62 protein-coding genes and 1 pseudogene are annotated in these 52,364 nt (G+C 61.5%); 25 read left to right on the plus strand and 38 right to left on the minus strand.

Features of this window, described 5'->3' with window-relative positions; genetic code table 11:
- From AC1DXM_RS23530 to AC1DXM_RS23565, 8 genes and pseudogenes are all read right to left on the minus strand, one after another.
- Positions 1-199: pseudogene (locus AC1DXM_RS23530) on the minus strand (IS5/IS1182 family transposase); the annotation flags it as partial.
- Between the two features lie 86 nt (positions 200-285).
- Complete coding sequence (locus AC1DXM_RS23535; protein WP_477236658.1) at positions 286-750, minus strand: MaoC family dehydratase; 465 nt, start codon at positions 748-750, stop codon at positions 286-288.
- Positions 747-1,208 (minus strand): MaoC family dehydratase, encoded by a 462-nt coding sequence (locus AC1DXM_RS23540; protein ID WP_477236660.1) that lies wholly within the window; start codon positions 1,206-1,208, stop codon positions 747-749. Before AC1DXM_RS23540 ends, AC1DXM_RS23535 begins: the two co-directional genes overlap by 4 nt.
- A 94-nt stretch (positions 1,209-1,302) precedes the next feature.
- Entirely contained in the window at positions 1,303-2,277 is a 975-nt protein-coding gene (gene corA, locus AC1DXM_RS23545; protein ID WP_477236662.1) for a magnesium/cobalt transporter CorA, read from the minus strand.
- Positions 2,278-2,489: 212 nt separating this feature from the next.
- Complete coding sequence (ychF, locus tag AC1DXM_RS23550; protein WP_477236664.1) at positions 2,490-3,593, minus strand: redox-regulated ATPase YchF; 1,104 nt, start codon at positions 3,591-3,593, stop codon at positions 2,490-2,492.
- A 95-nt stretch (positions 3,594-3,688) separates the two neighbouring features.
- Positions 3,689-4,429, minus strand: coding sequence for an aminoacyl-tRNA hydrolase (gene pth, locus AC1DXM_RS23555; RefSeq protein ID WP_477236666.1), 741 nt, complete (start codon positions 4,427-4,429; stop codon positions 3,689-3,691).
- A gap of 21 nt (positions 4,430-4,450) precedes the next feature.
- Complete coding sequence (locus AC1DXM_RS23560) at positions 4,451-5,095, minus strand: 50S ribosomal protein L25/general stress protein Ctc (RefSeq protein WP_352588437.1); 645 nt, start codon at positions 5,093-5,095, stop codon at positions 4,451-4,453.
- A 355-nt stretch (positions 5,096-5,450) separates the two neighbouring features.
- Complete coding sequence (locus tag AC1DXM_RS23565; RefSeq protein ID WP_477236668.1) at positions 5,451-6,488, minus strand: LacI family DNA-binding transcriptional regulator; 1,038 nt, start codon at positions 6,486-6,488, stop codon at positions 5,451-5,453.
- A 283-nt stretch (positions 6,489-6,771) separates the two neighbouring features.
- On the opposite strand from AC1DXM_RS23565, the gene AC1DXM_RS23570 reads away from it, so the two are divergent.
- From AC1DXM_RS23570 to AC1DXM_RS23600, 7 genes are all read left to right on the plus strand, one after another.
- Entirely contained in the window at positions 6,772-7,791 is a 1,020-nt protein-coding gene (locus tag AC1DXM_RS23570) for a sterol desaturase family protein (RefSeq protein WP_477236670.1), read from the plus strand.
- 98 nt (positions 7,792-7,889) lie between these two features.
- Positions 7,890-8,870 (plus strand): sugar ABC transporter substrate-binding protein, encoded by a 981-nt coding sequence (locus AC1DXM_RS23575; protein ID WP_477236672.1) that lies wholly within the window; start codon positions 7,890-7,892, stop codon positions 8,868-8,870.
- 254 nt (positions 8,871-9,124) lie between these two features.
- Positions 9,125-10,126, plus strand: a complete 1,002-nt coding sequence (locus tag AC1DXM_RS23580) for an ABC transporter permease (RefSeq protein WP_477237044.1) — start codon at positions 9,125-9,127, stop codon at positions 10,124-10,126.
- A complete protein-coding gene (locus tag AC1DXM_RS23585) occupies positions 10,126-10,917 on the plus strand; it encodes an ATP-binding cassette domain-containing protein (protein ID WP_477236674.1) in 792 nt (263 codons plus the stop codon). Before AC1DXM_RS23580 ends, AC1DXM_RS23585 begins: the two co-directional genes overlap by 1 nt.
- A gap of 100 nt (positions 10,918-11,017) precedes the next feature.
- Positions 11,018-11,329 carry a MocE family 2Fe-2S type ferredoxin gene (locus tag AC1DXM_RS23590; RefSeq protein ID WP_477236676.1) on the plus strand — a complete coding sequence of 104 codons (312 nt, stop codon included), beginning with the start codon at positions 11,018-11,020 and terminating at the stop codon, positions 11,327-11,329.
- Position 11,330: 1 nt separating this feature from the next.
- Positions 11,331-12,113: a TIM barrel protein gene (locus AC1DXM_RS23595; RefSeq protein ID WP_477236678.1), complete on the plus strand. Its 783-nt coding sequence runs from the start codon at positions 11,331-11,333 to the stop codon at positions 12,111-12,113.
- 9 nt (positions 12,114-12,122) lie between these two features.
- Entirely contained in the window at positions 12,123-12,935 is an 813-nt protein-coding gene (locus tag AC1DXM_RS23600; RefSeq protein WP_203277176.1) for a 3-methyl-2-oxobutanoate hydroxymethyltransferase, read from the plus strand.
- A 16-nt stretch (positions 12,936-12,951) separates the two neighbouring features.
- On the opposite strand, the gene AC1DXM_RS23605 is transcribed toward AC1DXM_RS23600, so the two are convergent.
- Complete coding sequence (locus AC1DXM_RS23605; protein ID WP_477236680.1) at positions 12,952-13,380, minus strand: MarR family winged helix-turn-helix transcriptional regulator; 429 nt, start codon at positions 13,378-13,380, stop codon at positions 12,952-12,954.
- 152 nt (positions 13,381-13,532) lie between these two features.
- Here AC1DXM_RS23605 and AC1DXM_RS23610 point away from each other — a divergent pair, with 152 nt between their 5' ends.
- The gene (locus AC1DXM_RS23610; RefSeq protein WP_477236682.1) at positions 13,533-14,375 is read left to right on the plus strand and encodes an alpha/beta fold hydrolase; all 843 of its coding nucleotides are present in this window, start codon (positions 13,533-13,535) and stop codon (positions 14,373-14,375) included.
- A 76-nt stretch (positions 14,376-14,451) separates the two neighbouring features.
- On the opposite strand, the gene AC1DXM_RS23615 is transcribed toward AC1DXM_RS23610, so the two are convergent.
- Together AC1DXM_RS23615 and AC1DXM_RS23620 are read right to left on the minus strand one after the other, a co-directional pair.
- Positions 14,452-15,366, minus strand: coding sequence for an alpha/beta fold hydrolase (locus tag AC1DXM_RS23615; protein WP_477236684.1), 915 nt, complete (start codon positions 15,364-15,366; stop codon positions 14,452-14,454).
- Between the two features lie 151 nt (positions 15,367-15,517).
- On the minus strand, positions 15,518-16,762 hold the full coding sequence (locus AC1DXM_RS23620) for an MFS transporter (protein ID WP_477236686.1): 1,245 nt from the start codon (positions 16,760-16,762) through the stop codon (positions 15,518-15,520).
- Between the two features lie 179 nt (positions 16,763-16,941).
- Between AC1DXM_RS23620 and AC1DXM_RS23625 the strand changes: the two genes are divergently transcribed.
- Positions 16,942-17,820, plus strand: a complete 879-nt coding sequence (locus tag AC1DXM_RS23625) for an AraC family transcriptional regulator (RefSeq protein ID WP_477236688.1) — start codon at positions 16,942-16,944, stop codon at positions 17,818-17,820.
- 99 nt (positions 17,821-17,919) lie between these two features.
- Here AC1DXM_RS23625 and AC1DXM_RS23630 read toward each other — a convergent pair whose 3' ends face one another.
- From AC1DXM_RS23630 to pgeF, 5 genes are all read right to left on the minus strand, one after another.
- On the minus strand, positions 17,920-18,891 hold the full coding sequence (locus tag AC1DXM_RS23630) for a Bug family tripartite tricarboxylate transporter substrate binding protein (RefSeq protein WP_477236690.1): 972 nt from the start codon (positions 18,889-18,891) through the stop codon (positions 17,920-17,922).
- A 110-nt stretch (positions 18,892-19,001) separates the two neighbouring features.
- Positions 19,002-19,937: a ribose-phosphate pyrophosphokinase gene (locus AC1DXM_RS23635; RefSeq protein WP_142869247.1), complete on the minus strand. Its 936-nt coding sequence runs from the start codon at positions 19,935-19,937 to the stop codon at positions 19,002-19,004.
- A 159-nt stretch (positions 19,938-20,096) separates the two neighbouring features.
- The gene (locus AC1DXM_RS23640) at positions 20,097-20,699 is read right to left on the minus strand and encodes a hypothetical protein (RefSeq protein ID WP_477236692.1); all 603 of its coding nucleotides are present in this window, start codon (positions 20,697-20,699) and stop codon (positions 20,097-20,099) included.
- A gap of 54 nt (positions 20,700-20,753) precedes the next feature.
- A complete protein-coding gene (locus tag AC1DXM_RS23645; protein ID WP_477236694.1) occupies positions 20,754-21,905 on the minus strand; it encodes a M24 family metallopeptidase in 1,152 nt (383 codons plus the stop codon).
- Positions 21,905-22,699, minus strand: a complete 795-nt coding sequence (gene pgeF / locus AC1DXM_RS23650; protein ID WP_477236696.1) for a peptidoglycan editing factor PgeF — start codon at positions 22,697-22,699, stop codon at positions 21,905-21,907. The genes AC1DXM_RS23645 and pgeF overlap by 1 nt, the downstream gene beginning before the upstream one ends.
- A gap of 151 nt (positions 22,700-22,850) precedes the next feature.
- On the opposite strand from pgeF, the gene AC1DXM_RS23655 reads away from it, so the two are divergent.
- Positions 22,851-23,750, plus strand: coding sequence for a hypothetical protein (locus tag AC1DXM_RS23655; RefSeq protein ID WP_477236698.1), 900 nt, complete (start codon positions 22,851-22,853; stop codon positions 23,748-23,750).
- Between the two features lie 75 nt (positions 23,751-23,825).
- Here the strand turns inward: AC1DXM_RS23655 and AC1DXM_RS23660 are convergent, their stop codons facing one another.
- The 4 genes from AC1DXM_RS23660 to AC1DXM_RS23675 all read right to left on the minus strand — a co-directional run bounded on the left by AC1DXM_RS23660 (position 23,826) and on the right by AC1DXM_RS23675 (position 26,360).
- Positions 23,826-24,914, minus strand: a complete 1,089-nt coding sequence (locus AC1DXM_RS23660; RefSeq protein ID WP_477236700.1) for a class I SAM-dependent methyltransferase — start codon at positions 24,912-24,914, stop codon at positions 23,826-23,828.
- Positions 24,911-25,795, minus strand: coding sequence for a prolipoprotein diacylglyceryl transferase (lgt, locus tag AC1DXM_RS23665; RefSeq protein ID WP_477236702.1), 885 nt, complete (start codon positions 25,793-25,795; stop codon positions 24,911-24,913). Before lgt ends, AC1DXM_RS23660 begins: the two co-directional genes overlap by 4 nt.
- Positions 25,796-25,898: 103 nt before the next feature.
- Entirely contained in the window at positions 25,899-26,138 is a 240-nt protein-coding gene (locus tag AC1DXM_RS23670) for a BrnA antitoxin family protein (RefSeq protein WP_477236704.1), read from the minus strand.
- Between the two features lie 60 nt (positions 26,139-26,198).
- A complete protein-coding gene (locus AC1DXM_RS23675; protein WP_477236706.1) occupies positions 26,199-26,360 on the minus strand; it encodes a hypothetical protein in 162 nt (53 codons plus the stop codon).
- A 168-nt stretch (positions 26,361-26,528) separates the two neighbouring features.
- On the opposite strand from AC1DXM_RS23675, the gene AC1DXM_RS23680 reads away from it, so the two are divergent.
- The 3 genes from AC1DXM_RS23680 (at position 26,529) to AC1DXM_RS23690 (ending at position 28,027) form a co-directional block, all read left to right on the plus strand.
- Positions 26,529-26,831 carry an accessory factor UbiK family protein gene (locus AC1DXM_RS23680; protein ID WP_023711152.1) on the plus strand — a complete coding sequence of 101 codons (303 nt, stop codon included), beginning with the start codon at positions 26,529-26,531 and terminating at the stop codon, positions 26,829-26,831.
- A 316-nt stretch (positions 26,832-27,147) separates the two neighbouring features.
- Positions 27,148-27,648, plus strand: coding sequence for a type III secretion system chaperone family protein (locus tag AC1DXM_RS23685; protein WP_006202532.1), 501 nt, complete (start codon positions 27,148-27,150; stop codon positions 27,646-27,648).
- 19 nt (positions 27,649-27,667) lie between these two features.
- Positions 27,668-28,027, plus strand: a complete 360-nt coding sequence (locus AC1DXM_RS23690; RefSeq protein WP_142869237.1) for a tRNA-binding protein — start codon at positions 27,668-27,670, stop codon at positions 28,025-28,027.
- Between the two features lie 6 nt (positions 28,028-28,033).
- Here AC1DXM_RS23690 and AC1DXM_RS23695 read toward each other — a convergent pair whose 3' ends face one another.
- Positions 28,034-29,056: a glycosyltransferase family 4 protein gene (locus tag AC1DXM_RS23695; protein ID WP_477236709.1), complete on the minus strand. Its 1,023-nt coding sequence runs from the start codon at positions 29,054-29,056 to the stop codon at positions 28,034-28,036.
- Between the two features lie 228 nt (positions 29,057-29,284).
- Complete coding sequence (locus AC1DXM_RS23700) at positions 29,285-30,700, minus strand: ATP-binding protein (protein WP_477236711.1); 1,416 nt, start codon at positions 30,698-30,700, stop codon at positions 29,285-29,287.
- A 143-nt stretch (positions 30,701-30,843) separates the two neighbouring features.
- Between AC1DXM_RS23700 and AC1DXM_RS23705 the strand changes: the two genes are divergently transcribed.
- Positions 30,844-31,143 (plus strand): hypothetical protein, encoded by a 300-nt coding sequence (locus tag AC1DXM_RS23705; protein ID WP_477236713.1) that lies wholly within the window; start codon positions 30,844-30,846, stop codon positions 31,141-31,143.
- 131 nt (positions 31,144-31,274) lie between these two features.
- Positions 31,275-31,661, plus strand: coding sequence for a hypothetical protein (locus AC1DXM_RS23710; RefSeq protein ID WP_477236715.1), 387 nt, complete (start codon positions 31,275-31,277; stop codon positions 31,659-31,661).
- Between the two features lie 218 nt (positions 31,662-31,879).
- Here AC1DXM_RS23710 and AC1DXM_RS23715 read toward each other — a convergent pair whose 3' ends face one another.
- The 10 genes from AC1DXM_RS23715 to AC1DXM_RS23760 form a co-directional block, all read right to left on the minus strand.
- Positions 31,880-32,473 (minus strand): hypothetical protein, encoded by a 594-nt coding sequence (locus AC1DXM_RS23715; RefSeq protein ID WP_477236717.1) that lies wholly within the window; start codon positions 32,471-32,473, stop codon positions 31,880-31,882.
- Positions 32,470-33,069, minus strand: a complete 600-nt coding sequence (locus tag AC1DXM_RS23720) for a L,D-transpeptidase (protein WP_477236719.1) — start codon at positions 33,067-33,069, stop codon at positions 32,470-32,472. Before AC1DXM_RS23720 ends, AC1DXM_RS23715 begins: the two co-directional genes overlap by 4 nt.
- On the minus strand, positions 33,053-34,216 hold the full coding sequence (locus AC1DXM_RS23725; RefSeq protein ID WP_477236721.1) for a CpaE/TadZ family protein: 1,164 nt from the start codon (positions 34,214-34,216) through the stop codon (positions 33,053-33,055). The genes AC1DXM_RS23720 and AC1DXM_RS23725 overlap by 17 nt, the downstream gene beginning before the upstream one ends.
- Positions 34,213-34,848, minus strand: a complete 636-nt coding sequence (locus AC1DXM_RS23730; RefSeq protein ID WP_477236723.1) for a TadE/TadG family type IV pilus assembly protein — start codon at positions 34,846-34,848, stop codon at positions 34,213-34,215. The genes AC1DXM_RS23725 and AC1DXM_RS23730 overlap by 4 nt, the downstream gene beginning before the upstream one ends.
- The gene (locus tag AC1DXM_RS23735) at positions 34,842-35,339 is read right to left on the minus strand and encodes a TadE/TadG family type IV pilus assembly protein (protein ID WP_477236725.1); all 498 of its coding nucleotides are present in this window, start codon (positions 35,337-35,339) and stop codon (positions 34,842-34,844) included. Before AC1DXM_RS23735 ends, AC1DXM_RS23730 begins: the two co-directional genes overlap by 7 nt.
- A gap of 4 nt (positions 35,340-35,343) precedes the next feature.
- Positions 35,344-36,804 (minus strand): TadE/TadG family type IV pilus assembly protein, encoded by a 1,461-nt coding sequence (locus AC1DXM_RS23740; RefSeq protein ID WP_477236727.1) that lies wholly within the window; start codon positions 36,802-36,804, stop codon positions 35,344-35,346.
- A gap of 69 nt (positions 36,805-36,873) precedes the next feature.
- Positions 36,874-37,152 (minus strand): hypothetical protein, encoded by a 279-nt coding sequence (locus AC1DXM_RS23745; protein WP_477236729.1) that lies wholly within the window; start codon positions 37,150-37,152, stop codon positions 36,874-36,876.
- 4 nt (positions 37,153-37,156) lie between these two features.
- Positions 37,157-38,602, minus strand: a complete 1,446-nt coding sequence (locus AC1DXM_RS23750; RefSeq protein WP_477236731.1) for a type II and III secretion system protein family protein — start codon at positions 38,600-38,602, stop codon at positions 37,157-37,159.
- 53 nt (positions 38,603-38,655) lie between these two features.
- Positions 38,656-39,693 (minus strand): Flp pilus assembly protein CpaB, encoded by a 1,038-nt coding sequence (gene cpaB, locus AC1DXM_RS23755; protein ID WP_477236733.1) that lies wholly within the window; start codon positions 39,691-39,693, stop codon positions 38,656-38,658.
- Positions 39,694-39,788: 95 nt separating this feature from the next.
- Positions 39,789-40,001 (minus strand): Flp family type IVb pilin, encoded by a 213-nt coding sequence (locus tag AC1DXM_RS23760; protein ID WP_477236735.1) that lies wholly within the window; start codon positions 39,999-40,001, stop codon positions 39,789-39,791.
- A 503-nt stretch (positions 40,002-40,504) separates the two neighbouring features.
- Here AC1DXM_RS23760 and AC1DXM_RS23765 point away from each other — a divergent pair.
- The 6 genes from AC1DXM_RS23765 to AC1DXM_RS23790 all read left to right on the plus strand — a co-directional run bounded on the left by AC1DXM_RS23765 (position 40,505) and on the right by AC1DXM_RS23790 (position 46,056).
- Entirely contained in the window at positions 40,505-41,887 is a 1,383-nt protein-coding gene (locus AC1DXM_RS23765) for a CpaF family protein (protein ID WP_477236737.1), read from the plus strand.
- Complete coding sequence (locus AC1DXM_RS23770; RefSeq protein ID WP_477236739.1) at positions 41,887-42,858, plus strand: type II secretion system F family protein; 972 nt, start codon at positions 41,887-41,889, stop codon at positions 42,856-42,858. The genes AC1DXM_RS23765 and AC1DXM_RS23770 overlap by 1 nt, the downstream gene beginning before the upstream one ends.
- A gap of 18 nt (positions 42,859-42,876) precedes the next feature.
- On the plus strand, positions 42,877-43,827 hold the full coding sequence (locus tag AC1DXM_RS23775; RefSeq protein WP_477237046.1) for a type II secretion system F family protein: 951 nt from the start codon (positions 42,877-42,879) through the stop codon (positions 43,825-43,827).
- A 73-nt stretch (positions 43,828-43,900) separates the two neighbouring features.
- Complete coding sequence (locus AC1DXM_RS23780) at positions 43,901-44,440, plus strand: tetratricopeptide repeat protein (RefSeq protein WP_477236741.1); 540 nt, start codon at positions 43,901-43,903, stop codon at positions 44,438-44,440.
- A gap of 1 nt (position 44,441) precedes the next feature.
- Positions 44,442-44,981 (plus strand): prepilin peptidase, encoded by a 540-nt coding sequence (locus tag AC1DXM_RS23785; RefSeq protein WP_352588533.1) that lies wholly within the window; start codon positions 44,442-44,444, stop codon positions 44,979-44,981.
- Positions 44,982-45,006: 25 nt separating this feature from the next.
- Complete coding sequence (locus tag AC1DXM_RS23790) at positions 45,007-46,056, plus strand: phosphatase PAP2 family protein (RefSeq protein WP_477236744.1); 1,050 nt, start codon at positions 45,007-45,009, stop codon at positions 46,054-46,056.
- Here the strand turns inward: AC1DXM_RS23790 and AC1DXM_RS23795 are convergent.
- On the minus strand, positions 46,038-46,349 hold the full coding sequence (locus AC1DXM_RS23795; protein WP_477236746.1) for a phosphatase PAP2 family protein: 312 nt from the start codon (positions 46,347-46,349) through the stop codon (positions 46,038-46,040). The genes AC1DXM_RS23790 and AC1DXM_RS23795 overlap by 19 nt on opposite strands.
- A gap of 13 nt (positions 46,350-46,362) precedes the next feature.
- On the opposite strand from AC1DXM_RS23795, the gene AC1DXM_RS23800 reads away from it, so the two are divergent.
- Positions 46,363-46,935, plus strand: coding sequence for a hypothetical protein (locus AC1DXM_RS23800; protein ID WP_477236748.1), 573 nt, complete (start codon positions 46,363-46,365; stop codon positions 46,933-46,935).
- A gap of 22 nt (positions 46,936-46,957) precedes the next feature.
- On the opposite strand, the gene AC1DXM_RS23805 is transcribed toward AC1DXM_RS23800, so the two are convergent.
- Positions 46,958-47,677, minus strand: a complete 720-nt coding sequence (locus tag AC1DXM_RS23805; RefSeq protein ID WP_477236750.1) for a response regulator — start codon at positions 47,675-47,677, stop codon at positions 46,958-46,960.
- On the minus strand, positions 47,664-48,197 hold the full coding sequence (locus tag AC1DXM_RS23810) for a MarR family winged helix-turn-helix transcriptional regulator (RefSeq protein ID WP_112561176.1): 534 nt from the start codon (positions 48,195-48,197) through the stop codon (positions 47,664-47,666). Before AC1DXM_RS23810 ends, AC1DXM_RS23805 begins: the two co-directional genes overlap by 14 nt.
- A gap of 251 nt (positions 48,198-48,448) precedes the next feature.
- Between AC1DXM_RS23810 and AC1DXM_RS23815 the strand changes: the two genes are divergently transcribed.
- From AC1DXM_RS23815 to AC1DXM_RS23825, 3 genes are all read left to right on the plus strand, one after another.
- Positions 48,449-49,342, plus strand: coding sequence for a branched-chain amino acid aminotransferase (locus tag AC1DXM_RS23815; RefSeq protein ID WP_477236752.1), 894 nt, complete (start codon positions 48,449-48,451; stop codon positions 49,340-49,342).
- Positions 49,343-49,487: 145 nt separating this feature from the next.
- Positions 49,488-49,805 carry a hypothetical protein gene (locus tag AC1DXM_RS23820; protein WP_477236754.1) on the plus strand — a complete coding sequence of 106 codons (318 nt, stop codon included), beginning with the start codon at positions 49,488-49,490 and terminating at the stop codon, positions 49,803-49,805.
- 233 nt (positions 49,806-50,038) lie between these two features.
- Positions 50,039-50,677 (plus strand): MBL fold metallo-hydrolase, encoded by a 639-nt coding sequence (locus AC1DXM_RS23825; protein WP_477236756.1) that lies wholly within the window; start codon positions 50,039-50,041, stop codon positions 50,675-50,677.
- 149 nt (positions 50,678-50,826) lie between these two features.
- On the opposite strand, the gene AC1DXM_RS23830 is transcribed toward AC1DXM_RS23825, so the two are convergent.
- From AC1DXM_RS23830 to AC1DXM_RS23840, 3 genes are all read right to left on the minus strand, one after another.
- Positions 50,827-51,237 carry a BA14K family protein gene (locus tag AC1DXM_RS23830; protein WP_477236758.1) on the minus strand — a complete coding sequence of 137 codons (411 nt, stop codon included), beginning with the start codon at positions 51,235-51,237 and terminating at the stop codon, positions 50,827-50,829.
- A gap of 193 nt (positions 51,238-51,430) precedes the next feature.
- Positions 51,431-51,643, minus strand: coding sequence for a cold-shock protein (locus AC1DXM_RS23835; RefSeq protein ID WP_112561038.1), 213 nt, complete (start codon positions 51,641-51,643; stop codon positions 51,431-51,433).
- A 350-nt stretch (positions 51,644-51,993) separates the two neighbouring features.
- Complete coding sequence (locus AC1DXM_RS23840) at positions 51,994-52,206, minus strand: cold-shock protein (protein WP_006202520.1); 213 nt, start codon at positions 52,204-52,206, stop codon at positions 51,994-51,996.
- Positions 52,207-52,364 lie beyond the last annotated feature (158 nt).

A 52,364-nucleotide genomic window follows, 5' to 3' on the forward strand; every position in this document is an offset into this window, starting at 1 on the left:
CCCTGAACACCCTGAACATCACCAGCGAATTGTACGCAGGCCGCCCTGGCCCAGCCGGCGAGCGCAGCCGCGCCAGGATCTTCTCGAAGCGATACCACTTCACCAGCGACGACAGCCGGTCCAGCCGACCGCTCCGACCAAGACCCTGTGGCAGCAGAGCCTCCACAAAACTGAACTGACCGCTCGGCTTTGTCGTCATCGCAAAATCCCCGTTTCAAAAACAGGGAATCACATCCATCCAATTTTGCAACAGTCCCACAGGGGGAGAAGGTAAGAGGCGCGCTGCTACTCCACCTTCACCAGCACGGCGCTATCAAACTCGATCACCTTGTCGCCGGTCGAATCGAAACCTTCCGAGCGCAGCGCGAGCAGCCGCCAGCCGCGGCGGGTGGCGAGCGGGCGGTGGGACAGTGCGGTGCGCATGAAGGTGACGGTTTCTCCGGCATAGACCGGCTTTGGCCATTTCAGGTTCCTGAAGCCGGGCGAGGGGCCGAATTCGGGCACCGGGCCGGGACCGCTCCATCGCGTCGCGTCCAGCCTGCTTTCGAGATTGAGTTTCATCCAGGTGGCGGCGGTGTGCCAGCCTGAAGCGCAGAGGCCGCCGAAAACGCTTTTCTTTGCTGCCTCTTCGTCGACATGAAAGAGCTGTGGATCGTATTTGCGGGCGAATGCCTTGATCGCCTCGGCCTCGAATGTGTGCGAGCCGAGATCGATGGTCTCGCCGATGCGGAAGAACGCGTCGAGGCTCATGCGCCGGCCTCGCGGGTCAGGAACATGACGGTGTTTTCGAGTTCGAAGACGCTCTCGCCACGCTGGTTGACCATTTCGCTGCGAAAGGTGACCAGACCGAGTTGGGGTCGTGACTTCGAAAGGCGCCTGGCGACCACACCAGTCCTGCCCGAAAGCGTGTCGCCGGCCAGCACCGGCTTCTTCCATCTGACCTGGTCGATGCCCGGCGCACCTTGCGCGGTTGAGTCGAGCAGGAAGGCGTCGCACAGCATGCGCATGAAGATCGCGCAGGTGTGCCAGCCGGAGGCGGCCAGCCCACCAAGGATACTGGCCTTGCCGGCCGCCTCGTCGAGATGCATTGGCTGAGGGTCGAACTCGGTGGCGAATTCGACGATTTCGGCCGCACTCACCTGCTTGGCGCCGAGGTTGATCGAGGCGCCCTGGGTGAAATCCTCGTAGGCCCAGCTCTTTGCCGTCATGATCCTAATCCGGTTCAAGGTTGTACGATCACCGGGCATCCGGATGCCGTCCGGGCGGCGCTTGGTCAAGCAATTTTCACTGATCCAGGCCCGGTCAGAGCCAGCCGCGGCGACGGAAATACCAGAAGGGCAGGATCGCCGACAGGATCATCAGGCCGATGGCGAAGGGGTAGCCGAGCTCCCATTTCAGCTCCGGGATGACGTCGAAATTCATGCCGTAGATCGAAGCCACCAGCGTCGGCGGCAGGAAGATGACGGCGGCGACCGAGAAGATCTTGATGATGGCGTTCTGCTCGATCGAGATCATGCCCAGCGTCGCGTCGAGCAGGAACGAGATCTTCTGCGACAGGAAGGTGGCATGGTCGGCGAGCGACAGCACGTCGCGCGACACGGTCTTGATACGAGCGCGGATGTCCTTGCTCATCTTGGTCTGGGTGGCGACATGGGCGAGGAAGCCGGTGAGGCGCTGCAGCGAGATCAGGCTGTCGCGGATCGAGGAAGCGATATCCTCCTTGCGGCCGATGGCCTTGAGCAGTTCCTGGAAATCGCGGTTGCGCTTGTTCACCTTGGTCGAGCGTGCTTCGAAGATATCGCGCGAAATCGTCTCGATGTCGCGGCCGGCGCGCTCGAGAATGTCGGCGAGCCGGTCGACGATCGCCTCCAGCAGGCCGATCAGGATGGTGTTGCCGGTGGTGCAGCCTGTCGCCACTTTCTCGGCGCGCAGCGGAAAGGTCTTGAACGCCTTCGGCTCATGATACCGGATGGTGACCAGTCTCGGTCCGGCAAGCACGAAAGTGACCGGCGACATCAGCGGATCGTCGATCTCGGTCTGCGCCGGCAAAGTTGCGGTCATGAAATAGGCACCGTCCTCGATATAGAGGCGGCTCGAAATCTCGATCTCTTCCATCTCCTCACGGGTCGGAATGGCGACGCCGAGCCAGGTCTCGATCGTCGTTTCTTCTTCCTTGGTCGGATTCAGAAGGTCGGCCCAGACGACTTGGGCGCCATCCGTCAGGAGATCGTCAGTAACGCGCAGGCGGTCATTGTCGACGACGAAGGCCTTGATCATCGCCGGTCTCCGTTGGTTGAACCCAAGAGGTTTCGTTCGATAGCGATGGGTCCTGCGCGCGCAGCCGTTTCCCACGGAGACGGCAGGTCGCATGCAGACGGCCTTAGACCCGGGGCCAAGGGCAGTCAAGCGAAGCAGCATGCGGGCTCTTCCACTTGACGCAGCTGTGATCGGCCGCGGTTAGCGAGCCAGCCGCGATATGCCTCGGCGCCTCAAGTGTTGAACTTGAACAGCAGCACGTCGCCGTCCTGGACGACATACTCCTTGCCTTCGTCGCGCGCCTTGCCGGCTTCCTTGGCCGCCACTTCGCCGCCCAGCGTGATGTAGTCGTTATAGGCGATGGTCTGGGCGCGGATGAAGCCGCGCTCGAAGTCGGTGTGGATGACGCCGGCGGCCTGCGGGGCCTTGTCGCCCTTGTGGATGGTCCAGGCGCGCGTCTCTTTCGGCCCGGCGGTGAAATAGGTGATCAGATGCAACAGATCGTAGCCGGCGCGGATGACCTTGTTGAGGCCCGGTTCGTCGAGCCCGAGCGAGGAAAGGAATTCCATCTCCTCTTCGTCCGAGAGCTGCGCGACTTCGGCCTCGATCGCAGCCGAGATCACCACGGTGCCGGCGCCCTGCGCGGCGGCCATCTTTTCCACGGCCTGGCTGTGCTCGTTGCCGGTGGCGGCATCGGCCTCTGCGACGTTGCAGACATAGAGCACGGGATGCGAGGTCAAGAGGTTCAGCCCCTGCAGGATGCGCAGATCCTCCGCTGAAATGCCCTTGAGCAGGATGCGGGTCGGCTTGCCGGCCTGCAGCAGCTCAAGTGCCGCCTCCATCATAGGCAGCACGGTGGTGGCTTCCTTGTCCTTGCTGCCGGCGCGCTTGCGGATCTGCACGATGCGGCGCTCGAGGCTGTCGAGGTCGGCAAGCATCAGCTCGGTTTCGACCGTCTCGGCGTCGGCGACCGGATCGATGCGGCCCTCGACATGGGTGATGTCGTCATCCTCGAAGCAGCGCAGCACATGCACGATGGCATCGACCTCGCGGATGTTGGCGAGGAACTGGTTGCCAAGGCCTTCGCCCTTGGAGGCGCCGCGCACCAGGCCGGCAATGTCGACGAAGGAGATGCGGGTCGGGATGATCTCCTTCGACTTGGCGACTGCCGCGATCTTCTGCAAGCGCGGATCCGGGACCGCGACCTCGCCGGTGTTCGGTTCGATGGTGCAGAACGGATAGTTGGCGGCCTGCGCCGCCGCCGTCCTGGTCAACGCGTTGAAAAGCGTCGACTTGCCGACGTTGGGCAAGCCAACGATGCCGCATTTGAAACCCATGTGTCCGGTCCTATCGGGAAAATAGAAATTTGATGAGGGCTATGGGCGATAGGGGTGAGGAACGTCAAGCCCTGCGGTCCCGATCCTATCGAGGCTCAGTCTTTCTTGCCGAACAGTCTCTTCAGCATCGCCGCCATCGGTCCGGCTTCCGGCAGCTTGGCCGGCGCCTGCTGCGGCCGTGCCTGGCGGATGTGGCTCTGGGCTTTCGGGCCTTGCGCCTTCGGCGTCTTGGGCGGTGGGCGGTCGTCGTCGCCGGTCGGCGTTAGCTTGTCGCGCAGAGCCAGCGTGATGCGGTTCATGAACGAATTGTCGTCGCCCTTGGCCAGCAGCCCGGCATCATCGGCGATGGTATCGAGCAGCACGTTCAGCCATTCGCGGTCGGCCTTGGCAAAATCGCCGAGCACGTGGCCATGCACCATTTCCCTGACGCCGGGGTGGCCGACGCCGATGCGCACGCGGCGAAAATTCTTACCGACATGCTGGTCGAGCGAGCGGATACCGTTGTGGCCGCCGGCGCCGCCGCCGACCTTGACCCGCAATTTGCCGGCCGGCAGGTCGATTTCGTCATAAAAGACAGTCAGCGCCTCGGGGCCGACCTTGTAGAAGCGCAAGGCTTCGCCAACCGCCTGTCCCGACAGGTTCATGAAGGTCTGCGGCTTGATCAGCAGAATTTTTTCGCCGGCAATCGTGCCTTCGGCGATCAGGCCCTGGAATTTCTTCGACCAGGGCGAAAAGGAATGGCGGCGGGCGATAGCGTCCGCCGCCATGAAGCCGACATTGTGCCGGTTATCAGCGTATTTCGCACCCGGATTGCCGAGGCCTGCAAAGACAAGCATCGTGCGCTCCGGGCCCGAAAATTACTTCTCTTCGGCAGCAGGAGCCGCCGCTTCGGGGGCTGCCGCTTCCGCCGTCTCTTCCGCCTCCGGCTTCATCGCCGAGGAGCCGGCAATGGTCGCGATGGTGAAGTCGCGGTCGGAGATCACCGGCTTGACGCCGGCCGGCAGGGTCACCGCCGAGATGTGGATCGAATCGCCAATGTCGGCGCCGGTGAGATCGACGGTGATGAATTCCGGGATCGCATTGGCCGGGCAGTGGAACTCGACCTCGTGACGCACGATGTTGAGCACGCCGCCGCGCTTGATGCCGGGCGACTTGTCTTCATTGATGAAGTGGACAGGCACGTCGACATTGACCTCGGTGTCCTTGCCGATGCGCAGGAAGTCGACATGGACCGGGAAATCCTTGACCGGATCGAGCTGGAAATCCTTGGGCAGAACCTGGATTTTCTTGCCGTCGACATCGATCGTGGCGATCGTGGTCAAAAACCCGCCGCCATGGATTTTGTAGAAGACGTCCTTGTAGTTCAGCGCAATAGCCAGGGGAGGCTGCTTGTCGCCATAAATAACTGCAGGCACTTTACCGTTACGGCGAACTGCACGGGCGGACCCCTTACCGACCTGTTCGCGCGCTTCGGCCTTGAGCTCGTAAGTATCGTGGCTCATGGCATTTCCTTTCGCGTGTTATGGAGCGTTTGCGGTGGGCAGTGCGCCTGGACCGTAAACGTCGAAAGCCGCCAGTCCTGGATGTCCCAGAGAACGCGGCCGCTTTGACACGGAGCTTTGTTCGGGATCACCAAGGGGAAGGCAGCCTTCCGCCGCGTTGCCTCCAAGGGTGTCTACGCGGGTGGCGGCTCTATAGCGGAAGGCGGGAAAGGGTGCAAGTCGGTGGCAATGGTCGGTATTGCACTTTGAATTTTGTGCTTTGCACCGCTATCGGACAATTCCAAGTCCAAAGCTGCTGTTAGCACCAGGTAGGCCATTCCAACGACGTTGCGAGTTCGCCGCAGATATCCACCGCCTAGATGTTCTCTCGGGTGTAGATCTCGAAAGGCAGGATGGTGGTGACGTTGCCGCTTTCGTTCGGCGCCGAGACGGCGCGGACCATGCCGGCCAGTGCTTCCTGCGCGATGCGGGCGAGCGGGTGCGAGATGACGAAGGTCAGCGTGCCGTCGAGCAGCGCCGGGCGGGTCGAGTCCATCAGTTCGTAGCCTACGACGACGATACTGCCGGCGCGGCCGGTGGAGCGGAGCGCAGCGATAGCCCCGGTGATGCCACCGCCGGCGACATAAAGGCCGGACAGATCCGGATTTTCGTTGAGCAGCTTTTCGGTCATCTCCTGCGCGATCGCGCTGGATTCGAAGGTCAGCAGCGGCTCCAGCAGCGTGAAATCAGGCGCGTGCTCGCGGAAATAGGAGCGGAAACCGCTTTCGTTCATCTCCTGGCAGCGATAGCGATGGTTGCCGACGAGGATGCCGAGTTTGCCGGGCGCCGGGCAGACATGCTCGAACACCCAGGCTGCGGTGCGCCCGACCTTCCAGTTGTCGAGGCCGATATAGTTGACATGGCCAGTGGCCGAGATCTGCGAAATCAGCGCGAAGACCGGGACGTTGCGGGCATGCAGCGCATCGACCGCCTGGGTGACGAGAGGATGGACCGCGGCGACAACGCCGACGGCATCGCATTCGGCGCCCAAGGCCAGCATCCGGGCGGCGACGTTCTGCGGTGACAGATCGTCAAGAAACTCGGTGCGCAGCTCTATCTCGCAGTCAGGCATGGTCGGCGCCACCGCGCGCAGCGCCTCGGCGATGTTGCGATAGAAGGCGCGACCGGGTTGGTGCAGCAGAAAGCCGAAGCGGTAGCGCGGCTGCGCGGCCGCTATGCGGCTGCGCAGCGCGCCCGTGCCGTAGAAGCCGATCTGCTCGGCCGCCAGCCTGACGCGTTCGCGCGTACCCTGGCGGACGGCGCCGGCGCCGCTCAGCACGCGGTTGACAGTGGCCACCGAGACATTGGCCTCGGCGGCGACATCCCTGATCGTCGGCCGCTTATTCTGATCCATTTCGTCTCATCCGTCTGTAGCAATTGATACGAAGATGTCATTTGCCGCATACGATTGATATGAATGACACAATAAAATTGGAATGAACATTCTATTCTTGATTCATTTTGGATCAAGATGTTTATCTTCGGGAAAGCAAGCAAGGCGGACGCACCGCCAGCCCAGGGATAGCAGCACCACAGCGCAGATGGGTTGTCGCCCACCGCCCCCGGCGGTGTCAGGCAGCGTGCGCGTGCGGCCATGTCAGGCGTTGCGGGTGCGGCATTGCGGGTGGAGGATTGGCATGGACGATCTCAAATACGGCGCGCGCGACAAGCGCGGCGACTGGAAGCCGAACGGGCGCATCGAGGGCGCGCCGTTGTGGAACTGGCCACCTAGGCTGCCGAAAATCCTGGCATGGCTGCCCGGCCATATCTGGCCGTGGAATGCGTTCCATATGGCCACGGCGCTGATCTACTGGTTCTATGTCGTTCCGGGCGTCGAGACGATGAAGACGATCAGTTGGGGCTGGGCCCTGTGGCTCTATGCCGTCAACGCCGTGGCGATCCTGATCTTCTACGGCATCTTCGAGTTGCGCTATTACATCAAGCGCGCCCAGGCGACGCGGTTCAAATACAACCACAAATTTCCAGGCGATGCGCCATCGGATGTGTTCTGGTTCCAGAGCCAGAACCTCGACAACTTCCTGCGCTCGTTCTTCATCACCATCCCGTTGTGGACCGTGGTCGAAGTCATTTTCCTGTGGTGCTTTGCCAATGGCTACGCACCGTGGGTCAGCTGGTCGGATCATCCAGTCTACCTCGCCGCACTGGCGCTGATTGCGCCGGCCATCCACGAGGTGCACTTCTTCTTCATCCACCGCCTGATCCACTGGGGACCGCTGTATCGGTGGATCCATTCGGTCCATCACAATTCGATCAACCCCTCGCCGTGGTCGTCGCTGTCCATGCATCCGGTGGAAGGCTTCCTCTATCACGCGGTCGCCTTCTGGCACCTCGTCATCCCATCCAATCCGATCGTCGCGCTGTTCCAGCTGCATGTTGCCGGCTTCGGCGCCGTCAACGGTCATCTCGGCTTCGACAAGCTCGAAGTGAGCGAGGACACGGCCGTCGATAGCCATGCCTACGCGCACTACCTGCATCACAAATATTTCGAGGTGAACTACGGCGGCGACGGGCTGATCCCGCTCGATCGCTGGTTTGGCACCTGGCACGACGGCACCAGGGAGGGCGACGCCATGATGGACGCCCGCTTCCAGAAAAAGAAGGAACGCATGAACGCCAAGACCGCGGCGAACCATTGATCACGTGATGCCACGCGCAACGGGAGAGGGTGCGCGCCGGCAGACTAATTCACTGTTTTTCTAAACCCGTCGAACGACGGCAACTGGGAGGAGACGACATGAAGCGTACAATGAAACTCTTGACGGCGATGATGACGGCTGCCGTGCTGGCGACATCAGCCACAGCGGCGATGGCCGACGGGGCGAAGATCTTCGTCATCGGCGGCAAGGCGGACGACCCGTTCTGGTCGAAGGTCAAGAAGGGCGCCGACGACGCCGGCAAGGTTGCCGAACTGACCGGCGGCTCGGTCACCTGGCTCGGTCCGCAGAATTACGACAATCTCGGCCCGGACGCGGCCAAGCTTATCCGCACCGCGCTCAGCCAGAAGCCGAGTGCGATCGTCGGTCCCGACTGGGTGCCCGAGGCCATGGATGACGCCTTCAAGGAAGTCGTCGCCGCGGGCGTGCCGCTCATCATCTACAATTCCGGTGGCATGGATGCAGCCAAGCGGCTCGGCGCCATGAACTATGTCGGCAATGAAGAATACACGGCCGGTCTGGGCGGTGGCGCCTATTTCGGCAACCACGGCACCAAGAACGTGCTGTGCGTCAACACCTTGCCGGGCTCCACCAACACCGAAGACCGCTGCAAGGGCATCGCCGACGCTATCGGCAAGAGCGGCGGCAAATCGAGCCAGCTGCCGCTGCCTTCATCCAGCTTCGGCAACCCGACCGCGGTCGCCGAAGCGATCAAGGCCGCCGTGTTGAAAGACAATACGCTCGACGGTGTCATCACCATCAGCGCCGGCGACGCCAACAGCGCGGCCAACGCCATCAGCCAGGCCAGTGTCGGCGACAAGGTCAAGCTTGCGTCGTTCGACATGGATGAAACCGGTCTGCAGCGCATCAAGGACGGCACACAATTGTTCGCTGTCGACCAGCAGCCCTATTTGCAAGGCTATCTCGCTGTGTCGCTGCTGAACGGCTTCGTCAATTATGGACTGGACCTGCCGACGAAACCGGTGCTGACAGGGCCGGGGATCGTCGACGCAGCCAATGTCGCCGCGACGATGGGTGGCGCGGCGGCCGGCGCCCGGTAACGCTCCGCCTTGCCTTCTCCCCTTGTGGGAGAAGGTGGATCGGCGCGCAGCGCCGAGACGGTTGAGGGGCGCGTGACGGATCGCCGTCCTTGCCAAGCTGGAACACCCCTCATCCGTCGCCTGCGGCGACACCTTCTCCCACAAGGGGAGAAGGGGGAGCCATATTTCAAGCCACAACGCCAGGGACCGCGTCGATGACATCCCAAGCCCATCACCAACCCGCAATGGCAGCGACAGCGCCCCCGCACTCTTCGATGCCCTCGATCGGCAGCCTCGTGCGCCGGCCCGAAGTCGGCTCGCTGATCGGCATGATCGCAGTGCTGGTCTTCTTCTCGATCTTCGGCGGCTCCAATTTCCTGTCGGCCGGCGGGTCCGCCAGCTGGCTCAACGTCGCTTCGGAACTCGGCATCATCGCCCTCCCGGTGGGGCTGCTGATGATTGCCGGATACCTCGATCTCTCCATCGGGTCGATGATCCCGGCCAGCTCAATGACCATTGCCATCCTCTCGGGCCACTACGGGTTGCCGATCATCGTCGGCATCCTCGCGGCGCTCGGCCTCGGGCTGGCTGTCGGCTTCATCAACGGCGTCCTGGTGATCCGCACCAAGGTGCCGTCCTTCGTCGTTACGCTGGCAACGCTGTTCGCGCTGGCCGGCCTGACGCTTGGCCTCTCAGTCATCCTGTCCGGCAGCACGAGTGTGGCGCTGAAGAGCGGGCCGACCGCCAAGCTGTTGTTCGGCGACTATCTCGGCGGCAAGTTCCAGGTGACCCTGTTCTGGTGGATCGCCGTCATCCTGATCGTCGGGTTCATCCTGAATTTCTCACGCTTCGGTAACTGGATCCTGGCCATGGGCGGCGATGCCGTCAGCGCCCGCAATGCCGGCATCCCGACGGACCGTGTGACCATCGCGCTGTTCATGAGCAGCGGCCTGTGCGCAGCCTTCGTCGGCATGTCGCAGGCGATCCTCTACAACAGCGCCCAGGTGGCGGCGGGGCAGTCTTTCATCTTCAACTCAATCATCGCGGTGGTCATTGGCGGCGTGCTGCTGACCGGCGGCTACGGTTCGGTGGTCGGCATCGTGCTCGGCACGCTGACCTTCTCAATCGTCAACCAGGGCATTTTCTACACCGGTTTCGACGCCAACTGGGCAAGCCTGATCATCGGTGTCCTGCTGCTCGCCGCCGTGCTGATGAACAACACCTTCCGCACCATGGCATTGACCTACGCGCCGCGCACCAGACAGAGGGTCCGCTAATGACCACGCCCCTGCTCAGGTTGACCGCAATCAACAAGTCGTTCGGTCCGATCGACGTCCTCCACGACATTTCGCTGGAGGTTAACGCAGGCGAGGTGCTGTGCCTGCTCGGCGACAATGGCGCCGGCAAATCCACGCTGATCAAGATCCTCTCCGGCGTCCACAAGCCGACATCGGGGACAATGGAAATGGACGGCAAGGCGGTCGAATTCGCCAGCCCGCGCGATGCCAGCGATCATGGCATCGCCACCGTCCACCAGTTTGGCGGGACGTTCGCGCTGATGAGCATCGGCCGCTCCTTCTTCGTCGGCGCCGAGCCGACACGGCGCTGGGGGCCGCTCACCATCTATGACCGCAAGCGGGCCAACGAGATCGCCGTCACCGAGATGCGGCAGCTTGGCATTACCCGCATCGACGACGGCGACCGCCTGGTCGGTGGGCTGTCCGGGGGTGAACGCCAGGCGCTGGCCATCGCGCGCGCCGTGCATTTCGGCGCCAGCGTGCTGATCCTCGACGAGCCGACCGCGGCCCTTGGCGTCAAGGAGGCGGCGCATGTGCTGCGCATCGTGCTGCAGGCACGCCGCAAGGGCATCGCGGTCATCTTCATCACCCACAATGTCGTCCATGCGTTGACTGTCGGCGACCACTTCGCCGTGCTGATCAGGGGCTCCAAGGCCGCCGATTTCCGCAAGGGCGAGAAAAGCCGCGAAGCGATCACCGATCTGATGGCCGGCGGCGAGCAGATGGCAGAGCTTGAAGCCGAGATCGGGAGCTTCAGCGCAACACAGTGAAGACGCCCATCTCCTCCTCCCGGGCATCTTCCTGTGCGGCCGGCGGAATTCCGCCGGCCGCCTTTTCAACCAACCAGAGACAAGCTTGCAGGAACCGGCAATGGCAAAGTGGATTGATGCGTGTGCGACGGACGATATCGAGGAAGAGGATGTCATCCGCTTCGATCACGAAGGCCGGACCTTCGCCATCTTCCGTAGTCCGGACGATGCATTCTTCTGCACCGACGGGCTGTGCACGCATGAGAAGGTGCATCTCTGCGACGGGCTGGTTATGGAATACAGGATCGAGTGCCCGAAGCACAACGGCGTGTTCGATTACCGGACCGGCGAAGCGCTGCGCGCGCCGGTCTGCGTGAATCTTAAAACCTACAACACGAAGGTCGAGGACGGCCGCGTGTACATCGAGGTCTGACATGTCCGACAGTTTTACGCTTGCGGCTTGCGCCGAAATGCTTTGGCGCGACCGGCCGATGGAATTCCGCGTCAAGCGCCTCACCGAAATGGGCTTCCAGGTCGGCCTGTGGAACTGGCCCGAGCACGACCTCGCAATGCTGGAGAAATCCGGCGCCACCTTCTCGATCATGAACGGCTATCTGCGCGGCCGGCTGGCCGATGACGAGGGCGCCGCCGAACTGTTGAAGACGGCAAAGGAGACGGCGGCGGTCGGCAAGCGCCTCGGCGTCGCACGGCTCAATCTGCACGGCACGGGACTGGGCGAGGGCGGCCTGCCGGTCACACCTTGCGAGGCCGTCACCGGCGCGATGTGGCTCAAGGCGCGCGACACGCTGAACCGCGTTGCAGACCTCGCCGAGGCCGAGGGCGTGACCTTCACGCTGGAGAATTTGAACCTTCCGGTCGACCATCCCGGCGTGCCGTTTGGGCGCGCGGAAGACACGCTGACGCTGGTGTCGAGCGTGAACCGGCCGGGATTGCGCCTCAATCTCGACCTCTACCATGCGCAGATCGGCGAAGGGAATTTGATCGAACTCTGCCGCGCCTGCCTGCCATGGATCGGCGAGGTCCAGGTCGCCGATGTCCCGGGACGCATGGAGCCCGGCACCGGCGAGATCAACTACCGCGGCATCGCCCGTGCGCTGAAGGACATGGGCTATCGCGGACCCGTGGGCATGGAGGCGTTTGCCTCCGGTGATCCCAAGGCAGCCTTGCAGGCCTTCCGCGAAGCTTTCACCCTCTGAGGAACGAGAATGGTCACCAAGAGTAGTCGCCCCACCGTCGCCGACATCCGCGCCATGAAGAGCCGCGGACAAAAAATCACCATGCTTTACGTCACGACGCTCGAAGAGGCGGCGGCAGCGGATGCGGCCGGCGTCGACATACTGTCGATCGAGGGCCGCTTCTTCTCACCAGCGATGCGCGAGGCGGCCGGCCGCTGTTTCGTGCAGGTCGGGCTGCCCTACGGCCCCGCCGGCGATCTGGTCACCGCAGAGGATTATCTCAAAACCGCCTACCACTTCATGCGCATCGGTGGCGACTGCTTCTACTGTGCCGCCTCGCTCGATATCCAGAAGGCGCTCTGCGACAACGCTGTACCGGTTGTCGCCCATGTCGGTCTGATCCCGTCGCAATGCACCTGGACTGGCGGCTTCAAGGCCGTCGGCAGGACCGCTGAGAGCGCGCGTGCGGTGTGGGATCATGTCAAGCGCCTGGAGGTCATTGGCTGCTTTGGCGCGGAGCTGGAGGTGGTGCCCGACCGGATTGGCGAGCTGATCACCAGGAATACGCCGATGATCATGCTTGGCATGGGCGCCGGGCCACATGCCGACGCGCAGTATCTTTTCAGCGAGGACGTGCTCGGCCACACCACCGGCCACAGACCGCGCCACGCCAAGACCTACCGCAACTTCGCCGCCGAGTATGAACGGCTGCAGCGCGAGCGTGTCGCCGCCTATCGCGAGTTCATCTCCGACGTGCAGACGGGCGCCTATCCCGAACAGCAGCACGTGGTCCCTATCACCGATACGGAGCTGTCCACTTTCAAGGCAGCTCTGGGGCTGTAGCGATTTTCAGGCCGGCCTAGCGGTCGCCGCTCAACGTGTCGCGCAGGGCCTGAATTTGCCGGTTCAGGGCATCCAGCTCTGCCAGCGTCATGCCCGAGCGCTCGATCAGGGTCTCGTTGAGGCAATTGCACTGGACGAGCAGGGTGCGGCCGGCCGGGGTCAGGTCGACCTGCACCTGGCGCTCATCGGTGTGGCTACGCTGGCGGGTGACGAGACCTGCCTGCTCCATGCGCTTGACCAGCGGCGTGATCGTGCTCGATTCCAACGCAAGCCTGTGCGCAATCGAGCCGACCGACATGCCGTCGGCCTCGGCAAGCGCGTTGAGCACGAGGTATTGTGGATAGGTGATGCCCATTTCGTCCAGCATCGGCTTGTAGGTGCGGTTGATCGCCATGCTGGTGGCGTAAAGCGTGAAACAGAGCTGATTGTCCAACGGGAGAGGCACGATATATTCCTTTGCCGACTGAGCGTTTTCGATATGTACCACGAAAAATGATATCGCGATACATATTTTCCGTAGACAAGGGTTTCGATCTGCGCTAGTCGTATTGTTATCGCGATATTGATTATCGCGAGACGTAATAAACGGAGATTGAGATGACCAAACCCGGCAGCAGCACGATCACCACCAAGGACGGTACCGAGATTTTCTACAAGGATTGGGGGATCGGCCAGCCCATCGTTTTCCATCACGGCTGGCCGCTGAGCAGCGACGACTGGGACGCCCAGATGCTGTTCTTCCTGTCGAAGGGGTACCGCGTCATTGCCCATGACCGGCGCGGCCATGGCCGCTCGACGCAGACTGATACGGGCAACGAGATGGACACTTATGCCGCCGATGTCGCCGAACTTGTGGCGCATCTCGACCTCAAGAGCGCCATCCATGTCGGCCATTCCACCGGTGGCGGCGAAGTGGCGCGCTATGTCGCGAAGTACGGCTCGGGCGGCCGTGTCGCCAAGGCTGTCCTGATTGGCGCTGTGCCGCCGATCATGCTGAAGACGCCGGCCAATCCCGGCGGCCTGCCGATCGAGGTCTTCGACGGTTTCCGCTCCGCACAGGCCGCCAACCGCGCCCAGTTCTTCCACGATGTTGCGGCCGGCCCGTTCTACGGCTTCAACCGTCCCGGCGCCCAAGTCTCGCAGGCTGTGGTCGAAAATTGGTGGCGCCAGGGCATGATGGGCGGCACCAAGGCGCATTATGATTGCATCAAGGCGTTCTCGGAAACCGACTTCACCGACGATCTGAAGGCCATCGACGTGCCGGTGCTGGTCATGCATGGCGACGACGACCAGATCGTTCCGATCGCGGACTCGGCGCTGCTGTCGGTCAAGCTGCTCAAGAAGGGCGAGCTCAAGGTCTACAAGGGCTTCCCGCATGGCATGGCCACCACCCACGCCGACGTCATCAACGCCGACCTCTTGGCCTTCATCAAGGCCTAATACTGTCGACTTGGAATAGGCAAGGCACCCGCCGTCAGGCGGGTGCCTTGTGCTTTCATCGAAATGTCCGCGGGGCCTATTTGGCGAGAAAACCCGTGATCAGCTTGACGGTGGCGTCGGGGTTTTCCTCCATGATCCAGTGACCGGAGTCGGGCACGATGCCGCCCGCGACATCGGTCGCAACAAGCCGCAGGATATCGGCCTGCGAGGTGCCGGCGGATTTTTCCCCGCCAACAGCCAGCACCGGCATGGTCAGTTTGCCACCGGCGGCGAGCATCGCCTGGTTGTCGATCGCGTCCTGGTCAAAGGCCTTGAACTGCTCGAACGCGTCACGCATCGCATGCGGGCGGGCATAGAGTTTGGCATAGTGCTTGCGCGTTGCCTCGTCGATCTTCTTGGGGTCGGCCGACAGCTCGTTGTAGAAGCGATCGAGATAGATGCGCTCGCGCCCTGCGACCAGCCGCTCCATATCCGGGCCGCGGAAGTTGAAGTGCCAAAGCAGCGGGCTTTGCTTTATCTTTTCCCAGTCGCCGATGCCGGGTAGCGGCGCATCGATGATGACCCATTTGGTGATGCGCTTGGGATATTGCGCGGCAAGCGCATAGCCGACCATGTTGCCGATGTCGTGGGTGACCAGATCTGCCTTGTCGATCTTAAGCGCGTCCATCACCCCGGCGATGTCGACGGCCTGGTTCTTCTTGGTGTAGCCGGCTTCCGGGTGGGCAGACAGACCCATGCCGCGCAGGTCCGGCACGATGACGGTGTGGTCCTTCGCAAGCGCCACCGCCGCAGCGCCCCACATGTCTCCGGTATCGGCGAAGCCGTGCAGCAGCACGACAGCGGGACCCTTTCCGCCGACGCGCACATAGAGTTTGGTGCCGTTGGTTTCGACGGACTGCGTCTTGAAACCTGGCGGAAAAGGAACGATGCGTGCCATAGCCGGCACGGTAACAAGAAGCACGCCCAACACGGCCAACACGATCTTGCGCATATCATTCTCCAGAGACGTTGAGGATCTGTGGCAGCGTCGCCCCGCGCACACGTTTCGAACACTAACAGGCTTTTCACCAGGCGCATGGGAAAGAATCAATAAGGGCGTGGCAGCTGCCACGCCCTTATGTCGAGTCCTGGAGATCGGTGTCTTAGCTGGCTGTCGCCTGCGCCTTCCTGGCTTCCTTCATGTTGGGCAGGAACACCGTCAGCAGGCCGAGCAGCGGCAGATACGAGCAGACCTGGAAGACGAAATCGATGCCCTTCATGTCGGCAACGACGCCGAGCACGGCAGCCGCGATACCGCCCATACCGAAGGCGAAGCCGAAGAAGATGCCGGCGATCGTGCCGACGCGCCCCGGCACCAGTTCCTGTGCAAACACAACGATGTTGGAGAAGGCCGAGGACAGGATCAGGCCGATCAGCACCGTCAGCACCATCGTCCATTCGAAATTGGCGTAAGGCAGCGCCAGCGTGAAGGGCAGCACACCGACGATCGAGAACCAGATCATCGCCTTCTGGCCATAGCGGTCGCCGAACGGGCCGCCGAGCAGGATGCCCAGCGCCGAGGCGCCGAGGAACAGGAACAACATAACCTGGCTCATCTGCACCGAAACACCGAACTTATGGATGGAATAGAAGGTGTAGTAGCTGGAGAGCGAGGCGATGTAGGCGTTCTTGGTCAGCACCAGCAGCGTCAGCACCGCCAGCGCTCCCATGACCTTTTTACGCGGGAAGGGCGAGACGAAGCTTGCCGCCTTGCGGCTGCCCTGCGCGGCGCGCATCCGGCTGTACCAGCCGCCGACCCGCGACAGAACGATGATGCCGATCAGCGAACCGACTGCGAACCAGGAGATGCTTGTCTGGCCGAAGGGCACGACGATGAAGGCGGCGAGCAGCGGCCCCATCGATTGGCCGAAATTTCCGCCGACCTGGAACAGCGATTGCGCCAGGCCAAAGCGGCCGCCCGAAGCAAAGCGAGCGATGCGCGAGGATTCCGGATGGAAGATCGCCGAGCCGATGCCGATCAGCGAGGCGCCGACCAGCAGCAGCGCGTAGTGGCCGGCATAGGCGAGCACGATCAGGCCGATCAGCGAGGACGCCATGCCGTAGGGCAGGGAATAGGGCATCGGCCGCTTGTCGGTGATCATGCCGATGACCGGTTGCAGCAGCGACGCGGTGACCTGGAAGGTGAAGGTCAAAAGGCCGATCTGCCAGAAATCGAGACCGTAATTCTCTTTCAGCAGCGGATAGATCGCTGGCAGCAGCGACTGCATGATGTCGTTGATGCCGTGGCAAAAGCTTACTGCCAGGATGACCGTGAAGGCGGTCGCCTGGACTGAAGGGAGGCTGGCGCTCGGGGTTGGCGCAATGCTGGTGGCTGTCGTATCGGTCAAGGCAGGCTCCGAGGTCTTTTTGGCGGGTGTTTGCCCGCAGGCAGGCTTGGCGGCCGCTCCTGCGGACCGCCTTAGGACGCTCGTCTGAAGCGCCTTGGGGGACGGTTGCCTTATAAGCTGCTTGCGAGGCGACTTCTTTCGTGGTTTGGTCCAATAGTTTCGCAAGTGGGCCATAGCCAATGCCACATGGCAGGGACATCTTCCGCGCCGGCAATGCCGATCTCGGCCGATTGCACGAAAGCCGCTGGCAGTGGCTCGAGGAGGTTTCCGGGCCGGCGGTGGCTTTGCCGACCGAATATCCCGATGGCTACCATGTGCCGCAACACCGCCACAGCCGCAGTCAGTTGCTGCATGCGCTGGTCGGTGTCGTACTGGTGACGACGCGGTACGGGCGCTGGATGGTACCGCCCGACCACGCAATGTGGATACCGGCCGGTACCGAGCATTCGGTCGAAATGCTGGGCGATGTCTCGATGCGCTCGGTCTATGTCATGCCGGGCGCGATCCCCGGCCTACCGGAAGGTTTGCGCGTCGTCGGCGTCACCGAACTGATGCACAGCCTGATCGTCGAATCGGAAAAGCTGCCTCAAGGCGGCGAACTGGAAGGACGCGGCGGGCTGATCATGAACCTGCTGTTGCATGAAATCCCGATCTTGCCGGAACGGCCGCTCGGGCTGCCGTTCCCGTCCGATCCAAGGCTGGCGGCACTGTGCCGGCGCTTTGTTGCGGCACCGTCGCCCCATGCCACGATCGACGAGTGGGCTGATGCCGCCGGGATGAGCCGACGCTCGTTCACGCGCGCCTTCCACCGCCAGACCGGGCTGTCACTGTCCACATGGCGCCAGCAGGCTTGCTTGTTTGCAGCACTGCCCAGGCTCGCTGACGGCGAGCCGATCACCAGGGTGGCGCTCGACCTCGGCTATGACAGCGTGCCGGCCTTCATCACCATGTTCAAGCGCATGCTCGGCGCCTCGCCGCGCGGCTATATGCGCGGCGCGCGCGACAATGGCGAAGCCATGCGGCGAGCCCCGCCTCGGCTTGAGGCTCCGGCACCATAGAGCGGGTCACCGTTTCACGGAAACGATGACCCGCTCTATCTCTTTGGTTTTACGCAATTCCGGACGGAAAACCGCTTCACACTTTTCCTGGAATTGCTTTTAGTCCATCTGGACGCCGCTGGCCTTGACGATCGGCTCCCATTTGGCGAGCTCGGCTTTCACATGCGCGCCAAGCTCTTCCGGGGTGGAGGCCACGATCGAGGCGCTGAACTGGGCCATGCGGGCAACCACGTCCGGATCCTTCAGGGATTCAACTGCCGCCTTCTGAAGAACAGCGATCACCTCCGGCGGCGTGCCTGCGGGTGCGAACAGAGCGTTCCAGCTGTAGGTTTCATAGCCGGGGATGGTCTCGGCAATGGCCGGTATGTCAGGGAAGGAGGGAACGCGCTCCTTGGTGGTAACGCCGAGCGCTCTCAGTGTTCCGCTCTTGATATGGCCCGACGAGGACGGGAGGTTGTCGAACATCATCGGCACCTGATTGCCGATGACGTCGTTCAAGGCCGGTCCGGCGCCCTTGTAGGGAATGTGCTGCATGCTGACGCCGGCCATCGTCTTGAAAAGTTCGCCGGAGAGATGCAGCGGGGTGCCATTGCCTGATGAGGCGTAGGCATATTTGTCCGGGTCCTTCTTCAGCATCTCGATCAGTTCCTTGACGTCCTTGGCGGGGAACTCCGGGTTCACGACCAGGACGTTCGGTACCAGGACAAGCAGCGATATCGGCGCGAAATCCTTCTCCGCGTCATAGGGCTTTGTCTTCAGGATCAGAGGGTTGAGCGCGTGTGTGGCAACCGTGCCCATGAGGATTGTGTAGCCGTCCGGTTCGGCCCGGGCGACCTGGGCAGCACCAATGCTGCCGCCGGCGCCGCCGACATTTTCGACGACAATCTGCTGGCCGAGTTTTTCGGACATCTTGTTGGCGACGAGGCGCGCGACCAGATCCGTGGAGCCGCCGGCGGAAAAGGGGACGACCATTGTGATGGTCCGATCCGGGAAATCGGCGGCCCAGGCCGCCGGCGCCGAAAAGGCGGCCGCGATGGAAACCGCAAGCCCGAGCAAAGTCCTACGCCGCATCTGCTACTCCTCCATTGTTTGGAGGGGCAGTATGCCACGATGAGCGCGTCAGGAGAAACGTCTGGTGCCCGCAACCACGCAGATTACGGGTCGCTAATGTGTGCGTCCGCTTAGTCGAACAGGCTCGAAACCGACTCTTCGGTCGCCGTGCGCGAGATCGCCTCGCCCATCAGGTCGGCGATGGAGATGACGCGGATATTCGGGGCGTCGAGCACGCCCTGCGTCGGCTGGATGGAATCGGTGATAACCAGTTCCTGCAGCTTCGAACCGGCAATGCGGGCCACCGCGCCGCCCGACAGAACGCCATGGGTGATGTAGGCAGTGACGCTGGTGGCGCCGTTGGCAAGCAGCGCGTCGGCGGCGTTGCACAGCGTACCGCCGGAATCGACGATATCGTCGATCAACAGGCAATCCTTGCCGGCGACCGCGCCGATGATGTTCATGACTTCGGATTCACCGGGGCGTTCGCGGCGCTTGTCGACGATGGCCAGTTGGGCGTCGAAACGCTTGGCCAGCGCACGGGCGCGCACCACGCCACCGATGTCGGGCGAGACGACGACGACATTGGCAAGCTGCTTGTATTTCGCCTTCACGTCGCGGGCCATCACCGGCACCGAGAACAGATTGTCGGTCGGAATGTCGAAAAAGCCCTGGATCTGGCCGGCATGGAGATCGAGCGTCAAAACGCGGTCGACACCGGCGCGGGTGATCATGTTGGCGACCAGCTTGGCCGAGATCGGGGTGCGGCCCGACGCCCGGCGATCCTGCCTGGCGTAGCCGAAATAGGGGATGACCGCGGTGATGCGCTTGGCCGAGGAGCGCATGAAGGCGTCGATCATGATGAGCAGTTCCATCAGATGATCGTTGGTCGGGAATGAGGTCGACTGCAGGATGAAGACATCCTCGCCGCGCACGTTTTCCTGGATTTCGACGAAGATTTCCTGATCGGCGAAACGTCTGACGCTAGCTTTCCCCAGCGGGACGTTGAGATAGCGGGCGACCGCTTCGGCCAGCACCCGGTTGGAATTGCCCGCGAAAAGCTTCATGCACCGTTCCTGGCGAAGGATGGAGAGGCCCGACAGACTCTCGAAAGCCTCTTAACCGGGCTTTTAGCGAGCCGCGCCGGTATTGCAAGCCTCGTCAACCGGATTCCGCCGGCTAATCTCAAAAACGTCAACGTATGACGAATACCGGTAACAGGCGGATCAGCCGGCGCTGCTGCCGAGCCAGGCCGCGAACTGGTCGATCGTCTGGTCGGCGATTGCCTGCATGGTGGCGGGGGCGACGGCGGGCCAGCCTTCGGCGCCACTGACTGAGGCCGCCTTCTGCTGGCCGTTGATGCGGTGCAGCCGGTTACCGGCGGGGTCATAGACGTCCCAGACATAGATGACGGTGGTGTCCTTGCCTTCCGTCATGGTCGAGAAGTAGCCCTTCAGCACATGGGTGGCTGTCTGATCGGTGCTGCCGGCAAGGGTGATGCCGCGCTGCCTGGCGCGGGTCTGGAGTTCGGCTGTCAGCGGCGTTGCCGCTTCCACCGAGGCGCCGACGATCGGCGCGATCTGCAACCGCGTCTTCGACAGGGCGGCGGCGCTCTGCGCGGGATTGGCGGGTGTTGTGGCGCCGACGGCCGGCGGCGAGGGCGTGCCAGCTGGCGCGGTGCCTGGGGTTGCCGACGGAGGCTGGGCCGGTTGGGCAGAGGCTGCCGGCGGCGTGATGGCGGACGGTTCGAGGACGTCCTTGGCGTTGGTGCAACCGGCCAGCACCAGCGCCGCGAGCCATGACACGGTCGTCACACGCGATCGTCTCATCTGCCCGAAACTCCTTAGCCGTGAACGCGCCCGCGTGGACCAGTCATTATGGATTCACTGTACGATCAAGTCGAGATCATGGCGTGAAAGCGGCTTCGGCTGGGATTCGGTGGTCAGGTAGGTGCGGCCAAGCGTCATTGCCGTCTCGGTTTCGGAGTCCATGATGATCATGTGCGCGAACAGCGTCATGTTGGGCGCGATCGGCTCGGGATTGCCCTGGTAGAACATCGGCATGTCCATCCAGGACGGGGTGAAGCGGGCGCCGACCGAGTAGCCGCAGGCGTTGAGCCGGTGCTTGGTCAGATTGTGCGCTTCCAGCGTGCGGGCATGGGCGTCGAAGACGTCGCCGAAGGTATTGCCCGGCGTCATCGCCTTCTCGACCGCCAGCAGGGCGGCGCGGGCGGCGTCGAACAGCTCCTGATGGCGCTTCGAGACCTTGCCGGTCAGTACCGTGCGCATCATCGGCGCGTGATAGTGGTGGAAGACGCCGGCCCATTCGAGCGTCAGCTGGTCGTTCTTGGTCAGCTTGCGGCGCCCGGCCTTGTAGCGGCATAGCAGCGCGTCGACGCCCGAGCCGATGATGAATTCATTGGCCGGATAGTCGCCGCCGCCGGCGAAGACCGCACCCTGCATGGCGGCCAGGATCAATGCTTCGTCGCCGCCCTGCTTGATCAGCGGCAGGGCCGCGTCGAGCGCGTCGTCGGACAGGTTGGCGGCTTTTTCGGCCTTGGCGATTTCGGCCGGGCTCTTGAACAGGCGCAGCCGGCCGACAATGCCGGAGGCGTCGGCGATCTGGCCAAAGGTCTGCAACTGCTCGTCGACGCGGCGGCCATTGAAGGCGGTCAGGCCATGGGTGTCGTATTCGACGCCGATGCGGGCGCCGAGCAGATTGAGGTCGTTGAGCAGGTTGCGCAGGTCGATCGCCGGATTGGCGCCGTCGCGGTCGGTCCACAGGATGATCTTGTCGATGATCGAGGTGTGGCGCGCCTGGCGCAGATCGGCCGACCGGGTCAAAAGCACCATCGAGCCATCGGCCTTTACCACCAGGCACTGGAAGAAGCAGAAGCCGAACGTGTCGTAGCCGGTCAGCCAGTACATGCTCTCCTGGGCGAAGAGCAGCACTGCGTCGAGCTTCTTCTCGGTCATCTCGATCATCAGCCGGTCACGCCGGGCGTCAAACTCCGAGCGTTCGAAATGCAGCGCCATTATTCATTCTCCAAAACAATTGCCGAAACCTGCCGACCGTAGTCCGGTTCCTTGCGATGCGTCGTGCGCCGGTAGGAATAGAAGAGATCCTCCTCGGCATAGGTACAGCGGCCAAGCCCCTCGGCGGTCACGCCGGCCTTCTTCAGCCGGTCGACCGTGTAGAGGTTGAGGTCGAACATCGCATGCCCCGGATTGGCCGAAGGGATGAAATAGCTGATGTTTTCGGCATCAGCTTCGACAAAACGGGCGACGAATTCCGGACCGACTTCGTAGTTTTCAGGGCCGATGGAAGGACCGAGAACAGCAACGATGCGCTCGCGGCGGGCGCCGAGGCTTTCCATCGCCGCAATGGTGTTTTCAAGCACGCCCGTGAAAGCGCCCTTCCAGCCGGCATGCGCCGCACCGATGATGCGCGCTTCGGCATCCGCGAATAGTACCGGGCCGCAATCGGCTGTCGAGGCACCGATGGCGATGCCCGGCCGGCCGGTGACGACGGCGTCGGCCTTGGGCCGTGGACCGGGGAAGGGTTCGTTCACGATGACGACGTCGGGCGAGTGAACCTGATGCGCAGTCAAGAGATGGCTGGCCGGCACGCCCATCCAGGCAGCGACGCGGCGGCGGTTCTCGGCGACCAGCGTCTGGTCGTCATCCGAGCCGGTGCCGATGTTGAGCCCCTGGTAGATGCCGCTGGAGACACCGCCGATACGGGTGAAGTAGCCATGGCGGATGCCTCGCGGCTTCGCCGCTTCCAGCAGCGGCGAGCGAACAGGATCCGGTTTGGTCTGATTCAGCATGGATGGGTTTGTTGTCCGCGCCAGCGCTTTCGTCAAGGCGAAGTTCGGCCAAGCCAGTGCGGCAGCCATGCCGCATTGGCTCCGAGTTGGCGAAAAGCGGGCATTCGACTATAGGCAATGGCCAGACAATTTCCGGGGCGGGCGAAAGTGCATGGGCTGGAATCCAGTCAAAAGCCTGATCCGAAAGATCCATCAGAACCGGCAGGTGCGCAAGGCGAAGGATTTTCGCAACGCGCTGGTGAAAGGCTATTTCCGCTCACGCAATGCAGCGTCGGGGGCGGAATTTGCCAAAGAGTTGCGGCGAACCGGCGCGCGGCATTTTTGCTTCTCCATCGCCTACAACACGCCCTGGGTCATCGATGCGCTAACCAAGGCATGGCTGACCTATTCGAGCGGGATGACGCTGGTGGTCATCGACAATTCGTCCAGGCCCACGGCGCGGCAGGCGATCGAGGCCATCTGCCGGCGGCGCGGCATTGCTTATTTCGGCCTGCCGGGAAATCCCGAATGGAATCCGAACCGGTCGCATGGCATTTCGATGAACTGGGTCTTCCATAACATCGTGCGCCCGCTGCGGCCCGACCTGTTCGGCTTTCTCGACCATGACTGCTTTCCGGTGGTTGCCCTCGATATAGCCACGCGCATGGAGGGCAAGGACGCCTACGGCACCAAATATCCCGCCAAGCGAGGCCATCCGGGATGGTATTTCTGGGCGGGGCTTTGCTTCTTTCGCTTTTCCGTCGTCGAGGACCTCGAGCTCGACTTCACGCCGCGCTTCGACACCGGGCTCGATACTGGCGGCGGCAACTGGCCGATGCTGCGCGACAGGCTGGACGACAGCAATATCGTCAATGCCGGGAAGACCACGATCAGCCTGAAGCTCGGCGGCATCGAGGTCGACCATCGCATGCTGGACAACAGCTTCTTTCATGTCGGCGGCGCTTCGTATCGCGGCCTGATCAGCACGCGGCACTATCGCCGGGTTATGTGCGATCATGTCTGGGAGACCTACCTTGGCGGTGTGGCGGAGCGGCTTGTAAACGACCTCTAGAGCGTTTCACCGTTTCACGGAAACGGCGAACCGCTCTATCTCTTTGTGTTGACGCAATTCCGGACGAAAAACCGCTCACACTTTTCCTGGAATTGCTCTTGTCAGCCTGTTGTGCGGCAAGATTTTCAGGACCTTGAACAGCGTACCCATGGCGTCGGGGCCGGCCAGGCGCTCGACGGCGTCGGTAATGGTTTGTTTTGCCTCCTCGCTTGCCTGGCTACCCAGCAGGCCGGCCCGTTCGAGCAAGCCCATGGAGAGCAGGAAGTCGCCCTGCGTGGTCAATTCCACATCGAGGCCATGCGCGCGCACGACGGCGGCCAGCGCTGCGAAGTCGACATGGGCGGTGAGATCGGCTTCGCCGGGATTGGCCAGCACGTTTTCGGGAGCGTGCTTGCGCACGGCCTGCAATGTGTCGCCGAAACCGGGCTGGAGATGGCCGTAGTCAGGAAATAGCCCGGCGCCGCCGTGGCCGGCTATGCGTTCGGCAATGGCCGCCATCAGCGCCGCGCGGGCCGGTGCTACTTCGAAAATAGAGCCTTCCGGCGCCTCGGCGGCATTGTCCGGCAGCAGCGTCGCGTCGACCGAGCCGGCGCCGGCGAAGAAGGTCAATTCATCTGACACATCGAGGCCGATCATCCGTTCGCGCCATCCGGCGCCGGCGCGAATGAACTGGCGGATCGGTACCGCGTCGAACAATTCGTTGCCGACGATCAGCAGCGGCGCCTGCGGCAGCGTGGCCATGGTTTCGTGCCAGCCGACCTCGGCTGAGCTGTCGGCAAGCGTCTGCTTCTGGATTTCAGTCAGGCGCGGGCTGGTCTCGATCAGGGCGAAGGACGCACCGGCTGCGAGTGTGGAATCCAGCCGCGCCAGGGTACGCAGTATGTCCTTCATCAGCGTGCCGCGGCCGGGGCCGATTTCGGCGATGGTGACCGGCAGCGGCCGGCCGATCGCCGACCAGGCCTGATACAGCCAGACGGCGACGAGCTCTCCGAACATCTGGCTGATCTCCGGCGCGGTGACGAAGTCGCCCTCGGCGCCGAACGGCTCGCGCGTCGTGTAGTAGCCATCGCTGGGATCGAACAGACAGAGCGCCATGTACTCGTTGACGGGAAGGGGGCCGAGCGCACCGATCAGGTCGACGATACGGGTTTTCAGCCGTGTCATGCCGGCTGTGGCTGCGGCGCCGGCCTGGCGGTGGCCATCGCCCAGATGCCGGCGAGCACCATCGGCAGCGACAGCACCATGCCCATGGTGAGCCAGCCGCCGAAGAGATAGCCGAGTTGCTGGTCGGGCTCGCGGAAGAACTCGACGAAGATGCGCGACAGCCCGTAGCCGCAGATGAAGGCGCCGCCGACGAAGCGCGGTGTCTTCAGCTTCAGCCGCGAATGGGTGAGGAAGCGCAGGACCAGGAACAGCACCAGGCCCTCAAGCAAGGCCTCGTAGAGCTGGCTCGGATGGCGCGGTTCGAGGCCAGCGACGCAGCCCGCCACCGTCTGCTGGAGGCGCTCGTTGCAAAAGACGACGCCCCACGACACATCGGTGACGCGACCCCACAGTTCCGCATTGACGAAGTTGGCAACGCGGACGAGACCGAGACCGACCGGCACGCCGGCCGCCACGACGTCGAACAGCGACCATGTGCGGATGCCGCGCTTGATGGAAAACAGCGTCATGGCGAGGATGACGCCGAGCAAACCGCCATGGAACGACATGCCGCCCTGCCAGATGGCGAGAATGTCGAACGGATGGTCGATGTAGCGCCTGAGATCGTAGAACAGCACGTAGCCGGTACGCCCGCCAAGCACGACGCCGACGGCGGCCCAGACGATGAAATCATCGAGATCGATGGGTTTCATCGGCAAGACACCGTCCGGCCACAGCCTGGTGTTGGTGACGAGCCGCTTGGCGTACCACCAGGCGAAGAGGATGCCGACGATGTAGCCAATGCCGTACCAGTGCACCGCCAGCGGGCCGATCTGGACCAGGATCGGGTCAATGTTGGGGAAAGGCAGCGACGCCATCGGCAGCAGGAAATAGTCGTTCAACAGGGTCTCCCGGAAGGGCTCGCGTTCGGGCGCGGACCATGCGGCAGGGTTTTGGCGGGGTCAAGGCAAGGTGATGGTTGCCTTGATGCCGCAGATGGAGGGCTCAACTCTGCGGCTTGCCGGCGACCAATTGCCTGAGCGCGTCGTTGATCCTGTCCTGCCAGCCGGGACCATCTTCCTGGAAGTGATCCAGCACGGCGCGATCGATCCTGATCGACACAAGTTCCCTGACGTTCGGCGCGGCGGCATGTTCGCGAATTGGTTGCGCCGGTTTTTTGATTGGCTTGAAGGCAGCTTCAGCGGCTTCCATCGGATTTGTCGGTCGGCGCGGAGGCGTTGCCATCGGTTGATCCTGAGTGAGAGCGACTCGTTGCTTGATGCAGGTCGCGAGGAAAAATCATGCTTAGGCGACCGGTCCGTGATGATCAGCCTCTGCCATTGCCTTGTATTTGGCTTCAAGCCTGTCCAGCACCTCGTCGCCGAGCTTAGCCCGGCCGGCATCGGCATCCGAAATGCCTTTGGCAAGGGCTGCATCAAGTGCTGCAAGGCGCTTCCCCAAGTCCACGCTGACCATCCTGGCTATCGTCCTTCCAAGAGTTCACTTGCGATAATAGCAATTTATCGGCCCGGACCGTAGGGCAAATCGAATCCGACATGAAGCCGCACCAGCTTCAACGTTCTTGCATTCCGGGCGCGGCGCCACTACGTCAATCCCAGCAAGCGAGGATTTGCCATGTCGACCGGACCGAACCGCATTCTCGATGAATTCGCCAAGCTGATGACCGATGCCGCGGGTGCTGCGCAAGGCGTGCGCCGCGAGGTGGAGACTGCCTTCAAGGGGCAGGCCGAGCGCATCCTCAACACCATGGACGTGGTGCAGCGCGAGGAGTTCGAGGCTGCCCGCGACATGGCCGCAAAGGCGCGCGAAGAAAACACCAGGCTGGCCGCGCGCATCGATGCGCTCGAGGCCAGGCTTGCCGAATTGACCGGTCAGGCCGCACCTGCGGCGGCGGCAAAGCCCAAAGCAAAAAAATAATCTTTAAACTTTTCCACAAAGCGCAATCCGAAAAAGTGCTTTGCCGTGAATCGTTTACCGGCGATGCATGAATCTTTGTGACAGCGCCTTTCCACATGCGGATGACGCAGTGCGAAAAATTAGGCTGTTCACGCGACTCCCGATCAATAGACTGAATTTGTTGCATGATTCGGAGCAGGGTCATGCGGCCGGGCGGTGGGGTCCGGTCCGGGGTCTTTGTGTCGTGAAGTCCTGGCCGTCCGAGTTCTAGACAAGATTGTTCGTCGTGTGTGCCCCGCGGAGCGTGTGGCGCTCCCCTGAACACAGGAAGCATTCCATGGAACTTCTCGAACTCGAATTCTCCCGCGAAATCCACCCGGTGGATGTCATCGAGCAGGTGGCCCATAACAATGACTGGTCCTTTGAGCGGGCCGGCGATGACGAAATCTCGATCTCGGTCGCCGGCAGCTGGACCGACTATCACGTCTCTTTCTCGTGGATGGAGGATTTCGAGGCGCTGCATCTGGCCTGCGCGTTTGACATCAAGGTGCCGGAAGCCCGTGCGTTGGAAGTGATGCGGCTGTTGTCGCTGATCAACGAGCAGATGCTGTTTGGCCATTTCGACCTGTGGGAGCAGGAGGGCGCGATCATGTTTCGCCAGTCGCTGCTGCTCGCCGGCGGGGTCGAGCCGTCGAGCCAGCAGGTCGAGGTGCTTTTGTCGTCGGCGCTGGAAGCCTGCGAATGCTATTTTCAGGCCTTCCAGTTCGTCGTCTGGTCGGGAACCTCGGCCAAGGATGCGCTGGCCGGCGTCCTGTTCGAGACCTATGGCAACGCCTGATCGTCGCTAAGAAAAGAAGATGAGTTCGAGCAGCGCGCGCAAGCCCGAGATCAGCTTTGCCGATTTCGATCGTGTCGACATCCGTGCCGGCACCATTGTCGAGGCTGAGCCTTTCCCTGAAGCGCGCAAGCCCGCGTTCAAGCTGAAGATCGATTTCGGCCCCGATATAGGCGTGAAGAAATCCTCGGCGCAGATCACCAAATATTATGCGCCGGGAACGCTGATCGGCCGGCAGGTGTTTGCGGTGGTGAATTTCCCGCCGCGCCAGATCGGTCCGTTTATGTCCGAAGTGCTGACGCTCGGCTTTCCCGACGAAGAGGGCGCCGTGGTGCTGGGCGCCATCGAGCGCAAGGTGCCGGACGGCGGGCGCTTGTTCTAACTGCCCCTAGGCGGCAAGCTTCCGCTTGGTGCCAAGCGCCTCTTCCACCGTGTCCATGAACATTTCGGCGCAGGCTTTCCAGCTGTAACGCATGGCGCGTTCGCGCGCCTCGGCGCGGTCGACGTTTAGCGCGGCGAGCGCGGCCTCGCGCAGATCGGTCGACACCGCCCCGCCGATGCCGTCGCCGACAATGTCGATCGGTCCGGTGACCGGATAGGCGGCGACCGGCGTGCCGCTGGCCAGCGCCTCGATGATGACGTTGCCGAACGTGTCGGTGCGGCTCGGGAAAACGAAGACATCGGCAGAGGCGTAGATTTCGGCCAGTTCGTCGTTCGGACGGTGGCCGAGGAAATGCGCCTGCGGATATTTCGCCTTGAGCTTGGCCAGTTCCGGCCCCTCGCCGACGATGACCTTGCTGCCGGGCAGGTCGAGATCGAGGAAGGCGCTCAGGTTCTTTTCAATGGCGACACGGCCGACGCACAGGAACACCGGGCCGGGAAAGCCGAGGTCCTTTTTTTTGTCCGGGCGGAAATGGTGGGTGTCGACGCCGCGCGTCCACGGCCTGAGCTTGTTGAAGCCGCGCGCGGCGAGATCGTCGGCCAGCGACTGTGTGGCAACCAGCGTGCCTTGTCCGGAATTGTGGAAATCGCGCAGCCAGCGGTAGGCCCAGCTCTCCGGCACCGGCAGGCGGGCGCTGAGATATTCGGGAAAGCGGGTGTGATAGCTGGTGGTGAAGGGACGGCCGGCGTTGCGGCAATAGCGGCGCGCCATGATGCCGAGCGGTCCCTCGGTGACGATGTGGATGTGGTCGGCCTTGCGTGCCTCGATCAGCCGCGCGACATGGCCGGGCGTGGTCAGCGCCAGCCTTATGTCGGGGTAGGTCGGCAAGGGCAAGGTGCGAAAGATGTTCGGGGTCAGGAAGTCGACCGCAACGTCGAAGGATTTCAGCGTTTCGGTGAGCCGCTCCAGCGTGTGGACGACGCCATTGACTTGTGGGCGCCAGGCGTCGGTGACCATCAGGATGCGCATGGCGGTCCTTTGCTCGGATCGTCGGTTGCCTTGATGCGATGGCGGAACGGCACCCACGCGGCTGCCCTCGCTTCGCTCCAGCGTACCCGGGCAGGCACGAGGTCGAAGTGAGGCGGCTGAGCCGAATCAACTGAGGTCGCGCGCTTCATGCGCGCTCTTGACCATGATTTCATGACGTGCGGATGAAGGTGGTTCTTGGCCGAGCCGCCTTAGGGGATCATGCGTTGATCAGGCAGGCACCGTGATCACGGCCCGCAGGCCGCCGAGCGGGCTGTCGTCCAGCATGATGTCTCCGCCATGGCTGCGGGCAATGTCGCGGGCGATGGAGAGGCCAAGGCCGGTGCCGCTGGCGTCGAGGTTGCGCGCCTCGTCGAGCCGCACAAACGGTTTGAACACGTCCTCGCGCTTTTCCAGCGGAATGCCCGGACCGTCGTCATCGATGGTCACGACCAGCGAGCCGCGGCCGTGATTGGCGCTGATCTCCACCGTCTTGGCATAGCGCAAGGCGTTGCCGGCGACATTGGACAACAGCCGGGCAAAAGCGTGTGGGCGCACATGCACGTCCGGATCGCCGGCGAGCACGGTCGACAGCTTGCGCTTGTGCAGCGACGCCTCCTCGCCGAGCTTCTGGAAATAGGCATCGAGATCGAAATGGCCGGCATCTTCCGACGCTTCGCCGCGGGCAAAGGCGATATAGCCTTCCAGCATCGACTGCATGTCGTCGATGTCCTGGTTGAGCGCCGCCTTGGTTTCGGGCTTGCCGCCGGCCAGCGCCAGCTGCAGCTTGAAGCGGGTGAGGATGGTTCGGAGATCGTGGCTGACGCCGGTCAGCATGGCGGTGCGCTGTTCCAGCTGGCGTTCGATGCGCTCGCGCATCTGGATGAAGGCAAAGCCGGCGCGGCGAACCTCCTCGGCGCCGCGGGGGCGGAAGTCGCGCGGCATCGGCCGGCCCTTGCCGAAACTTTCGGCGGCCTCGGCCAGCATCAGGATCGGCCGGATCTGGTTGCGCAGGAAGGGGATGGCGATCGTCAAAAGCACCAGCGAGGTGCCGACCATCCAGATCAGGAAGATGTGGGTGTTGGAGGCATAGGCCTGGCTGCGGCGTACGAAGACGCGCAGCACCTTGCCCTCAAGCTGGATGCGCACCTCGACGATGTTGGAATTGCCGACGGTGTCGATCCAGAACGGGCGGTTGATCTGGCGGGTGATCTCGGTCGAAAGGACATCGTCCAGGATCGAGAAGAAGGGCTTGGGTCCGGGCGCGGGCAGCGGGTCGGGCGGCAGGAGGTCGACTTTCAACTGCATGCGGTCCTGCGCGATGCGGATGATGTTGGCGTAGTCGCCGTCGTGCGGATAGGTCTCGATCATGTCGATGATGGCGGCGATGTCGCTCACGGTGGCCTGCGACAAGCGCCGCGTCACCGTTGCCCAGTGGCGTTCCATAAAGTCGAAGGCGACAACCGATTGCAGAAGGATCATCGGAGCGATGACGATGATCAGCGAGCGGGCATAAAGCCGCTTCGGCATATAGAGCGCGACCAGGCGCCAGAACCGGTTCCAGGCGCGCGGCATGGCTTTCAGCGCGCGTAATATGCGCGTGCCGAAGCCGCCATGTTCGGGCCGTTCCAGTTGCGTGGTCGCCATGTGTCCTTCCGCTGGTCGCTCGTCGATGGCACTCGTCTATGGCCAAACGGCGACCGTCAGCGGCATTCTATTCCACGCCGAGCCGTTCTGGAACAGCCGTGGCATGGCGGCCGACGACCAGCAGGCACGGAATCGCAAGTATCGTGATCAAGGGTTCACCGGTGCGTTGCGTTGGAACCACTTCGCGGATCGAGCGTTACGAGCGGATGATCAGACGATTTGCCTACGCCCTTATCTTCGTCCAGGTATCCATGGCGACTGCGCTGGCTACACAGGTATTCCTGTCGACCGCCGAGGAAGCCCGTAGCTCAGAACTCTCGCTGGCGCCGGCGCCAGGCGAAAACGAGGGATGCGCCAAGGCGATGTGGCCCAATATTCCGGAACGATGTCTGCAACGAGTCGAGCCGAAGGTGGTGACGCTCGTGCTCAGCCAAAACAACTGATGGCGAATGGCTCTTTCTGACATGCAGCCTGCCATGCGCCGCTGGCCACGCTGCCGCAGGACCACCAACGCTCCGTTAAGCCTCGCTCAATCTATGCAATCTATCTTGAATGCCAGATTGTCGAGGGTGACATGAAGCGCAAGTCGGTAATGCTCTTTGCCTTCCCAGCTCTGATCCTGCTGATCCTGGCGGGGGAGCGCATGGCGGCCTTCTTGCTGGGGGCTTATCCGGCCAGTCCCACAATGTGGTGGATCTGGCTTGAACTAAGGCCGCTGTCGACGATGTTCTGGCAACAGATCGATCTCTATCTGGGAGCGTCGATGGTCGTTGATGCCTCCATCCTGGCCGCCGCGTCGATCGTTTGCTGGACGGCGTGCCGCACAAGAAAGTCGGCTGCCTTCTTCTTCCTTGCAAATCATGTCGCCCTGCTTTTTGCCGGGTTGATGATCGCCGTCACCAGCCATTCCGAAACAGCGAGCACGATCGCCTCGTTCACGGTACCCCCGATTTCACCTTGAAGAACAGCCTTGTGCTGTTTCTGGGTCTGACAGCATGCGCCTACTGTCATGTTGCCTTCCTGAGCGAGACCCGACAGCGGTCCGAAGCGCTGGCCGCGAGGCTTGTTGCTCTGCAGCGAGATTACTAAGGCAGACCACGTCTTCCAGCGCTAGAGCGTTTCGCCGTTTCACGGAACGGCGACCGCAAAAAACCGCGTCACACTTTTCTTGGAATTGCCCTAGTTGATCTTTCTGTAGTAAACCTTGCCGTCGGCCTGTTCTATGCGCTGGTAGTTTGGGCTTGGGGCAGGCGCTGTAGCGACGATCCTCTTTTTCGGAGCACGCGGCGCATTGACCACGCTGGGCTCGGTCGCGTCTTCACCATCGACAGCGGCGGGTGCCTCCGCCACGGCGTTGGCCGCGACCATCGAAGGTTCCGCTGCGCTCGACATGACGTCGTCACGGGCAAGGGGCTGGTTCTGTTCCAGCCGGGCTATGCTCCTGTTGATCTCACCGAAGCTGCTCTGCAGTTGACTGTCCAGTTTTTCAAATCGGCTCTGAAAACCGTTGTTGACCGTATCCAGTCGGCCCCCGATTCGTTGTTCGAACGTCCCGAGTTGTTCCAAGCGCCCTTCCAAAAAGCGCATATCGCTGATGCCGCGGTAGAGATAAACCGCGGCTATTATATTCACCAGGGTGATCAGGGACGTGCCGATGATGACCGCGCCGATAATGCTCTTGTCGCTCGGTTTCCCAACTGCAGCCTGCTCTGCAACGCGGGTTGCTGTCCCAATCTCAATAGCCGGCATGTCCGGTTCGCTGATCATCGTCATTGAACCACCACCTTTGCGCCGATCGCGACGCGTTTGAAGAGATCGATCACATCGGTGTTGGTGAGGCGAAAACACCCCGATGTTCCGTCGAAGCCAACCCCTGACGGGTCGTTGGTTCCGTGTATCCGATAGAGCGTGTCACGCCCGTCCCGAAGCAGATAGAGCGCCCTGGCGCCGAGTGGATTGTAGGGGCCGGCAGGCACCATTTGCGGCAATTCCGGCTGGCGGGCGCGCATTTCGCGGGGCGGGCGCCATTCCGGCCATTCGGTCTTGGCCCCCACCTTGACGACCCCGGTCCAGCCAAATCCGTCGCGGCCGACGCTGATCTGATAGCGAAGCGCCTGGCCTTGTCGGGTCACCAGATAAAGCGCTTTCTCGCCCTTGCGGATAACAATCGTTCCGGGTTGTTCCGTGGTTTCAAAGGCGACAGTTTTGCGCAGGCTGGGCCCCATTGCCGGCAGCGGCGGCCGATCCGCAAGTGCCGATCGCGCGCTGGCGAAATCCTGGACCGACATCGCCAGCGCCATGGCCACGACGCAGGCCAATCCCGGGCCAATCCGATTCCTACCTGGCCGATACTTATTTGGCAGCGTCATCAAGCCGCTCTTTGAACATCCGCTTCAAGTCCTTGTTGAAGCGCGCGCGCCCATCCACCTCGGCAGGCAGGATAGCACGGTTCAACGCATCTGCCAGAAGCGCATTGTCCAGCGCGACCGATTTGATGTGCGGCGCCTTGAAAATCTTTTCGAGTTCGCTGCGCGAAAAGTGGTTCCCGAACCATTTGCGTTTGTGCTTGTTGGCGACCAGCGTGATGCTTACAGCATTGCCACGCAATTCACGGATCTTCTTGTAGAGCCGCTTGCCTTGCCGCAGCGAGGCGACGTTGAGTTCGAAGACGATGAAGATCTCATCGCTCGTCGACAGCACGGAATTGTGCCAGCGCGTCTCGATGTTCGGCAGGTCGATGACGATGTCGTCGAACCGGTAGGCGACGAGGTCCAGCAGACGAAACACGAAATCGGCGCCCTGCGGCTCGAAAGGCAATTGCGGCCTCTCGAAGGAATAGAGCGTCAGCCCGGACGGACGCGAGAGCTTGATGACATCCATCAGCTCGACGTCGAGCCTCTCCGGTTGGCCGATGATGCCGCCGAGGTCGAACTGGTTGAACTGGTTGAGGTAGGCGCCGCAATTGGCGCTCTGGAAATCGAGGTCGACCAGACAGGTGGAGGCCCCGCGTTCCGTCGACTTCGACGCCAGGAATTCGGCCGCCGACAAAGCAAGCGTCGTGGCGCCGGCGCCGCCGCTGGCGCTGATGAAGGTGATGATGCGGCTCTTGGTGCCCTGGTTGCCGGTGTCGTGGAAGGTCACTGCGTTCAGCAGCTCCTTGCCGTCGAGCGGCTTGTGCAGCCAGTCCGAAGCGTTCATGCGCACCAGCACGCGCGTCTGTTCCGACGACAGCTCGTCGGAGACCGCGATCAGCGGCACGGTTGCCCAAAGGGCGCGCGCTTCGACGATGTCGGGCCTGCCGAGCAACTCGCCCTTGCCGAGGTCGAGGATGACGATGCCGGGGCGCGTGTCTGCGGGCGGACCCCTGAGAAAGTCGCCGGTATCCGAAACCCTGACGTCGTAGATCGCCAGCGCATCGAGCCGTGTCGTCACTTCGCGCTTGAAGTTCGGATCCGACGAGAACAGCGCCACCTGCTTTCGCTTGGTCGGTGTAACCTTGGTGTTGATGGCATTCATGGATAGGTGCTCTTCAAATCTTCGCCCGTAACCGTGCTCAGCATGGAGGGCATGGTGAGGTTTCCGAATCCGAGCAGTCCGCCCAGGAAGAAGAATTGGAAGGGATGATTGGTGATGCTGACGGTGATGGTTGGTACAGGGCCATTCGGACGCGTCCAATATCCAAGGCCTGAGGCCTGGTATTGTATCCTCACCTCGGACTTTGCAAGCATCGGCAAGAACGTGTGCATTCCAGCCCGGCTGCCGCTGCCAGTGTAAATGAAGTCAAAAGCAGCCTGACTCGCCGTGAGGTCCTGGCACGTAGCGCCCGTTCCGCAGGTGCAGGAGGCAACTCCCGCGGCACTGGCCGTGCAGATGTAATTATACGTGTTGGCCGGGACCGCTTTGCCGACGTCCAGCGAGTCGCTCGGCGTCTTTGCCTCGAGTGAAAGCCCGCTGGCGACCGGACCGGAGATTTGCGCCAGCCGTGCTCCGGCCTGCACTGCCTTGTTGGCGGCGTTCCATTGGTAGAAGGCATAGCCGAAGTCGACGAAGCCGAGCAGCAGCGTCAGCAGCAGCGGCATGGCGATGGCCATCTCGACCATCGTCGCGCCGGACTCGCTTGCCCAGAATTTGCGCCGCAGCATCACCATCCGAGGACACGCTCCTGATGGAATACCGATAGGCTGATCTGACCGAAACCGAGATAAGACCAGAACCCCACACCCGCGTACGGGTATGATGTGCTGACCTGCACCACATCGACGTTGGCGGTGCTGCTGAGGTAGAGCTCAGTACCGGTGCCGGCATCAATCGCTGGAGTAGATAATGACTTGCTGATGGTGACTTCGTCTGTAGTCCATCCTGTCACTCTTGCGCTGCCGCCAGATATGGCTCCATTCACTGCAAGGTTTTTTGCATACCCCGAACAAGTGTCCCAGTCGCTGCTGCAGCGCGCCATATAGCGGGCCGCATCCTTGACGCCGGCGTCAAGGAGCATGCGTGTGTTCAGCACGTTCGAGAATTCGAACACGCCGGCGGCCAACAGCAGCACAAATGGTGTGACGATCGCCATCTCGACCAGGACGACGCCATCCTCGTCGCCCTTGAAATGCCGAATGATTTTCCTGAGCGTGACCAGCATGGTTCTACCGGTAAAGCTGCGCTTCGTTGCGCTGAAGTTTCTTCAGCGTGCCTTGGCCGACGGTAGTGCTGATATCCTGGATCTCGCCATAGATATCGGCGTTAGGTGACCCTCCGGCCTTCTCGGTAACGAACACGCTGGCGAAGGCTTGCACTGGCAGGGTCTGGCTACCACCCTTAACTACGTTGGCCGCGCAGTCGATAATCGCGACATAGAGAAGCCGCCGGTCCGCTGTCTGGGTCGTCGTGTTGCACTGAGGAGGTGTCTTCTCCTGGCCGCTCTTCAAAGTCGGATTGTTGATTTCGTATTTGTAGACACAGTAGCGGCTGGGGTTTGCGCCGCACGCGGTCAACACCCCGGTAGTGGCGGCATTCCCATGGTTGACGGTCCAGTACCCTGAAAAGTCCCATAAACCATCGCCAAGCACACCCGCCTGTGTGCAAGTGCCCGAGCCAAAGCAATTGTCCCTGGGCAGCGCCTTGTACTGTGCAGGGTTGCTGGGCACTTCATAGATGCAATTGTTGCCGGTTTTCTTCACTGACATGCCCTTTCGGACATTCGGGGCCGGCGGAGCTTCGGCCGGGACCAACTTGCCGCTGTTGCCATTGGGATAAATGTCGAAACGCGTGTTGATCCCGTCGTTTACGGGAGGAATGTTGCCCGGGCGGGTCGTCACGCCGCTCTGGTCGTAGCAGGCGGCCGGACTGGTCACCGCGAACATTTCCGTCAGTTTTTGCGTCGACTTGTCGCCCTCCGGCGATGACAGGAAGCCATAGTTGCCGGGGAAATACTGGGCGTTGTTGCCGCCGGTCTGCTCCTTGAGCCAGATCATCGGCTTCTGTGTTCCAGACACCGCCGTTTGCAGGGCGCCAAGCGACGCATAAGGATTGCAGATGAACATCGGCGTGAACTGACACAATGCATTGGTGAACCCGGCAACCGCCTGCGGTTGCAAGTCCATCCTGTTGTTGCTGCCGACGAAGCTGGCTGGGAAGATGGTTTCGAAAGCGCCCGCGCCGTCCGCCAGACCGGAGGCGTTGACCGTCACTTCGGCAAATTTCACAGCCTTGGGGTCCGTGCTGGCCCAGGTCACCCCGTTGGAGTCGACGCCGGCGGCGCTTAGCGTCGTGCTGTCGCTGGCGGGTATTCCGGTCAAATACGTTACAGTAACGTCAGATAGGGCAAGCGTGTGGTCGCCTGCGGTCGAAAACTTCGTTGTGTTGGCGAGAAGATTGGTTACCGCCCGGTTGGCCCGGGTGATCGCATCCGAATTGCCGTCGAGTTCCGCCGCTGCTGCAAGCGCAAGCGCGTCCACACCTTTTTGAAGATCATTATGCAGCCCGGTGGCGCGGCCCATGTCGATGGCAAGCAACGCGAAGCCAACCAGAACGGGCAGCATGATTGCGACAAGGATCATCGCTATGCCGCGTTGATCGTTCCAGAACGCCCTAATGGTCCCCAACATGACCTTACTCTCTGCTTCCTTGCACCGGGCCCCTCGCTCACCCAGCGCATCGCAACCGCATCCTTCTGTTCAATTCGCTCCGTTGTTCACCGCCCCGCCTACATTGACCGTGATCGCAGGCGGTGGCGGCGGTGGCGGTGGAAATTTGTAGCCTTGGGCAACAGCGGCAGCCCGCGCGCCGTCGCCTTCGATATGTGTGTTCTTCGCGTTCGGATTGAACGGATCTACCGTCTGCAGCAGCGAATTGAATTTCTGCGTGTCGCCGGCGGCCAGGGTCACCGTGTCATAGTGGTTCAGATAGTCGGCGGCGCAGCCCGATAGTGCACCGGCGCACAGAATGAGGATCAAGGCGCTATTTCTTGACATAGAGCATCTTGTCCTTCGATTTGAAGTCCAGCATGTGGCCATAGGGGCCGGTGACGCCGTCGCCCGTTTCATATTTTCGGATCATATCCTTGTTCACCTCAAGCTGACCGAGCACGAAGAATTCCGGATCGTTGGCCGGCCGCGTCTTGTCGAACGGCGTCGCCAGCTGTTCGCCGGGCTTGACCGGCCGCACCACGTGCGGCGTGACGATGACCACCAGTTCGGTCTCTTCTTTCTGGTTGCTCGAATTTCGAAACAGCGTCCCGATAACCGGCACCTGGCCGAGCCACGGCACCTGTTCCTGCAGCTTGGTGGTCTTGCTGGACAGCAGCCCTCCAACCGCGAAGCTCTGGCCGTCGCGCAGTTCGACGACGGTATCAAGCTTGCGGTTGGTGAAGATCGGGTCGCCGGCGCTGGTGAAACCGGTGAGGTCACTCACTTCCGGCGCCAGCTTCATATGGATCTTGCCGTCGTCGAGGACGACCGGCGTGAACAGCAGATTAACGCCGAACTGCTTGTACGTGATGGTTACCTCGCCATCATTGCCGACGACACGGATAGGGACTTCGCCGCCGGCGTTGAAGCTGGCCGGCTCGCCGGAAAGCGTTGTCAGGTTGGGATTGGCAAGCGTGCGTACGACGCCCTTGGCCTCAAGCGCTTCAATGATCAGGTCGACCTTGATGTTGCTGTCAATGACGCGGGTGATCAGAGCCGCGAAGGGATTGCTGGTCGACAGCAGGCCGGTGAGTATATCGCCCGGGCCGAGCACTATATTGTCCTTGTCGACGGTGGCGATGCCGGTTGCGGCGCGTGTCGTGCCGCTGCCGTTCGTGCTCCTGATCGACACGCCGAGATCGCGGCCGGCGTTGCGCTTGGCCTCCAGCACGCGGACCTCGAGATTGACCTGCTGGCTGTCGTCGACGATGACGGAATTTATGATCGCGTCGGGGCCATACTGCTGCACCACTTCCAGGATCGACGCCAGCGTGGCGCCATCCTTGACGTGACCGCCGAGCCTGACCTTGCCGTTGATCGAACCGATTTCGATGCGCGCCCTGGGCGCCACCTGCCGGATCGCCTGCGCCATGTCGCTGACGTCGACGCCGACCTCGATCTGGATGACACCGAGCGAGCGCTTTTCCGGGGAGAAGAGATTGACCGTTGTGGTGCCGGCGCTCTTGCCGATGACATAAAGCGTGCGGTCGGTCATCGGCTGGGCATCGGCGATCTTCTCGTCGCCGACAACAATATCGCCGAGATTGGCGCTCACCTGGAGGGTCACCGACTGCGACATCGGCAGGAAGATGCGATGGACGCTCGGGTTCGATACGTCGATGAAGCGATCGGCTGCTTCAGCCCCAAGGCTCGAAGTCAGCTGCGCTGCCAAACAGGACAGCGCGGCCGCCGCTACCCTCATCCAAAACCCCTGCATCCCCATCTCCCAAACTGCTGCCGCCGGCAGCCCCCGCTTCGCCGCGCGTCCTTTTATGGTTGTCGCGGCACGTCATAGGATTCGAGCTTCACGCCGCGAAACACGCCCACTGTAACATTCTTCGGCGGTGCAGGCTCCAAATACTTGATAACTTCCTTTACGACTTCGTTTGATGCGGGTGCCGTCACCACGGCCGGAACCGGCTTGACCTTGCTCAACTGGTCGAGCTGGTTTCCCACCCTGTCCACGGCCTTTTCCAATCCGGCGATCTTGTCATCCGCGCGCTGGCGTTCGGCGGCGGCTGCGGCGTCGGCTGCGGCCTGTTTGTCCAGTTCGGCCTGCCTCTTTGCGACATCGTCCGGCGTCTCGCCGTTCAGGTCGGAAAGCGTGATGCGCTCGGTCGTCTCGCCCTTGCTGGCGGCGGCCTGGCGCAGTGCAAGAGACAACTGCCCCGCGCCGGCAGCCAGCGTCAGTTTCTGGGCGTCCTTTGTGCTGGCTTCGAGCGTCACCGACTTAACCACCGTCGGGTTGTCCTTGCTCACGTCGGCGACCTGGTCGACGGCGAGCACCTTCATGCTCTGCAGCAGAACGTCGACAAAACTCTTGTCCGCACCGTCATCGCCGCGTACCGAGCGCGTCAGCAGCACATCAACCCGGTCGCCCGGGAAGACGAAGCCGGCTACTCCCAGCACGTCGTTGACGCGGATGGATACGGCCTTCATGCCTTCGCCAAGTACGGCCGAAAGCGTGGCGCGTTGGCCCGGACCGGTGATCTTGCTGGCGAGGATCGGCTCATTGGTGCTGATCGCCTGCAGTGCCTGCCTTGCGCCACTGCCGGCCAAGGCTTCCTTGGTGGTCTTGAACGCTCCGGCCGGGACTGCGCCCGCGGGCCAGGCTATCTCATGCAACTTGTCGGCGCTCAACGTGTCGCCGAACTTAAGTGGCAGTGCCGCGACAACGATCGTATTGCCTGTGCCGTTTGATTGAGCCAAGGCACTACGCTGGCCAGCCAGCCAGATGTTGATCAGCACGACCGCCAGCACTCCGAAGACGCCGGCGAGGACTATCATAATAAGCGTGTTGGCGCGCATAACCCCAAGCCCCCAACCAATAGAGCGGGAATTCGCCCGCCACGACTGAATTCAGGCCCGGGTTGGATAACCCGGGCCTGATGTCGATCAAACGATCAAGAACCGGCACCGCTGGAGCAACTTCCGACGCCGGAGTTGTTCATGGCGTCGCAAAGGCCGCTGAAACGGCCCGTGACCCAGAAACCAATGCCGATGATGAAGCCGATAGCGGCCACCGCGATGATGCCGATCAAGATAGAATATTCGACCATAGCAGCGCCGTTTTCATCGTCGCGGAACTGCCGGGTCATCGCCATGAGCTTTTTCATGTCAATTTCTCCCTCTGGAGGTTTCAACCCGACGAGACAGAGCCAAGGATGAACCCCATACCCAAGCATCCCCCGTCACCTCAATCCTAGGTCCCACCAAAAAGCAGAGTCAAACGGATTAACGGTTCCTTAACCTTCGAATACCTGATCACAAGTGGCTTAGATTTTGACAAGATCTTGATTCGCTTGATTTTTCAAGTCGTCTTAACCATTCATTCACAATTCCGCCACGGTGCGGTTACGGCACAAATGAATTAGCGGTCCTGCATATTCGTTTATATCTAGTGGGTTAGAGATGGCTTCCAGAGGTGCACGGCTTGTTGCGTACCGAAAGGTTCCGTGAGGATCGGCGGAAGGCCGCTTTGAGGAAAGATAAAGCGTCTATTTCCGAAAGCCGTTTTTAACTATGTTGTAAGTATCGGTCGCCTTGGCCTTGTTCGGCGCTTGTGCCCCTCGTGGTTAACGCTTAGTTTCAGCCTGGGGATTTTAGAGGGCTGGGCGAAATGTTGGGCCGCTTCATAAAGGGACCGAGTGAACCGCAGGCGCTGCAGCAGCCAGCGCCGCTCCCGGCAAGTGTTTCGGCACCAACCCCGCCGCCCGACGTCGAACCGCACGGCAACGATTTTCTGACCCTCAAGGTCGAGCTACATCGACACCTGATTGACAGATTCAATCTTTCCGCTCTTGAAACAGCCTCCAAGGACCAGATCCTCAACGAGATCCGCCCGATCGTGCGCGAGTTCGTTCGCACGCGTACCGTGCCGCTAAACGCCCGCGAGCTGGACCAACTGACCAGCGACACCGCTGACGAGATGCTCGGTCTCGGACCGATCGAACCGCTGCTCAAGGACGATTCCATCACCGATATCCTCATCAACACGCACGACCGCGTGTTCATTGAGCGGCGCGGCGTGATCGAGGAGACGGCAATCCGTTTCCGCGACGAGGCGCATCTGTTGCGTGTCATCAACAAGATCGTTTCGGCTATCGGCCGGCGCGTCGATGAATCGGCGCCTATGGTCGACGCTCGCCTGGCAGACGGCTCGCGTGTCAATATCGCGGTGCGACCGATTTCTGTAGACGGTCCGCTGGTGTCGATCCGCAAATTCTCCAAGAATCCCTATTCGCTTGAGCGCCTGATGGCGTTCAATTCGATACGCGCGCCAATGATCGAACTGCTGCGGATCGCCGTTCAGGCGCGCAAGTCGATCCTGGTTTCGGGCGGCACCGGTAGCGGCAAGACGACCTTGCTCAACGCGCTGTCGAGCTACATCCCGGCCAGGGAGCGCCTGATCACCATCGAGGACGCGGCGGAACTGCAACTGCAGCAGCCGCATGTCGGCCGTCTGGAGACCCGTCCGCCCAATGTCGAGGGCAGAGGCGAGGTTCGTCAACGCGAGCTGCTGAAGAACGCGCTGCGCATGCGGCCGGACCGCATCATCGTCGGCGAGGTCCGCGGCGAGGAGGCCTTTGACATGCTGCAGGCCATGAACACCGGCCATGAGGGGTCGATGACCACTATCCATGCCAACACGCCTCGCGACGCTATTTCTCGTCTGGAGCAGATGGTCGGCATGGCCGGCATGCCAATGACGCACGACTCCATCCGGGCGCAGATTGCTTCAGCCATCGACATCATCGTGCAGACGCAGCGGCTCGCCGATGGCGGCAGGCGCGTAACGTCGATTTCCGAGATTACCGGCATGGAAGGCAACGTCGTCCAACTTCAGGAAATCTATAACTTCGTGAGGCGCGAGGTAGCCGCGGATGGGACGATTGTCGGGGATTTTCGCGCCACCGGTGTCCGTCCGCGCTTCGCTCCTGAGGCCGCAACGCTGGGGCTCCATTTCGCCAAGGATGCCTTCAATCCGCAGGTCGCCCTCTGATGCTTACCGGACAGGCGCTGCTTTATTTCATCTACATGCTCGCGGCAGCTTCCGTGATCCTTGCTGGCGAAGCCCTTTACCTTTCCCTGGCCGGTCGCCGCTCCCGCATAGTGGCGGTGAACCATCGGCTCCGCCGTCTCGCTGATGACGCACCCGCGGAACAAACCCTGCAAGGTTTGCTGCGAGAACGCGGCCTGACCGATTCAGGAGATTTTATCTTCGGCTTTGTCTCGCTGAACAGGCTTTATACGCAGTCCGGCATCACCGGAAACCCGATGACCTTCGCAGCGTCGTTTTTTCTGGCCGGCCTGGCGTCGGCTTTGCTGCTGTGGCTTTTCCTGCACCTTGCAGCGCCGGCAGCCTTCATCATCTTTCTCGTGGTGGGCTTTGCCTTGCCTGTCCTTGTTTTGCGCCGGGCACGTAACAAACGGATTCAGAAATTCGCCAAGCAATTGCCCGATGCACTGGACATGATCGTTCGTTCATTGCGCGCAGGGCATCCTGCCTCGGTTGCGATAGGTCTCGTTGCCCGCGAGATACCTGACCCGCTTGGCACGGAATTCGGCATCGTCTCTGACGAGATTACTTTCGGGCTCAGCATGGAGCAGGCCGTGCGGAAATTAACGCAACGGGTCGGCTTCGAGGGACTCAATTTGCTATCCGTATCCCTTTCGATTCAGGCGAGGACCGGCGGCAATCTTACCGAAATCCTCGCCAATCTCTCAACCGTGCTGCGGGAACGCCAGATACTGCGGTTGAAGATCAGGGCGCTGTCGGCCGAAGGCCGGGCCTCGGCCTGGATCATTTCCTTGTTTCCGCTCGTCATGTTTGGGCTGCTCTGGCTGATCGCACCCAGCTATTACGGCAAAGTCTGGAGCAGTCCTCTCATCACGCCTGCATTCGTCATCTTTGGAAGCTGGGCCTTGTTGGGAGACTACATCATGTACCGAATGGTTAATTTCGATTTCTGACAGGAGCGCGTCATAAATCTGTTTTCGAACACCGACGACCTGACCTTCTTTGTCTCCATCGCAGTCTTCGCGTCTGCAGTGGCGCTGTTCCTGTTTGCGGCGCTGATTTTTCTGCCGGCACTGCAAACGCGAAAGCTGGTCGTGGACAGCCTTTTGGGCGAAGGCTCTGTCGATCCGCGATCGATCCTGGGACGGGACCGCCTCGCCAAGATCGCGGCGCAGAAGCCGGTCGACGCATACTTCAAGTCGATCGAGAAAGAACGCACCGAGCCCAATGCTCTGGAGGCGAAACTCTTCCGCGCTGGATTTTATCGAGCGGGTGCACCTCTCGTCTACACGGTTTGTCGCCTCGGCGCCGTTTGTATAGGGTTTCTGGCCATGTATGCCCTGTTGTCGTGGATACTGCCGCCACGGCTGCCGGGATTCATAACGTTCGGTGGCTCGGCCTTGTTTGGGTTAGGCTGCATCGTCATTCCCAGCATCATGCTGGACCGGTTCGAGAATTCACAGAAACAGATCTATCGTCGCGCCTTCCCTGATTTCATGGATATGATGATCACTTGCGCCGACGCCGGTATGAGCCTTGAGGCCGCAGTCGAACGGGTAAGCCAGGAACTTGCGGCCACGCACAAATGGCTGGGAATTCAGCTCACGATCATGAATCTGCAACTGCGCGCCGGCAAGCCACTTCGGGAAGGGCTTCGCGAACTGGCTGACCGCATTGGCCTTGACGAGGCGCGGGCGCTGGCGGTGCTGTTCCGGCAGTCGGAAGAACTAGGCACCAGCCTGACGGATGCCCTGCGCGTCTACAGCGCGGAGATGCGCAGCCAGAGGGTTCTGCAGGCGGAAGAGCGCGCCAATGCCTTGCCTGTCAAAATGATGATCCCACTGGGACTCTGCATCTTTCCGGTGGTGATGATGGTAATCATGCTGCCGGTGGTCATTCGCATGAAGGGCATTTTCTTCTAGTTGCGCATATGCTCTTCTAGTTGCACATATGCTTTGGTCCTAATATGGGTCGGGGGACTCACGGGGAGATTGTATGAAGAGGCCAATTGCAGTCGTGGCCTGTCTGTTCATGGCGGCACTCGCCGGCTGCCAGACGGACGGGGCGGACGGTGTCGTTCGAACCAACGAGCCGTCGAAAGGCGACGTGACGTCCTTTGGTGACGCTTTCGACGGGTTAAAGACAGTTGGTGACGTAGAATATTACGCCTCGGATCAGGCTGTCGCCGAGGCCAAGAACCAGTTCCGTGCTGAAAATTACGGCAATGCCGGCGCCCTGTTCTTCAAGGCGACGCAGCTCGCTCCAAATGATGGTGGCGCCTGGATGGGATTGGCCGCCTCCTGCGACCGGATACACCGCTTCGACCTTGCCGATCGGGCCTATGGCCGCGCCTTCAAGCTGGTTGGCGCGACGCCCGAGTACTACAACAATGTCGGCTATTCCTACCTGCTGCGCGGCAAGCTGCAGGATGCACGCAGCAATTTCCTCAAGGCCTACGAACTGGCGCCCAATGATCCGACCGTGGTCAACAATCTGAAGCTGCTATCGTCCAGCGTGCAAAACATCGAGCGGTAGAATGTTGTTTGCCGTATCGCTGCTGCTTAAAGCGCTCGCCGTTCCTTTGCTGGCAAGGATCGCCTGGCTCGACTTCGTCACCCAGAAGATAGCAAATCGCGAAGTGCTATTGCTGCTTTGCCTTGGGCTGGGATCGCTCCAGCTTGTTTCTGTAGCAAGCGGATCGTGGTGGGATATGGGATTGAGTGCGATCGCCGGACTTGTGCTGTTCGTTGCACTCTTTCCTTTCTGGATAATACGCAAGGTCGGAGCCGGCGACGTCAAGCTGATGGCGGTCGTTCCGTTTCTGACCGGTGGAAGCGGTCTGGCCGTGTTCTCGGTGCTGCTGTTGGTTTTCGCCCTCGCCACCGCGGCGATCGTGAAAAACCCTTTCATGCTGCCGGCAGGGGCGTTTCGCGTCTATATACAGCACTTGGACCGCAAGGGCGTCGTGCCCTTCGGCGTGCCAATTTCGGCGGCTGCGATCTGCACGATAGCGTTCCAGATTTATGCAAGTCTGGCGCTGGCGGGCAGTTCGGGGATACTGCAGCAGCTTAACTAGCGCTTGGTTCCGGAGATTTTCTTCAATGTCGATAGCGCGGCTAGCGGTCCGTAGCACTTCGGAGGCTTGGCGCGCCAATCAACCATTTTTCGTGACGGTAGTCGCCTATGTTCTACTCGCGCTTATTGCCGCGGAGCATTGGAACATCGCCATCAACTTAAAAATATATAATAAAAACTTCCTGTTTTTTGGGGCAGCCGTGACCCTGATCCTTCTAGCTGTGGTCTTGCTTCGGTTGATTATTCAACGGCCAGAGCAACCGTTACGTGCCTTGAAGGAACTCATGCTGGCCAACAACCTGCCGGATCGAATTGCAGCCGGACTGCCGGTTGCGCTCGTCATCCCGCTCTTTTTCTCGATGTTCACCAGCATCAAGGGAGGACTCAGCAGGATTCAACCATTTTATGCCGACACGCCCCTGGCGGCGATCGACAGGGCAATTCATGGCGGGGTCGATGCATGGAGATTTTTTCAACCTGTGCTTGGCTTTGGCCCTATGACCTTTTCGCTGAACATTCTCTACAATCTTTGGTTCGCTGAGGTTTTCATCGTTTTGTTTTGCGTCGCTTTTTCAACGAGGAACGGGCGGCTGCGTTCCCAGTTTCTGGTCACGTTCGTCCTTACCTGGGTGTTGATAGGTAACGTTTTGGCGGCGGCCTTCGCTTCAGTTGGGCCAGCATTCGTTATGCCCTTTTATGGGGAAGGTACGTTTTCTCCCCTGATGGACTACCTTCAGACGACCAACTTGACCTATCCCGTCTCGGCGCTGGGTACGCAAAATTATCTGCTGGCCGATGCCGGGCTCGATGGGCCACGCTTGGGCAGCGGCATTTCAGCCTTTCCATCGTTGCACGTGGCTGTCGCGACCCTGAACGCGATTTATCTCTGGCGTTTTGGGCGTTTGCTCCGCTGGGCCAGCATTGCGTTTCTGGCCGCGATCCAGCTGGGCTCGGTGCACCTGGCCTGGCACTACGCGGTCGATGGATACGCTTCTATGCTGCTGACGCCGATCATCTGGGCTATTGCGGGACGACTTTTGAACGCCCGACCTGGCCTTCAGATCGGCATGAAATAGACCGAGCCGAACATGATCACTGCGACGTAGAGCCAGGCGACGATTCCGGCCGTCCGGTTGATGTTGCCAAGCAGCAGCGCGTTAAGCGTGACCATGGCGACATGGGAGCTTGGCATCGCGGATATGCCGGTCCCGATCGAGGCCTGGCGGCTGGTGTAGGACGAATAGAGATAGTCGCTTATGCGCAGGATGGCCTGGCCTGCACCGCTGCTTCGAAGCGAGGCGGTGAGATCGTCAAACAGGTCCGGGTCAAACAGCCGGTCGTAGAAAATCGGGCCTGCGGATGATCCCACTACCCGCACAACGATGCCGAGGATAACCCGCCGGGGCGCGTCGGTCCCTGAATGGTGCCGCCGTGCCGATCCCGAGCAGGACGATGAAGGGCAGCAGGAAATAGAGGATCAGCAGCCGCTGCGTTCCCAGTGCCGCGAGGTAGGTTTCAGGGAACAGGCCAGCCGCGACACCAGCGTAGCAAAGGCCGAAGATCGCCAGCTTTGCCGACAGTCCTATCCTCGGTGCGGAAGTTACGTCAGCGCTCGCCGCCATATTCGCTTCTTTGGCGGGTCTTTCTTCAAAAGGACCGGAGCGTCGAGCGCGACCGGCGGCGGTGGGGTAAACATCAAGTGTTCAACGACGGTGACGAAGCCGCCGGCACCGGCGCTCGCAATCGCGCAAATTACAAGCATTCTCAAAAAGCCCACGCGCAAATCGCTCCTCAAGCCGCGAGAGAGGATGCGCTCGACTTGGTTAAGAAGCAACTACTTCGTTAGCGAGCGCATGCTGCATGAAGCGATGAATGCCATCGCCTGGCACGGGGTTCAGGAACAAAACTGTCAAACCAAAAACTTTTGTTTGACAGTTTTGCCAGCAAGCAACTGAACCCGCTCGGCCGACGACCCAGCTATTCCACGCTGAGCCGATAGCCAATGCCGCGCACCGTCTGTAGCCAGACCGGATTGGACGGATCGCGCTCGATCTTGCGGCGCAGCCGGTTGATCTGGACGTCGATGGTGCGCTCGCCGACTTCCGAATCGTCGCCGACCAGCTCATGGCGCGGTATGGTTTCGCCGGCGCGCGCGGCGAAGATCGCCAGGATCTCCTGCTCGCGGTCGGTCAGCTTCAGCGCCTCGCCGCCACGCTTCAGCTCGCGCCTGGCGATCTGGAAGGTGTAGGGGCCGAAGACCAGTTGCTCGACCTTGGGCGTCGTCGCCGGGCCACCGCGGCGCAGGATGTTGTTGATGCGCAGGATCAGCTCGCGCGGGTCGAAGGGTTTGGGCAGATAGTCGTCGGCGCCGGCCTCGAGCCCGGTGATGCGGCTGTCGGTCTCCGACAGCGCGGTCAGCATCATGATGGGCACGTTCTTTTCCTCCCGCAGCGCCTTGGTGAGGTCGACGCCGGTTTCACCGGGCATCATGACGTCGAGGACAAGGAGGTCGAAGTCGAGCCCGGCGAGCTTGCGCCTGGCCTCGCCGGCATTTCCGGCGACAGTGACGCGAAAGCCGTTTTCGGTCAGATACTGCTTCAAAAGGTTACGGATGCGGGTGTCGTCGTCGACCACAAGCAGATGCGGCGCGTCATCGTCCGGCGCCGCCGGCTGGTCCACCCTCTCAATGGTCTCCATGGCTTTTCCCTGACATGTTTGCAGGCACAATGTCTATCTGCGCCCTTAGTTCCGGATTGACCATCGCTTCCAGGAATCGTTCGATCAAGGGGCGCTCGCTGGCTCCGGAATCTTCCAATGCAGCACGGATGCGGCGTGACTGTGGCCGCGCCAGGGCGAGCGCCAGGGCGCGGCCCTTGGCCGTCGGGTAGAGTTCACGCTGGCGGCGGTCGCGCGGGCCCTGCAACTGCACGATATGGTCGGTGTCGATCAGCTGCTTCAGCACCCGCGCCAGGCTCTGCTTGGTGATCTTGAGCACGTCGAGCAGTTCGGCGACCGTCAGCCCCGGCCGGCGGTTGACGAAATGCAGCACACGGTGATGGGCGCGGCCGAAGCCGTAATCGGCCAGGATCTGGTCGGGGTCGGAGGTGAAATCACGATAGGCAAAGAAGAACAGTTCGATGATGGCGAAGTCGATGCCGTCCTCGTCGGTGATCGCCGTCTTGATCGGTTTTCCGGCAGCTGGGCTTCGATCCGTCATCATTTCTCCGTCCATAGAGGGAAATTATGTCAGTACTATTGACGTAATTTCCCTGCAATGGTAATTTTTGACAAGCTTTTGGACGGATTGCGAACGAAAAGGCAAGGGAGCGCGGTTTTTCCGGAACTTCCTGAGTTTGCCAGAGTTCGATTATCCGCTTACGCTTCAAGATATCCGGCCGCCCGATGCGGCTGTCGCGAAACAAACAACAACACCAATGATGTGCGGGCCGCCGCCCGCGGGAGGTTTCCATGGCATCCGTTCCCTTCGACCAGCTGGAAGGCTTCATCTGGATGAACGGCGAGTTCGTCAAATGGGCCGACGCCAAGATCCACGTGCTGACCCACGGCCTGCACTATGCCAGCGCCGTCTTCGAGGGCGAGCGCGCCTATGGCGGCGCGATTTTCAAGCTGAACGAACACACCGAGCGCCTGCATGAATCGGCGCGCCTGCTCGGCTTCAAGATTCCCTATTCGGTGGCCGAGCTCAACGACGCCTCGACCACGCTTCTGAAGAAGCAGGGTTTCCAGGACGCCTATGTCAGGCCGATCGCCTGGCGCGGCAGTGAACAGATGGGCGTGTCGGCGCAGAACAGCCGCATCAACTGCGCCATCGCCATCTGGCAGTGGCCGAGCTATTTCGACCCGGCGCAGAAGCTCAAGGGCATCCGTCTCGATGTGGCGGAATGGCGCCGGCCCGACCCGCGCACGGCGCCGTCGAAGTCGAAGGCCGCCGGCCTCTACATGATCTGCACCATGTCCAAGCATGCGGCCGAGGCCAAGGGCTATGCCGACGCCATGATGCTCGACTGGCGCGGCCAGGTCGCGGAAGCAACCGGCGCCAACATCTTCTTCGTCAAGGACGGCAAGATCCATACGCCCAAGCCGGATTGCTTCCTCGACGGCATCACCCGCCGCACTGTCATTGGCCTGGCCAAGGACCGCGGCCTTGAGGTCATCGAGCGCGCCATCATGCCTGAGGAACTCGAAGGCTTCGAACAGTGCTTCCTCACCGGGACGGCGGCGGAAGTGACGCCGGTTTCCGAGATCGGCCCCTACCGATTCGAGGTCGGCGAGATCGCCAAGACTTTGATGAACGACTATTCTGCCGCAGTGCAGCCTAAGCATGCGATAGCCGCAGAATAACGGAAATCACAGCTTTTTTCACAAGCAGGGGCGGATTTAGGGCCGCCCCTTTTATTTCAGCATTTACGCATTTGACTTTCGTCTAATTCGGCGTCTCATGATGGTGTCGGCCCGGGAGGCTGGCAGCTATGGAGGGACTAGGTACATGGATACGAACACGCTCATTGCGATCGTTGTGCAGGTAATAGCGGGTGTTGTCGGTGGTCAGGCAATCGGCGTTGCGCTGAAGAATGCAGCGATGGGCCAGTTGACCAAAATCCTGGGTGGCGCCATTGGCGGCGTCGGCGGCGCGGCGATCCTCGGCAGCCTGCTCGGCGGCGGCACGGTCGACCCGGCAGCAGCTGCGGCGGCAACCGGCGGATTGGGCAGCGCGTTGAACATCGACAACCTCGTCGGCGGCGCAGGCGGCGGCGCGATCCTGACCGGCATCATCGGTGCGGTCATGGGCGCGATGAAGAAATAAGCCTCTGGATCATTCACCGTTTCACGGCGAATGATCCAACTTGTTGTTTTTACGCAATTCCGGACGGAAAACCGCTTACACTTTTCCTGGAATTGCTCGAAACTCAGGCTTCGTCATATGGGCGGCCGCTGGGCCGCCCATATCTGTTTTGGGGTCTATCATGATTGTCGCGGAGCTGTGGACGTTGCCGGCCTGTGCCTCTACATCACGCCAGACACAGCGAAAGGACGATCATGGGTCAGCTCAATGCCGGCATCGTGCCGGTCACGCCCTTCCAGCAGAACTGCACCATCCTGTTCGACATGGATGACAAGCATGGCGTCGTCGTCGATCCGGGTGGCGACATCGACAAGGTGCTGGCGGTGCTGAAGGACAATGCGATCACCGCCGGTGCGATCTGGATCACCCATGGCCACATCGATCATGCCGGTGGCGCCATGGAATTGAAAGAGGCGCTCGGCATCGAGATCATCGGCCCGCACGAGGCCGACAAGCCGCTGCTCGACAATCTCGAGAAGCAGGGCCAGCTCTACGGCATTGCAGGGGTGCGCAACTGCGTTCCCGACCGGTTCCTCAGCGAAGGTGAAACCGTGTCGTTCGGTTCGCATGTGTTCGAGGTGCTGCATTGCCCAGGCCATGCACCCGGCCATGTCGTCTATTACAACCGCGCGGCCAAGTTCGCCCATGTCGGCGATGTGCTGTTTCGCGGCTCGGTGGGGCGCACCGACCTGCCGGGCGGCGACCATGCGACGCTGATCGCCTCGATCAAGAACAAGCTTCTGCCGCTCGGCGACGACATCGGCTTCATCTGCGGCCATGGCCCGGGCGGCCGCTTTGGCGAGGAGAGGCGGACCAATCCGTTCCTTATCTAGCGATGTCTTTCTGCCAACAAAAAAGCGCTGACCTTGCAGTCAGCGCTTTTTGTTTGGGGCAGGGAAGCTCTCGGCGCTTCGCGCCCTAGAGTCTTTATCTTGTACAGGTCGTTATCCCAAAACCGCTACGCACTTTGGGGCGACATGCACTAATTAGCGGTGCAGAAATGCTGCTCACCGTCATTGCCGGTGAACGTGCCGCTGCGGGCGTTGAAGGTCCTGTAGCGGTCCGAGCAGTATTCGTACCAGTCGCGGGTCCACGGCTCGGCATAGCGATCGGCATAGACGACGCGCGGCTCGGCATAGTAGCGGCGAACCGGCCGCACTTCGCGATAGTCGTAGTCATCGCCATAGCTGCTGTAGCGCGGCTGTGGGTTGCTCAGCGCACCGGCGATCAGGGCACCGGCCGCAAGTCCGACGACACCGGCGGCAATGGCGTCGCCATTGTGGTGACCATGATGGCGATGGCGCCATTCGTCGGCGTTGGCGGCGGGCAGAGTGGCGAGCGTGGTCGCGGCGAGTGCGGCGCCCAGGATAGCGGTTTTGAAAATGCGATTCATCTTGGTCTCCTTCGTGCCGGCCCGGATAGTTTTCGGGGATGCGGTCCGGCCTTGGGGACGATTAATAGGAGACCGTGGCTGAACGGGGGCTGAACGGAATTTGCTGATATGCTTCAGGTCATGCGGCAAAAACCACACGCTCGCGGAAGGCGCTCCGCCTCATCATTCTCCGTCCAGACTGTCTTGAGCCGGCTTAGCCGACCGACAGGTTGACGGCCTTCGGGCCCTTGCCGCGCTTGTCCGGCTCGGTGTCGAATGTCACTTTCTGCCCATCCTCAAGACCGGGAAGACCCGACGCCTGCACGGCGGAAATGTGGACGAAGACATCCTTCTGGCCGTCGTCCGGCGTGATGAAGCCGAAGCCTTTGGCATGATTGAAGAATTTGACGGTGCCGGTCTGCGGCATGGGAAGCTCCCTTTGATCCCATAAAGTCAGTTTCGGGCCGGCAAATGCCCGAAGGGAAATTTGTCCTTTATTTTAGCGCTATCGGCAAGAGAAAGTTTTGGCGAGGCCGGCAACGGTCAAGGAGGTCAAATAGATCGTTGCAGCCAAGGCAATTCGCGCCAGACGATCGCGCCGGCAATCAGCCGTTCGATGAACGGGCCGAGCGTCCTTTACCCCGGCGACGGCGGACATGAAAAAAGGCGCGACGGGAAACGTCGCGCCTTCGAAACTCTGGGACGGCTGACAAAGCCGGTTCAAGCACACTTTCAGTGCTTCCTTCGCGCCCTGGCGGGCGCGCAGGCACCGCCGGTTCAGGCCGCGCGGAGATTGACCGCCTTCGGACCCTTGCCCATGCGGTCGGGTTCAACGTCGAAGGTGACCTTCTGGCCGTCGACGAGCGTACGCAGGCCCGAAGCCTCGATCGCGGAAATGTGGACGAACACATCCTTGGCGCCGCCGTCGGGCGTGATAAAGCCGAAGCCTTTGGTCGCGTTGAAGAATTTAACGGTGCCGGTCTGGGCCATTGGGGAAACTCCTTCACCCGTGTCAGTCTTGTGGTTTGCCCGCCGCCTGGCATCGTGGGCAAGTCCCGGTGGTTGCTTCGGCAGTCCTGCATTTGCGCATGGTAAAACCCCCCGCCGAAAACGGGGCCGTCAGAGATTCACAGTATCGGGGAAAGGTC

It is taken from the genome of Mesorhizobium sp. P3_A2, assembly GCF_056403115.1.

What these genes read in the sequence shown, in the direction of transcription:
- AC1DXM_RS23570 (WP_477236670.1), top strand. Translation starts at nt 6,772, where the DNA reads ATGGACGATCTCAAATACGGCGCGCGCGACAAGCGCGGCGACTGGAAG.
- AC1DXM_RS23690 (WP_142869237.1), top strand. Translation starts at nt 27,668, where the DNA reads ATGAGTTCGAGCAGCGCGCGCAAGCCCGAGATCAGCTTTGCCGATTTC.
- AC1DXM_RS23560 (WP_352588437.1), bottom strand. Translation starts at nt 5,095, where the DNA reads ATGAGCCACGATACTTACGAGCTCAAGGCCGAAGCGCGCGAACAGGTC.
- AC1DXM_RS23785 (WP_352588533.1), top strand. Translation starts at nt 44,442, where the DNA reads ATGTTGTTTGCCGTATCGCTGCTGCTTAAAGCGCTCGCCGTTCCTTTG.
- AC1DXM_RS23725 (WP_477236721.1), bottom strand. Translation starts at nt 34,216, where the DNA reads ATGAATGCCATCAACACCAAGGTTACACCGACCAAGCGAAAGCAGGTG.
- AC1DXM_RS23830 (WP_477236758.1), bottom strand. Translation starts at nt 51,237, where the DNA reads ATGAATCGCATTTTCAAAACCGCTATCCTGGGCGCCGCACTCGCCGCG.
- AC1DXM_RS23600 (WP_203277176.1), top strand. Translation starts at nt 12,123, where the DNA reads ATGGTCACCAAGAGTAGTCGCCCCACCGTCGCCGACATCCGCGCCATG.
- AC1DXM_RS23630 (WP_477236690.1), bottom strand. Translation starts at nt 18,891, where the DNA reads ATGCGGCGTAGGACTTTGCTCGGGCTTGCGGTTTCCATCGCGGCCGCC.
- AC1DXM_RS23760 (WP_477236735.1), bottom strand. Translation starts at nt 40,001, where the DNA reads ATGAAAAAGCTCATGGCGATGACCCGGCAGTTCCGCGACGATGAAAAC.
- AC1DXM_RS23575 (WP_477236672.1), top strand. Translation starts at nt 7,890, where the DNA reads ATGAAGCGTACAATGAAACTCTTGACGGCGATGATGACGGCTGCCGTG.
- AC1DXM_RS23695 (WP_477236709.1), bottom strand. Translation starts at nt 29,056, where the DNA reads ATGCGCATCCTGATGGTCACCGACGCCTGGCGCCCACAAGTCAATGGC.
- AC1DXM_RS23790 (WP_477236744.1), top strand. Translation starts at nt 45,007, where the DNA reads ATGTCGATAGCGCGGCTAGCGGTCCGTAGCACTTCGGAGGCTTGGCGC.
- AC1DXM_RS23610 (WP_477236682.1), top strand. Translation starts at nt 13,533, where the DNA reads ATGACCAAACCCGGCAGCAGCACGATCACCACCAAGGACGGTACCGAG.
- AC1DXM_RS23700 (WP_477236711.1), bottom strand. Translation starts at nt 30,700, where the DNA reads ATGGCGACCACGCAACTGGAACGGCCCGAACATGGCGGCTTCGGCACG.
- AC1DXM_RS23670 (WP_477236704.1), bottom strand. Translation starts at nt 26,138, where the DNA reads ATGGCAACGCCTCCGCGCCGACCGACAAATCCGATGGAAGCCGCTGAA.
- pth (WP_477236666.1), bottom strand. Translation starts at nt 4,429, where the DNA reads ATGCTTGTCTTTGCAGGCCTCGGCAATCCGGGTGCGAAATACGCTGAT.
- AC1DXM_RS23680 (WP_023711152.1), top strand. Translation starts at nt 26,529, where the DNA reads ATGTCGACCGGACCGAACCGCATTCTCGATGAATTCGCCAAGCTGATG.
- AC1DXM_RS23565 (WP_477236668.1), bottom strand. Translation starts at nt 6,488, where the DNA reads ATGGATCAGAATAAGCGGCCGACGATCAGGGATGTCGCCGCCGAGGCC.
- AC1DXM_RS23645 (WP_477236694.1), bottom strand. Translation starts at nt 21,905, where the DNA reads ATGGCGCTGCATTTCGAACGCTCGGAGTTTGACGCCCGGCGTGACCGG.
- AC1DXM_RS23765 (WP_477236737.1), top strand. Translation starts at nt 40,505, where the DNA reads ATGTTGGGCCGCTTCATAAAGGGACCGAGTGAACCGCAGGCGCTGCAG.
- AC1DXM_RS23580 (WP_477237044.1), top strand. Translation starts at nt 9,125, where the DNA reads ATGCCCTCGATCGGCAGCCTCGTGCGCCGGCCCGAAGTCGGCTCGCTG.
- AC1DXM_RS23720 (WP_477236719.1), bottom strand. Translation starts at nt 33,069, where the DNA reads ATGACGCTGCCAAATAAGTATCGGCCAGGTAGGAATCGGATTGGCCCG.
- AC1DXM_RS23615 (WP_477236684.1), bottom strand. Translation starts at nt 15,366, where the DNA reads ATGCGCAAGATCGTGTTGGCCGTGTTGGGCGTGCTTCTTGTTACCGTG.
- AC1DXM_RS23730 (WP_477236723.1), bottom strand. Translation starts at nt 34,848, where the DNA reads ATGGTGATGCTGCGGCGCAAATTCTGGGCAAGCGAGTCCGGCGCGACG.
- AC1DXM_RS23590 (WP_477236676.1), top strand. Translation starts at nt 11,018, where the DNA reads ATGGCAAAGTGGATTGATGCGTGTGCGACGGACGATATCGAGGAAGAG.
- AC1DXM_RS23770 (WP_477236739.1), top strand. Translation starts at nt 41,887, where the DNA reads ATGCTTACCGGACAGGCGCTGCTTTATTTCATCTACATGCTCGCGGCA.
- corA (WP_477236662.1), bottom strand. Translation starts at nt 2,277, where the DNA reads ATGATCAAGGCCTTCGTCGTCGACAATGACCGCCTGCGCGTTACTGAC.
- pgeF (WP_477236696.1), bottom strand. Translation starts at nt 22,699, where the DNA reads ATGCTGAATCAGACCAAACCGGATCCTGTTCGCTCGCCGCTGCTGGAA.
- AC1DXM_RS23655 (WP_477236698.1), top strand. Translation starts at nt 22,851, where the DNA reads ATGGGCTGGAATCCAGTCAAAAGCCTGATCCGAAAGATCCATCAGAAC.
- AC1DXM_RS23825 (WP_477236756.1), top strand. Translation starts at nt 50,039, where the DNA reads ATGGGTCAGCTCAATGCCGGCATCGTGCCGGTCACGCCCTTCCAGCAG.
- AC1DXM_RS23710 (WP_477236715.1), top strand. Translation starts at nt 31,275, where the DNA reads ATGAAGCGCAAGTCGGTAATGCTCTTTGCCTTCCCAGCTCTGATCCTG.
- AC1DXM_RS23640 (WP_477236692.1), bottom strand. Translation starts at nt 20,699, where the DNA reads ATGAGACGATCGCGTGTGACGACCGTGTCATGGCTCGCGGCGCTGGTG.
- AC1DXM_RS23635 (WP_142869247.1), bottom strand. Translation starts at nt 19,937, where the DNA reads ATGAAGCTTTTCGCGGGCAATTCCAACCGGGTGCTGGCCGAAGCGGTC.
- ychF (WP_477236664.1), bottom strand. Translation starts at nt 3,593, where the DNA reads ATGGGTTTCAAATGCGGCATCGTTGGCTTGCCCAACGTCGGCAAGTCG.
- AC1DXM_RS23815 (WP_477236752.1), top strand. Translation starts at nt 48,449, where the DNA reads ATGGCATCCGTTCCCTTCGACCAGCTGGAAGGCTTCATCTGGATGAAC.
- AC1DXM_RS23540 (WP_477236660.1), bottom strand. Translation starts at nt 1,208, where the DNA reads ATGACGGCAAAGAGCTGGGCCTACGAGGATTTCACCCAGGGCGCCTCG.
- AC1DXM_RS23685 (WP_006202532.1), top strand. Translation starts at nt 27,148, where the DNA reads ATGGAACTTCTCGAACTCGAATTCTCCCGCGAAATCCACCCGGTGGAT.
- AC1DXM_RS23810 (WP_112561176.1), bottom strand. Translation starts at nt 48,197, where the DNA reads ATGACGGATCGAAGCCCAGCTGCCGGAAAACCGATCAAGACGGCGATC.
- AC1DXM_RS23715 (WP_477236717.1), bottom strand. Translation starts at nt 32,473, where the DNA reads ATGACGATGATCAGCGAACCGGACATGCCGGCTATTGAGATTGGGACA.
- AC1DXM_RS23585 (WP_477236674.1), top strand. Translation starts at nt 10,126, where the DNA reads ATGACCACGCCCCTGCTCAGGTTGACCGCAATCAACAAGTCGTTCGGT.
- AC1DXM_RS23535 (WP_477236658.1), bottom strand. Translation starts at nt 750, where the DNA reads ATGAGCCTCGACGCGTTCTTCCGCATCGGCGAGACCATCGATCTCGGC.
- AC1DXM_RS23820 (WP_477236754.1), top strand. Translation starts at nt 49,488, where the DNA reads ATGGATACGAACACGCTCATTGCGATCGTTGTGCAGGTAATAGCGGGT.
- AC1DXM_RS23660 (WP_477236700.1), bottom strand. Translation starts at nt 24,914, where the DNA reads ATGACACGGCTGAAAACCCGTATCGTCGACCTGATCGGTGCGCTCGGC.
- AC1DXM_RS23595 (WP_477236678.1), top strand. Translation starts at nt 11,331, where the DNA reads ATGTCCGACAGTTTTACGCTTGCGGCTTGCGCCGAAATGCTTTGGCGC.
- AC1DXM_RS23780 (WP_477236741.1), top strand. Translation starts at nt 43,901, where the DNA reads ATGAAGAGGCCAATTGCAGTCGTGGCCTGTCTGTTCATGGCGGCACTC.
- AC1DXM_RS23625 (WP_477236688.1), top strand. Translation starts at nt 16,942, where the DNA reads ATGCCACATGGCAGGGACATCTTCCGCGCCGGCAATGCCGATCTCGGC.
- AC1DXM_RS23800 (WP_477236748.1), top strand. Translation starts at nt 46,363, where the DNA reads ATGCCGAGGATAACCCGCCGGGGCGCGTCGGTCCCTGAATGGTGCCGC.
- AC1DXM_RS23740 (WP_477236727.1), bottom strand. Translation starts at nt 36,804, where the DNA reads ATGTTGGGGACCATTAGGGCGTTCTGGAACGATCAACGCGGCATAGCG.
- AC1DXM_RS23835 (WP_112561038.1), bottom strand. Translation starts at nt 51,643, where the DNA reads ATGCCGCAGACCGGCACCGTCAAATTCTTCAATCATGCCAAAGGCTTC.
- AC1DXM_RS23840 (WP_006202520.1), bottom strand. Translation starts at nt 52,206, where the DNA reads ATGGCCCAGACCGGCACCGTTAAATTCTTCAACGCGACCAAAGGCTTC.
- AC1DXM_RS23735 (WP_477236725.1), bottom strand. Translation starts at nt 35,339, where the DNA reads ATGCTGGTCACGCTCAGGAAAATCATTCGGCATTTCAAGGGCGACGAG.
- AC1DXM_RS23805 (WP_477236750.1), bottom strand. Translation starts at nt 47,677, where the DNA reads ATGGAGACCATTGAGAGGGTGGACCAGCCGGCGGCGCCGGACGATGAC.
- cpaB (WP_477236733.1), bottom strand. Translation starts at nt 39,693, where the DNA reads ATGCGCGCCAACACGCTTATTATGATAGTCCTCGCCGGCGTCTTCGGA.
- AC1DXM_RS23750 (WP_477236731.1), bottom strand. Translation starts at nt 38,602, where the DNA reads ATGCAGGGGTTTTGGATGAGGGTAGCGGCGGCCGCGCTGTCCTGTTTG.